At 39.0% G+C, this 57671-nt stretch carries 58 protein-coding genes, 2 tRNA genes and 1 pseudogene (1 of these 61 running past the window's edge); 29 read left to right on the forward strand and 32 right to left on the reverse strand.

Annotation, left to right across the window (positions count from 1 at the left end):
* Positions 1-459 precede the first annotated feature (459 nt).
* Entirely contained in the window at positions 460-1908 is a 1449-nt protein-coding gene (locus ACC612_RS11805; RefSeq protein WP_371854755.1) for a saccharopine dehydrogenase C-terminal domain-containing protein, read from the reverse strand.
* 293 nt (positions 1909-2201) lie between these two features.
* Here ACC612_RS11805 and ACC612_RS11810 point away from each other — a divergent pair, with 293 nt between their 5' ends.
* Complete coding sequence (locus ACC612_RS11810) at positions 2202-2606, forward strand: PAS domain-containing protein (protein ID WP_371854756.1); 405 nt, start codon at positions 2202-2204, stop codon at positions 2604-2606.
* A 152-nt stretch (positions 2607-2758) separates the two neighbouring features.
* Here ACC612_RS11810 and ACC612_RS11815 read toward each other — a convergent pair whose 3' ends face one another.
* The gene (locus ACC612_RS11815) at positions 2759-3517 is read right to left on the reverse strand and encodes an SDR family NAD(P)-dependent oxidoreductase (protein WP_371854757.1); all 759 of its coding nucleotides are present in this window, start codon (positions 3515-3517) and stop codon (positions 2759-2761) included.
* Positions 3518-3880: 363 nt separating this feature from the next.
* On the opposite strand from ACC612_RS11815, the gene ACC612_RS11820 reads away from it, so the two are divergent.
* Both ACC612_RS11820 and ACC612_RS11825 read left to right on the forward strand, forming a co-directional pair.
* Positions 3881-4084, forward strand: a complete 204-nt coding sequence (locus tag ACC612_RS11820; protein ID WP_321418256.1) for a TRAM domain-containing protein — start codon at positions 3881-3883, stop codon at positions 4082-4084.
* 106 nt (positions 4085-4190) lie between these two features.
* Positions 4191-5315 carry a DEAD/DEAH box helicase gene (locus tag ACC612_RS11825; protein ID WP_371854758.1) on the forward strand — a complete coding sequence of 375 codons (1125 nt, stop codon included), beginning with the start codon at positions 4191-4193 and terminating at the stop codon, positions 5313-5315.
* A 99-nt stretch (positions 5316-5414) separates the two neighbouring features.
* On the opposite strand, the gene ACC612_RS11830 is transcribed toward ACC612_RS11825, so the two are convergent.
* The 8 genes from ACC612_RS11830 to ACC612_RS11865 all read right to left on the reverse strand — a co-directional run bounded on the left by ACC612_RS11830 (position 5415) and on the right by ACC612_RS11865 (position 14215).
* Complete coding sequence (locus ACC612_RS11830) at positions 5415-6476, reverse strand: hypothetical protein (RefSeq protein ID WP_371854759.1); 1062 nt, start codon at positions 6474-6476, stop codon at positions 5415-5417.
* 635 nt (positions 6477-7111) lie between these two features.
* Positions 7112-7186, reverse strand: a tRNA-Ile gene (locus ACC612_RS11835).
* A gap of 25 nt (positions 7187-7211) precedes the next feature.
* Positions 7212-7284: transfer RNA gene (locus ACC612_RS11840), tRNA-Asn, on the reverse strand.
* Between the two features lie 195 nt (positions 7285-7479).
* Positions 7480-8523, reverse strand: a complete 1044-nt coding sequence (amrS, locus tag ACC612_RS11845; protein ID WP_371854760.1) for an AmmeMemoRadiSam system radical SAM enzyme — start codon at positions 8521-8523, stop codon at positions 7480-7482.
* Positions 8524-8588: 65 nt separating this feature from the next.
* A complete protein-coding gene (locus ACC612_RS11850; protein ID WP_371854761.1) occupies positions 8589-9473 on the reverse strand; it encodes a hypothetical protein in 885 nt (294 codons plus the stop codon).
* 10 nt (positions 9474-9483) lie between these two features.
* Positions 9484-10602 carry a LamG-like jellyroll fold domain-containing protein gene (locus ACC612_RS11855; RefSeq protein ID WP_371854762.1) on the reverse strand — a complete coding sequence of 373 codons (1119 nt, stop codon included), beginning with the start codon at positions 10600-10602 and terminating at the stop codon, positions 9484-9486.
* A 10-nt stretch (positions 10603-10612) separates the two neighbouring features.
* The gene (locus ACC612_RS11860) at positions 10613-12553 is read right to left on the reverse strand and encodes a type II secretion system F family protein (RefSeq protein ID WP_371854763.1); all 1941 of its coding nucleotides are present in this window, start codon (positions 12551-12553) and stop codon (positions 10613-10615) included.
* A gap of 12 nt (positions 12554-12565) precedes the next feature.
* The gene (locus ACC612_RS11865) at positions 12566-14215 is read right to left on the reverse strand and encodes a type II/IV secretion system ATPase subunit (protein ID WP_371854764.1); all 1650 of its coding nucleotides are present in this window, start codon (positions 14213-14215) and stop codon (positions 12566-12568) included.
* A 522-nt stretch (positions 14216-14737) separates the two neighbouring features.
* Here ACC612_RS11865 and ACC612_RS11870 point away from each other — a divergent pair.
* Positions 14738-15577, forward strand: coding sequence for a CPBP family intramembrane glutamic endopeptidase (locus tag ACC612_RS11870; RefSeq protein ID WP_371854765.1), 840 nt, complete (start codon positions 14738-14740; stop codon positions 15575-15577).
* A gap of 46 nt (positions 15578-15623) precedes the next feature.
* Here ACC612_RS11870 and ACC612_RS11875 read toward each other — a convergent pair whose 3' ends face one another.
* The 5 genes from ACC612_RS11875 to dph5 form a co-directional block, all read right to left on the reverse strand.
* Positions 15624-16517 carry a carbohydrate kinase family protein gene (locus tag ACC612_RS11875; protein WP_371854766.1) on the reverse strand — a complete coding sequence of 298 codons (894 nt, stop codon included), beginning with the start codon at positions 16515-16517 and terminating at the stop codon, positions 15624-15626.
* Positions 16518-16533: 16 nt separating this feature from the next.
* Positions 16534-16875, reverse strand: coding sequence for a DUF555 domain-containing protein (locus ACC612_RS11880; RefSeq protein ID WP_371854767.1), 342 nt, complete (start codon positions 16873-16875; stop codon positions 16534-16536).
* Positions 16876-16917: 42 nt separating this feature from the next.
* On the reverse strand, positions 16918-17199 hold the full coding sequence (locus ACC612_RS11885; protein ID WP_371854768.1) for a DUF357 domain-containing protein: 282 nt from the start codon (positions 17197-17199) through the stop codon (positions 16918-16920).
* A gap of 12 nt (positions 17200-17211) precedes the next feature.
* Entirely contained in the window at positions 17212-18900 is a 1689-nt protein-coding gene (locus ACC612_RS11890) for an ATP-binding protein (RefSeq protein WP_371854769.1), read from the reverse strand.
* A gap of 102 nt (positions 18901-19002) precedes the next feature.
* Positions 19003-19806 (reverse strand): diphthine synthase, encoded by an 804-nt coding sequence (dph5, locus tag ACC612_RS11895; protein ID WP_371854770.1) that lies wholly within the window; start codon positions 19804-19806, stop codon positions 19003-19005.
* A 161-nt stretch (positions 19807-19967) separates the two neighbouring features.
* On the opposite strand from dph5, the gene thsA reads away from it, so the two are divergent.
* Positions 19968-21617 carry a thermosome subunit alpha gene (thsA, locus tag ACC612_RS11900; protein WP_371854771.1) on the forward strand — a complete coding sequence of 550 codons (1650 nt, stop codon included), beginning with the start codon at positions 19968-19970 and terminating at the stop codon, positions 21615-21617.
* A 50-nt stretch (positions 21618-21667) separates the two neighbouring features.
* On the opposite strand, the gene ACC612_RS11905 is transcribed toward thsA, so the two are convergent.
* The 3 genes from ACC612_RS11905 to ACC612_RS11915 all read right to left on the reverse strand — a co-directional run bounded on the left by ACC612_RS11905 (position 21668) and on the right by ACC612_RS11915 (position 28209).
* Positions 21668-22249 carry a DUF2119 domain-containing protein gene (locus ACC612_RS11905; RefSeq protein ID WP_371854772.1) on the reverse strand — a complete coding sequence of 194 codons (582 nt, stop codon included), beginning with the start codon at positions 22247-22249 and terminating at the stop codon, positions 21668-21670.
* A 9-nt stretch (positions 22250-22258) separates the two neighbouring features.
* Positions 22259-22933, reverse strand: coding sequence for a S4 domain-containing protein (locus ACC612_RS11910; RefSeq protein ID WP_371854773.1), 675 nt, complete (start codon positions 22931-22933; stop codon positions 22259-22261).
* Between the two features lie 161 nt (positions 22934-23094).
* On the reverse strand, positions 23095-28209 hold the full coding sequence (locus ACC612_RS11915; protein ID WP_371854774.1) for a disaggregatase related repeat-containing protein: 5115 nt from the start codon (positions 28207-28209) through the stop codon (positions 23095-23097).
* Positions 28210-28811: 602 nt separating this feature from the next.
* Here ACC612_RS11915 and ACC612_RS11920 point away from each other — a divergent pair.
* Positions 28812-29726, forward strand: coding sequence for a bile acid:sodium symporter family protein (locus tag ACC612_RS11920; RefSeq protein WP_371854775.1), 915 nt, complete (start codon positions 28812-28814; stop codon positions 29724-29726).
* 38 nt (positions 29727-29764) lie between these two features.
* Positions 29765-30457, forward strand: coding sequence for an HAD family hydrolase (locus ACC612_RS11925; protein WP_371854777.1), 693 nt, complete (start codon positions 29765-29767; stop codon positions 30455-30457).
* Here ACC612_RS11925 and ACC612_RS11930 read toward each other — a convergent pair.
* From ACC612_RS11930 to ACC612_RS11945, 4 genes are all read right to left on the reverse strand, one after another.
* Positions 30439-31533 (reverse strand): NADH:flavin oxidoreductase, encoded by a 1095-nt coding sequence (locus ACC612_RS11930; RefSeq protein WP_371854778.1) that lies wholly within the window; start codon positions 31531-31533, stop codon positions 30439-30441. The two genes, ACC612_RS11925 and ACC612_RS11930, sit on opposite strands and share 19 nt — an antisense overlap.
* 76 nt (positions 31534-31609) lie before the next feature.
* Complete coding sequence (locus tag ACC612_RS11935) at positions 31610-32314, reverse strand: cytochrome c biogenesis protein (protein WP_371854779.1); 705 nt, start codon at positions 32312-32314, stop codon at positions 31610-31612.
* 82 nt (positions 32315-32396) lie between these two features.
* Positions 32397-33071, reverse strand: coding sequence for a heme exporter protein CcmB (locus ACC612_RS11940; protein ID WP_371854780.1), 675 nt, complete (start codon positions 33069-33071; stop codon positions 32397-32399).
* Positions 33068-33787: an ABC transporter ATP-binding protein gene (locus ACC612_RS11945; RefSeq protein WP_371854781.1), complete on the reverse strand. Its 720-nt coding sequence runs from the start codon at positions 33785-33787 to the stop codon at positions 33068-33070. Before ACC612_RS11945 ends, ACC612_RS11940 begins: the two co-directional genes overlap by 4 nt.
* Before the next feature lie 639 nt (positions 33788-34426).
* On the opposite strand from ACC612_RS11945, the gene ACC612_RS11950 reads away from it, so the two are divergent.
* The gene (locus tag ACC612_RS11950) at positions 34427-35119 is read left to right on the forward strand and encodes a formylglycine-generating enzyme family protein (protein ID WP_371854782.1); all 693 of its coding nucleotides are present in this window, start codon (positions 34427-34429) and stop codon (positions 35117-35119) included.
* A 45-nt stretch (positions 35120-35164) separates the two neighbouring features.
* Here the strand turns inward: ACC612_RS11950 and ACC612_RS11955 are convergent, their stop codons facing one another.
* Entirely contained in the window at positions 35165-35815 is a 651-nt protein-coding gene (locus ACC612_RS11955) for a YggS family pyridoxal phosphate-dependent enzyme (protein ID WP_371854783.1), read from the reverse strand.
* Positions 35816-35930: 115 nt separating this feature from the next.
* On the reverse strand, positions 35931-36320 hold the full coding sequence (locus tag ACC612_RS11960; RefSeq protein ID WP_371854784.1) for a winged helix-turn-helix transcriptional regulator: 390 nt from the start codon (positions 36318-36320) through the stop codon (positions 35931-35933).
* Between the two features lie 130 nt (positions 36321-36450).
* Here ACC612_RS11960 and ACC612_RS11965 point away from each other — a divergent pair, with 130 nt between their 5' ends.
* Positions 36451-37008 (forward strand): flavodoxin family protein, encoded by a 558-nt coding sequence (locus tag ACC612_RS11965; protein WP_371854785.1) that lies wholly within the window; start codon positions 36451-36453, stop codon positions 37006-37008.
* A 96-nt stretch (positions 37009-37104) separates the two neighbouring features.
* On the opposite strand, the gene ACC612_RS11970 is transcribed toward ACC612_RS11965, so the two are convergent.
* The 3 genes and pseudogenes from ACC612_RS11970 to ACC612_RS11980 all read right to left on the reverse strand — a co-directional run.
* A complete protein-coding gene (locus ACC612_RS11970; protein ID WP_371854786.1) occupies positions 37105-37530 on the reverse strand; it encodes a peptidylprolyl isomerase in 426 nt (141 codons plus the stop codon).
* 91 nt (positions 37531-37621) lie between these two features.
* Positions 37622-38263: an NAD(P)H-dependent oxidoreductase gene (locus ACC612_RS11975; protein WP_371854787.1), complete on the reverse strand. Its 642-nt coding sequence runs from the start codon at positions 38261-38263 to the stop codon at positions 37622-37624.
* A gap of 122 nt (positions 38264-38385) precedes the next feature.
* Positions 38386-39252: pseudogene (locus ACC612_RS11980) on the reverse strand (APC family permease); the annotation flags it as partial.
* 67 nt (positions 39253-39319) lie between these two features.
* Between ACC612_RS11980 and ACC612_RS11985 the strand changes: the two are divergent.
* From ACC612_RS11985 to ACC612_RS12005, 5 genes are all read left to right on the forward strand, one after another.
* Positions 39320-39664, forward strand: coding sequence for a sensor histidine kinase (locus tag ACC612_RS11985; RefSeq protein WP_371854846.1), 345 nt, complete (start codon positions 39320-39322; stop codon positions 39662-39664).
* A gap of 20 nt (positions 39665-39684) precedes the next feature.
* On the forward strand, positions 39685-40107 hold the full coding sequence (locus tag ACC612_RS11990) for a response regulator (RefSeq protein ID WP_371854788.1): 423 nt from the start codon (positions 39685-39687) through the stop codon (positions 40105-40107).
* 123 nt (positions 40108-40230) lie between these two features.
* Positions 40231-40911, forward strand: a complete 681-nt coding sequence (locus tag ACC612_RS11995) for a helix-turn-helix transcriptional regulator (RefSeq protein WP_371854789.1) — start codon at positions 40231-40233, stop codon at positions 40909-40911.
* 102 nt (positions 40912-41013) lie between these two features.
* On the forward strand, positions 41014-42039 hold the full coding sequence (gene ala, locus ACC612_RS12000; protein ID WP_371854790.1) for an alanine dehydrogenase: 1026 nt from the start codon (positions 41014-41016) through the stop codon (positions 42037-42039).
* A gap of 401 nt (positions 42040-42440) precedes the next feature.
* Positions 42441-43229: a hypothetical protein gene (locus tag ACC612_RS12005; protein ID WP_371854791.1), complete on the forward strand. Its 789-nt coding sequence runs from the start codon at positions 42441-42443 to the stop codon at positions 43227-43229.
* A 6-nt stretch (positions 43230-43235) separates the two neighbouring features.
* Here ACC612_RS12005 and ACC612_RS12010 read toward each other — a convergent pair whose 3' ends face one another.
* The gene (locus tag ACC612_RS12010; RefSeq protein ID WP_371854792.1) at positions 43236-43745 is read right to left on the reverse strand and encodes a hypothetical protein; all 510 of its coding nucleotides are present in this window, start codon (positions 43743-43745) and stop codon (positions 43236-43238) included.
* Positions 43746-43977: 232 nt separating this feature from the next.
* The gene (locus tag ACC612_RS12015) at positions 43978-44127 is read right to left on the reverse strand and encodes a hypothetical protein (RefSeq protein ID WP_371854793.1); all 150 of its coding nucleotides are present in this window, start codon (positions 44125-44127) and stop codon (positions 43978-43980) included.
* A gap of 254 nt (positions 44128-44381) precedes the next feature.
* On the opposite strand from ACC612_RS12015, the gene ACC612_RS12020 reads away from it, so the two are divergent.
* The 8 genes from ACC612_RS12020 to ACC612_RS12055 all read left to right on the forward strand — a co-directional run bounded on the left by ACC612_RS12020 (position 44382) and on the right by ACC612_RS12055 (position 49895).
* On the forward strand, positions 44382-45128 hold the full coding sequence (locus ACC612_RS12020) for an endonuclease NucS domain-containing protein (protein WP_371854794.1): 747 nt from the start codon (positions 44382-44384) through the stop codon (positions 45126-45128).
* 1211 nt (positions 45129-46339) lie between these two features.
* Positions 46340-46633 (forward strand): ferredoxin-thioredoxin reductase catalytic domain-containing protein, encoded by a 294-nt coding sequence (locus ACC612_RS12025; RefSeq protein ID WP_371854795.1) that lies wholly within the window; start codon positions 46340-46342, stop codon positions 46631-46633.
* A 24-nt stretch (positions 46634-46657) separates the two neighbouring features.
* A complete protein-coding gene (locus tag ACC612_RS12030; protein WP_371854796.1) occupies positions 46658-47116 on the forward strand; it encodes a (Fe-S)-binding protein in 459 nt (152 codons plus the stop codon).
* A 21-nt stretch (positions 47117-47137) separates the two neighbouring features.
* Entirely contained in the window at positions 47138-48382 is a 1245-nt protein-coding gene (locus tag ACC612_RS12035) for a formylmethanofuran dehydrogenase subunit B (RefSeq protein ID WP_371854797.1), read from the forward strand.
* Positions 48382-48786: a molybdopterin dinucleotide binding domain-containing protein gene (locus tag ACC612_RS12040; RefSeq protein ID WP_371854798.1), complete on the forward strand. Its 405-nt coding sequence runs from the start codon at positions 48382-48384 to the stop codon at positions 48784-48786. The genes ACC612_RS12035 and ACC612_RS12040 overlap by 1 nt, the downstream gene beginning before the upstream one ends.
* Positions 48787-48811: 25 nt before the next feature.
* The gene (locus ACC612_RS12045) at positions 48812-49240 is read left to right on the forward strand and encodes a hypothetical protein (RefSeq protein WP_371854799.1); all 429 of its coding nucleotides are present in this window, start codon (positions 48812-48814) and stop codon (positions 49238-49240) included.
* 198 nt (positions 49241-49438) lie between these two features.
* The gene (locus ACC612_RS12050; RefSeq protein ID WP_371854800.1) at positions 49439-49618 is read left to right on the forward strand and encodes a hypothetical protein; all 180 of its coding nucleotides are present in this window, start codon (positions 49439-49441) and stop codon (positions 49616-49618) included.
* Between the two features lie 121 nt (positions 49619-49739).
* On the forward strand, positions 49740-49895 hold the full coding sequence (locus ACC612_RS12055) for a PGF-pre-PGF domain-containing protein (protein ID WP_371854801.1): 156 nt from the start codon (positions 49740-49742) through the stop codon (positions 49893-49895).
* On the opposite strand, the gene ACC612_RS12060 is transcribed toward ACC612_RS12055, so the two are convergent.
* Positions 49850-50002, reverse strand: a complete 153-nt coding sequence (locus tag ACC612_RS12060; RefSeq protein WP_371854847.1) for a hypothetical protein — start codon at positions 50000-50002, stop codon at positions 49850-49852. The genes ACC612_RS12055 and ACC612_RS12060 overlap by 46 nt on opposite strands.
* Positions 50003-50534: 532 nt before the next feature.
* Complete coding sequence (locus ACC612_RS12065) at positions 50535-50981, reverse strand: transposase (RefSeq protein ID WP_371854802.1); 447 nt, start codon at positions 50979-50981, stop codon at positions 50535-50537.
* Positions 50982-51147: 166 nt separating this feature from the next.
* Between ACC612_RS12065 and ACC612_RS12070 the strand changes: the two genes are divergently transcribed.
* The 7 genes from ACC612_RS12070 (at position 51148) to ACC612_RS12100 (ending at position 57358) form a co-directional block, all read left to right on the forward strand.
* Complete coding sequence (locus tag ACC612_RS12070; RefSeq protein WP_371854803.1) at positions 51148-53061, forward strand: archaea-specific SMC-related protein; 1914 nt, start codon at positions 51148-51150, stop codon at positions 53059-53061.
* 24 nt (positions 53062-53085) lie between these two features.
* A complete protein-coding gene (locus tag ACC612_RS12075) occupies positions 53086-53709 on the forward strand; it encodes a hypothetical protein (protein ID WP_371854805.1) in 624 nt (207 codons plus the stop codon).
* A gap of 50 nt (positions 53710-53759) precedes the next feature.
* Positions 53760-54176, forward strand: a complete 417-nt coding sequence (locus ACC612_RS12080; protein WP_371854806.1) for a hypothetical protein — start codon at positions 53760-53762, stop codon at positions 54174-54176.
* Positions 54177-54610: 434 nt separating this feature from the next.
* Positions 54611-55066, forward strand: a complete 456-nt coding sequence (locus ACC612_RS12085; protein ID WP_371854807.1) for a peptidase domain-containing protein — start codon at positions 54611-54613, stop codon at positions 55064-55066.
* 12 nt (positions 55067-55078) lie between these two features.
* Complete coding sequence (locus ACC612_RS12090) at positions 55079-55786, forward strand: winged helix-turn-helix transcriptional regulator (RefSeq protein WP_371854808.1); 708 nt, start codon at positions 55079-55081, stop codon at positions 55784-55786.
* Between the two features lie 643 nt (positions 55787-56429).
* Positions 56430-56627, forward strand: coding sequence for a hypothetical protein (locus tag ACC612_RS12095; RefSeq protein ID WP_371854809.1), 198 nt, complete (start codon positions 56430-56432; stop codon positions 56625-56627).
* On the forward strand, positions 56624-57358 hold the full coding sequence (locus ACC612_RS12100; RefSeq protein ID WP_371854810.1) for a hypothetical protein: 735 nt from the start codon (positions 56624-56626) through the stop codon (positions 57356-57358). Before ACC612_RS12095 ends, ACC612_RS12100 begins: the two co-directional genes overlap by 4 nt.
* A gap of 235 nt (positions 57359-57593) precedes the next feature.
* Here ACC612_RS12100 and ACC612_RS12105 read toward each other — a convergent pair whose 3' ends face one another.
* Positions 57594-57671, reverse strand: the final stretch of a protein-coding gene (locus ACC612_RS12105; RefSeq protein ID WP_371854811.1) for a hypothetical protein. It continues 381 nt past the right edge of the window; only the last 78 of its 459 coding nucleotides appear in the window; its start codon lies beyond the right edge, outside the window; it ends in the stop codon at positions 57594-57596.

Genomic DNA, 57671 nt, shown 5'->3' on the forward strand with positions numbered 1-57671 from the left:
AATGAAGTTTGTTACGGGATCGAATCTTACTCCGTCCTGAATTTGCTTCATTCTTCAGCCTACTCGTCAATGAAGTTTGTTACGGGATCGAATCTTACTCCGTCCTGAATTTGCTTCATTCTTCAGCCTACTCGTCAATGAAGTTTGTTACGGGATCGAATCTTACTCCGTCCTGAATTTGCTTCATTCTTCAGCTTACTTCCTTATGACCAATTTACAATATCTAAGTTATTGTATAAATCATTGACGGTCATATTACCAACAGTTATAAAAAAGAGTGAATTCAAAACTCAAAATCATGCCTCAGCATTTCTAATTTCGAATATCTATCGAGTTTTATATTAGAAAAATGCTTCCAATGCTTAATAGATTCTGGATAACATTGATATTAGAGTGAATTCGTTAGCATTACCGTTATCCAGCTAGAAATGGTTTTAATCCTAAGACCGAATCTTAGGATCAACCTATAAAAAGGAAATTTTCGAATTGCCAGGGATCTGGATCGTGATTCACAGCTGGATTTTCTTTGAAAAAGATCTTCCGATTTTTAAGTGGTGTCCAGTCCGAGGGTGCGGAAATAAATTTTCCAAGATACGGTCTGGCAATATCCAGAACAAAATCATGAGGCAAGTCCTCAGGTGTTTTAATGCCTTCTCTGGGATTTTCAAGCATCCAGAGTACAGCAGCAACAATACCTGCAGCTACCTGAAGAGTAGTAGCATTTTGACCGGGAGCAAGGGATCTGGCCTCGTCAATGCCCAATGAGCTCCCAGTCCACCAGGATTTGTAAGAATGGCCCATCAGGAGTGCCCCCATTATATCCTCGCCGGATATGATTTCATTTGTCATGATCCTGAGTCTGGGCTGAAGTTCATAATTCCGGCTTCTTAATTCACAAAGAGAGGAAAGTGTATCATGACAGGGCATATACGCATAATGTACTGTAGGCCGATAGATCGCATTGCCGTCTTCCCAAACAGTTAACAGGTGTGAAAGGCCATATGTTTCTCCATGACGGATAACCATACCTACAATTTCTTCATCTGGTATCCACGATCTGACCCACGTATTAATACCCATTTGAGGCAAGAAAATCATATTTTTCGGTCCGTATGGAGGCATATGCGCTAGATATGGCAATTTGCCTTCATGCGTCCCCCACCCAATTTCAACCGGAGCTGTCCCTTCTTCTCTCAATCCTTCTATGCTCCAAGTCCCAACAAATTCATTTACTTCCTTTGGTCTGCTGGCAATTTGAGTATCTCTCTCACTACAATGGATCACTTTGACTCCCAGTTTTTGAGCTAAAAGGGCAAAATCCCTTTTTTTTGCGAGATGAACTATTTCTTGTTCGTCCTGAGGGGATACTTTCTTGTCAGCACAGGTGCGGGCGGCAATATCCAGCAAGCCCTGCTTTACAAAGTGAGTAATCAGACCAGGATTTGCGCCATGGTCAACAACAGCAGTCGGTGCATCTTTCCAATCACGGGAAAGTTCAAGTAACTTCATTTGCCGTAAATAAAGCGATTTTTCCAATAAACTTCTAGTCAAAAATCCCTCAGTAGGATCCCATACCTCAACCGAAGTGTTAACATACAATACATTGTGGTCATGACACCATTTAATGATGTCATTAGCATCGATATTCCATGCCAGATCAATGAGCAATCCCCCATTTCCCAGATATTGCGATAAAATTTGATCCAGATTTTTCGAGGTGATCTTTTCACAGATATATCTTAGTCCTTGATTGGTATATTTTTTAAGAGATCTTGATTTGTCGACAAAATCAATTAAAGTAATGTTTTCGAGCGGAATATCGAGTTTTTCCATTAAAAGGGGCAGAGTGCATTGTGAAACTGAGCCATAGCCGATAATGACGATTTTATTGGAAAAATGTTTTTTCATAACTTTCGTAAACGTAAGGCATGGATATAACTTTTCTCATATAACTTTCCGTAATAATCCAACATGAGTTTTTCAATACCGTCATTAGAATTGATGAAAAGGCAGTAATCATCCATATTCCCAAAAACGAAGTAAACTTTAAATAAGAACATATTTCGTAAAAATCTATCCTTTTACTCGTATTCAGATTGGACTTTTAAATTCATTTATAAGTGCTTCCTTCTGAATCTATGTTTTCAAAGATAATAAGTAGTATGAGGTAACATAAGAAATTTGATAGTTAGTAATACTAAATGAGTGAAAAAGTAGGGGGCTTTAATATTTCTCTCGAAGATAAGAAGGCAACAGATAATTCTTTTGATGTCGCATATAGAAGAAACCTTCAGGCAGATAAACTTGAATTCATGAACCCGATGATAGAAAAGATTGCTGGTTTCTCTGCCCAGGAGATGATCGCAATGGGTAGCATCAGTAGGTCTGGGGATCTCGTTCATCCTGATGACCTTCCTCTCGTTACTGCGGCATTTGCTCATGCAATGGATATTGGTTTCGGTACATTGGAGTACCGGTTCAAACATAAAGACGGTAAATACCGCTGGTTTGCCGATCACTTTACGATCATCAAGGATCAAAAAGGAAAGCCACTCTTCAGCGAAGGGATCATGCGCGATATTACCAAGATTAAAAAAGAAGAATAAGTTCTAAAATAGTAGCTTTTCAGACCAGAGATGGGATGATAAAGCCTGCAAAACTTGAGTTATTAGGTAATCAAGATATCTAATGTTATAAAATAATGTTATAAAAAATAGAGTCTATTGACTCTTTAAATCTACCTATTTGATTTGCAGCATTAAACAGCAGTATATCCGCCGTCAACTGTTAGGATGGCTCCGGTCACATATGAGGCTTCATCGCTTGCTAAGAAGATAGCAGCCGGATTTAATTCGCCTTCTTTTCCATATCTTCCCATTGGAACCGTAGCTTTCATATAATTTGTAAATGCCTCGGTTTTTAAAGTATCAATGGTCAATTCTGTTGCAAAATATCCCGGGCATATTGCATTGCATGTAATGTTATATTTAGCAAGTTCTGCTGCAACAGCTCTGGTAAAATTTACTACTCCACCTTTAGATGAATGGTAGGCAACAGTATCTATAGCCGTATTTCCCACAAGCCCATACATAGAAGCGATATTAATGATTCTGCCATACTTCTTTTCAACCATGTATTTTGCAAATGCTCGTGTCACTTTAAATACACTGGTCATATCTGTATCGACTGTAAAATCCCATTCTTCATCAGTCATGTTCAGCACGCCAGCATTTTTAGCTGATCCGGCACAGTTAACTAAAATATCTACCTTGCCATACTCTTTAATTGCTGCTTCTGCAGCTTTATTCACCTGGTCTGTATTTGTCACATCACACTGGACAGGCAAGCATTTTACACCCAAACTTCTAATCTCTTCAGCTACCTTTTCCAGTTTATCTAATCTCCTGGCCATTATGACCAGATCAGCTCCCTGTCCGGCAAAACCTTTTGCCATCTGCACACCCAAACCAGAAGAACCACCTGTAACTACAGCAACACGTCCTTTTAAGCTAAACACGATTATTCCTCCATAAATAAATTAGACTTTCTAACATATTTATATCTTCTTTTGGTTCGGGAGAGGAGTTTCATTTTTCAAGTGACTATATAACCAAAGTTAAATTTTATTTGAGATTATTAGAATTATTCCACAACAAAAATTATACGATAAATTCTCTTCATCTGTGAAAATTGTATCCTAATAGCAAGTAGACATCAACACTCTTATATATGATCAGCCCCACTTAAGATTGCTTTAAGATATAAACTGTGTAGATAAACGTATTGGCATTAAATAGTGTTACTTTTCTGTAGATGCTGTTTTTCCGTTATGTTTTCATTATAGTTGGGTTTCTTAAGCTAATATAAGGACGTGAATTATTTGTTCGGAAATGAACCAACTGCCCCAGTGGATGCTGGAAAAGAATATGAAGTAAAGATTGAAGACCTCGCAAGAGAGGGAGATGGCATTGCCAGAGTAAGTGGCTTTGTAATATTTGTGCCAGGTACTTCCGTTGGCGATGAAGTGACCATAAAGGTCACAAAGGTAATGCGCAAGTTCGCATTCGCTGAAGTATCCAACTAAATTAGATTTTTTGGTGGGACAGGTGGAACAGCTACCTGTCAACCTTCTTATTATTATTTTGACTCCTTTAATATGAAATTGTGTTTCAACACACAGGAACTTTACTATGGAAAAAATTACATTTAATGACTTGCATTTATCTACAGATATCAAAAAAGCAATAGAATATATGGGTTTTTCCTCCCCTACTCCTATACAGGCACAAGCCATTCCTCATATTCTTGAAGGAAAGGATGTGATCGGCCAGGCAGAAACAGGTACCGGCAAAACAGCAGCTTTCGGAATACCTGCTTTGGAAATGGTAGATCTTACACAAAAGAAGGTACAAATACTCATTCTATGTCCTACAAGGGAGCTTGCAAATCAGGTTTCTGAAGAAATGAACAAGCTTTCAAGATACAGGGATACTAAGATTCATGCTATTTTCGGAGGGCAGTCCATCGAAAGACAAATGAAAGCGCTTAAAAAAGGCGTGCACATAGTCGTTGGTACTCCTGGAAGAATAATGGATCATCTTGAGCGCAATACATTGAAGCTTGATAGCTTAAAGATGATTGTGCTGGATGAAGCTGATAAGATGTTAGATATGGGATTCAGAGAAGACATCGAACTTATACTCGAAAAAGCTAATGACAAGAGGCAAACGATTCTTTTTTCTGCAACTATGCCTAAACCCATCATTAAACTAACTACTAAATATCAGCGTGAGCCATTGTTGATAAAGACTCAGCAGAAAAGCGTAAACGTCTCCCAGATAGAACAATTTTATCTTGAAATAAAAGGCAGGCCAAAGCACGATATTTTGTGCCGTGTAATGGATGCTTATGATGTAAAATCATCTCTGGTTTTCTGCAACACTAAAAAAGGCGTTGATGAACTGGTAGTCACCCTCAGAAAAAAAGGTTACCTTGTTGATGGATTGCACGGGGACATGAGGCAAAAGCATAGGGATGAAGTAATGTCCAGCTTCAAGAATGGTGAGATTGAAACTCTTGTTGCCACAGATGTGGCTTCCCGAGGAATAGATGTGAAGAACATCGAGGCAGTTTTCAATTATGACATCCCCCAGGATACTGAATCCTATATTCATCGTATAGGCAGGACAGGAAGAGCTGGGAAAGAAGGACGTGCTTTTACTTTTGCTGCTGGCAGGGAAATGTACAGGATCAAAAATATACAAAAACATACCAAAACTGTGATCCGCTGCAAAGAACTGTCTTCTGTCGCATAAGCATTTAAGAAGATTAACAATAAAATATCCCTTGAAAATAAAGATCAGGGGATATTATAGATTATTTTTGTATTAATATTTTTGACTATATACTACTCTTTACATTAATCCTTCCACTAAAGCCATAATAATCTCAAGTGCTATAAGCACTATTACTATCCATTCCAAATAGTTTGAGTGCTGAATGCGTACCTCTTCAGAGAGCATAGAGTAATTGTCTCTAATAACTTCAATCTTATGACTAACGCTTTCACTCCATTGGCCGCTTCGCAGCATTTTTAATACTGATGCATAAACTCTAGCATAATAAATATCCTCTGTCACCTTGATAAGGTTATTTACCTTTTCAGTAATTTCAGATATCTCTGCATTGTTCTGCATCAGCTGCATCATGATTAATCGATACCGATGCCTTCTTCTAAAAGGAGGAAGTTTATCAGCTAGCACGATATCGTCATACATTTTACCCATCTGACGACTTAGTTCCCGATCGTAGTAGCGCAGTTCGAACACCTGCACATTTGCAAACTCAATGAGGTCAAAAAGATCAGTAGGACTATCCGGATTACACAGCAGGGCAGAGTCCCATGAAAGTATTGCAAGGTCTTCTTTAGTGTAACTCTGTGTACCTTTGAGGATCTCTTCTCTCATTTGAGGGGAAAAGTTCTTTTTTTCTCCCGCAAGCAAAGGTAATGGATCTATAGATTCATCTACCCAATCCGTGAGATATATTGTATAGTCTTCAAAGAAGCCCGGGCTTAATGCAAAACCTCTGATGTGGGACTTTAGCATCTCAGTAAGGGTTTTAAGGTGTGACAGGAACAGATCGGAAAGCCCTTCCTGTTCTGCAAAAAGAAGTGCAGTTTCTTCCAGGAGAGCAAAATCTGATTCAGGCCGTTCATAAACAAAACACAAACTGATGACCCCTATATCAAAGATGCGGGCAAATACTGTGAATTCAAAGGTTCTGCCTGCTTTTTCCACAGTAGAACGTCCCATTTTTATTAAAAGCGGTGGCACATCCATTATAATAGACTTGGGTTTAACACGTCGAAAACTTGTTCTGGCAATATGGAAACTTGCAGCAAGTTCTCTTTCCAGCCAATCAAGGTCAATTTCCAATCCAATATCGTAGATCCTGTAAAACCTGAGTGCTATCAAGGATTTAATCTCCTGTAAAACAATATATGTGATGCATATACTATTTATTTATTACTCTCTAAATATGTTATAATGGGTGGATCTTCATTAGCAAATCATGGAAAAAAGAGACAGTATATAGATGCTACTAAACAGGTTCAATGATTGATAATTAGTGGATTCAGTTTATATTTAATGTACAAGTTATTAAATACAAGTAGTTCCTATCTTCATTTGCAGCTCAGCATGCCAAATGCGGGTATCCTACCTCCTATGGAGCATGCATAATGATACAGAGAAAAACAAAGGATGAAATGGGGAAATCCAGTTCAGGGCAAATGGTTTAAGAATCAAATCCTGGACTGGATAAAACCAAATTGAAAATAAGAATCTCCTTTTTGATAAATACTTTTATATGACGAGGCCAGAGACTAATACCAAGGCAACTATCATGAGCAGATATGTCGCCACTATAATAGCCACTTTTTTCACATGACTTTTACTTCTCATACCTACCACATGTAAAACCACTCTACATACATATATAAACATTTCTAACTTGCTTGAAAATCCCGGGCTTCTTTAATGTGTTAAAGCTACGGATGAGAAAAGTACATATCGACAATATCGCCTTAGGACTATATGATGATCTTCAGTGGGCCTGACCGGATTTGAACCGGTGACCGCCCGGTTATGAGCCGGGCGCTCTAACCTGACTAAGCTACAGGCCCGCCACGATTAAAAAAAGATTAGAAACGCCGCCAACAGGGCTCGAACCTGTGACATTCTGGTTAACAGCCAGACACTCTACCAACTGAGTTATGGCGGCTTGCATCTGCGCCCTACGCGCGAAACGTCTTAATGCACTTATTGTTTTTAAACTTTGTGTTTGCAGTGCCATTTTCATTGCTGTAAGTACAATAAACCAAGTGCAGATTGAGATAATTGTATATATTAAAGTAGAGCCAATAGCGTTATCAATATAAGCCCAAGGCTCCCGGTCACTTTTAATGATTACTGCTCTTCAATCTGATTTAACCGTCAGTTCATCGTGCGCCGCACCAACAATTGGAATGGTTTCCCTACATTTAGGACATAACCCCTTTGGGGTGATATTATACTCAAACAAAGAGAATGCATTTCTTCTGATCAATAGAGTTCCACATTTCGGGCAATATGTGTTTTCATAATCATGTCCGGGCACATTGCCTATATATACAAACCTCATCCCTTCATCTTTAGCTATTTTATGCGCTTCTTCTAGTTTCCGGACAGGGGTGGGAATGAGTTCTGACATTTTATATTGGGGCTGAAAACGCGTGAAGTGCAAGGGAGTGTCCGAACCAAGGTTTTCATGTATCCACTTTACCATGTTCCTTATCTCTTCTAGAGAATCATTGTGAGTTGGGATTACGAGATTCACAACTTCCACATGCATTCCAAGTTCACGTGCATGTTTTGCCGATTCCAGTACCGGCCAAAGTTTCGCACTGGCAATCTCTTTGTAAAAATCATCTGTGAAAGCCTTAATGTCCACCCTGAAGGCATCCAGATATGGAGATATATTCTTCAATGCTTCGGGTGTAATATAGCCATTTGTAATATATGCAGTTGCAAGCCCTGCTTCTTTTGCAATTTTTGCACAATCATATGTGTACTCATACCAGATGGTAGGTTCATTATATGTCCATGCGATTGTTTTTGCACCAACTGCAAGTGCCCTCTGTACAGCCTCTTCGGGTGTTATCTCAACGGTATAAGCTTTATCTAATTCTATTTGTGATATTGTCCAATTCTGACAATGCTTACATCTGAAATTACAGCCAATAGTACCCAGAGAATATGCAAGTGTCCCCGGATAAAAATGAAACAACGGTTTTTTTTCAATAGGATCAACAGCTTCACTGGAAACAGTGTTATATATTAAAGTGTAAAGAATTCCATTTTTATTCTCGCGAACTCTGCAAAATCCTCTCTTGCCATTAGATATGATACACCTGTGCCCACATACATTACAGTGCACTTTGTTCCCTTCAAGCTTATCGTAAAGCATAGCTTCTTTGATCATGGAAAACCCCCTAAAACAATTCGTGTTCAAAAGACTTAAGCCTTATCAAATGAACAAAATAATATTCAAAGTACATTGAGGCTAACGTTAAATGTATGTACATTCAGCATTGGCCTTATATCAGCGCCTTCATCTCCTGAAATATGCAGAACAACTGCCGTAGAATTGGAGTTTATGCTGTATTGATCAGCATCAAGGTTTGAATCTTGCATAAGTTTATTCAGATAATCCTGCCATGCCATGGAATTTTCACTTTCCACAAGCAATGTAATTTCATCCACAAGTGTACTTCCATCATAAACGGAGACTGAATTTCTAGATGCAACATAAACCTCTTCCATACTGTTACTACTCATGGTCCTCTGCAAACCTCCAAGTTTTACAGCATCAAAAGTCACATCAATGGTATCGTTCAAAGATTTAGTTACACTTATATGAGGCACCATTTTCATAACTGAACGATTATCTTGGCCTAGTACTAATCCCCCACATTCATAAGAAAATCTTTGGTTAGGATAATGGTCATTGTTTGACAGGAAATCTACACTTCCCATATCTTTCATCATATCTCCGGTGTCCTGATTTACTCCACCCAATTCAGTAATCACATACATGTTAACTGTCCGTGTATTAAGCAACAAAGTGGAGCTTGAAGATAATGAACTGAAGAAAGGAACTTCTCCACCTCCCATGGTGATAGGAATGCCTGCAGAAAAAGAATTACTTCCTGTAGCAGAAATTGTAAGCATCAGATCAACTCCAGACTTAAGATGAGCCATATCATTGGTAACAGTTCGCATATGCAAATGCTCAGCGTCTTCTGTCCACTGTGGAACATATCTTACATTTATCGAGGTGATCAAGGCAACTACCAATGCCAGCAGAAGAATAGCGGACACAACTGTAGATACAGCTTCCTCGGATCTTCCTGTATATTTCCTTCTCGCCATATTAACCACTTCAGGGTGCAGTAGCATTGTAATAATTCATGATCTCTTCATCTGACAAAGCTTCTTTATACAAAGCAAGTTCGTCAAGTCTGCCTCTGTAATAGAAATTATATGTGCCTGAATTCTGACGTCCGATCCATAAGCTATTTGCATTGGGTCGCAATTTCACGCCATTAGTTGGTTTACTTTCAATAAACTGGCCGTTCTTATAGAACCGTATCTCGTTTTTATCAAAAGTAATTCCTATCATATACCATACATTATTAGAAAGGCTCATGCCTGAAGTTTGCACAAAGTTGGTACTACTATCATTCCACTCAAAAACAAGTTCTCTTTGAACCACGAAGACATCAAAATTATCTTTCTCATTGTTTCCCTTTCCAATGATTGTATTCGTTCCGAGCACATTTCTACCATTCATCCAGAATAGCATGCTCATTTCATCCGTAAAGTTAAGGGATGAGTCATGTGGAATAGATACATAGTTATTATTCCCGTTAAAACTAAGTGAATTGTTTTTAATCCCGGTAGCCCAGGTAGCACCATAAATAGTTCCATCGTTATCGTCTCTTATGTCATGTAATATGCTACCACTGCCCTCATCAAAATTCCAGATTGAAACCGGATAGATCTGTACTGTGGATGTGGTATTGTTACTGGTACTTTGTGTGATAACATTTCCAAGAACAGTACCGCTTTTCAAGACGGTATTAGAAGGTACATGGACAATTACTACATATATCTGGTCAGTATCTACGATGTCCTTTCCCCAAAGAGTTGAAGCATCCAGGCCTATGGTATCGCCAAGTTGCCATAAAGGCTCTGAGTGCATAGCTGAAAGTTGCTGTGGATTTATTTCAAAACGATCATTATTGATGTCTACATAAATTTTGATATTTTCTGTTTCGATTCTTTCTCCGCCTACATGTCTTATCCAGATAGTATCAATGTCACTGTCTACCCAACCATCAACATCTACCGTTGGTTTTTCTATGGATTCTTGTGGCGAAAGCAGAAAAACAGCTATGATTGAGAATGCGATTACAGCTATACCCGTTAGTAATATTTCTCCTATTATTTCGGAGACTGCATCAGTGTTTTCTAACAAGTTTCTTTCTTTTGGATACATCTGTTACTCCTTAAAAGAACGTAATAAAAACCAAGTAAGCAGTGAACATCATAAACAGAGAATACTTTAATCCAGCACTGATTTCTCCTCTTTCCATTTTACCTGCAACAAGACCAGAACATAACCCTTGGATCATAGCTGCATGAAACAGAAGCACGTTATATTCGTCCAGATCTACTAACTGAATAAGGGGCATACCTGCATTTGCACTCGCGCTTGCAACTGGCATGGAAGGGAGGAAAAATGCTGCAAGAATATAGACTATAAACAGGAAAACTCCGTAGGCGATATAAATAATGAATACATACACGAACATCTCTGATTTTCGTTCCTTTTTCAACTGCTTCTGTACTTCAGCATCAGTCGCTGCAATGGTTAGTACATTCATAATGTTACTGGTGGTTTCTGTAGCTTTGATGATAATGTAGACTATTTTTGTTGTCATCTCAGTCCTGATGCGGTATTCGAATTTTTTCAAAGCTTCGGAAAGAGTGGCGCCCCAGGACAGTTCATTGTGCATTCTCCTCACTTCGGTGTGTAGGATTCCGATCTTTAAATGCGTAGCAAAAGCAATGGCATCTGTCAAAAGCATTCCAGATTCATTCATACTTGCAAGATTTTTCAAAAAATCAGGTATTTGCTCATCGATTTTTGTTATTCTCATATGCCATAGTTCATAGAAAATAACATATGGAATTACTACAATGAGCATGGCAGTGAATAGTTGTTTATCTATTGATGCAAGAGTTGCTGTATTAAAATCCCAAATGGATGTTAAATTAATGAAATCAATATGCCTATCTAAGTTATAGTGCAGATAAATGATTCCAATGGGTATGCTAATTAACAAAGTATGTGCAGGATTTGCTTGCATCCATTTGATCGGATGAAGTAAACGAGTACTAATCTTATTGATTTTCTCGTAAAATCTGATCTTTTTTACTTTTTTCTGTTCATTTTCTGTATCTTCTCTCAGGGGGACATTATCAAATTCATTAAGATATTTGTCCAGTTTGTATATCTCTATTCTTTTTGCCCCTTGGCCTGTAAGGGAATTAAGAAGAAGCAAATAAGTAACAGTACTTATAGGAATTATCAAATAAACTATTGCGTAAAGTATCTTAGTACTGGTAGGATTTATAAGACCAAGTACTACTAATATTGTCATCAGGAAAAGAGGGCCTGCTACAAAGGTAGAGATATAGACCTCTGCCATAACGCCCAGCGTCTCAAAGAACATTCTTTGCTGCTTCATGGCATTGTCATGAAAGTATTTACTCTTTGAGCCAAGGTAAGCACCAATGTTTCCTCCACTCGATAATACAGAAGAGAGACCTTCCAGAAAATCCCTCATTTCTGCTGAAGGAGATCTGCGAATAGCATTACTTAGTGCTGTCAGTAGATCAGTTCCAAAATATTCTATATCATTTACTATTTTAGTGAATTCTTCAGCAGCAGCTCCATATATATCTCTGTGCTCACTTAATGATCTAAACATATCTAATATAGTTATAGCGCCTCCATGACTAAGCGCATATAGAAAAGCAACGGTGTGAGAAAGAGACTGATCAATGACACCAATCCTTATCCCCGCTTTGACACCTGGGATTAAAAGACATGTTGTGAATGTAATGTAAGATATTACCACAAAACTAGATGCCGTTTCTATCAGAGTCCAGTAATATGGGGGCATAATGTCGTATATGAATGGATTTGATGTCAACAATAGAGCAAAAACAAGAAGGACAGTTCCTTTAGAAACCTCATATATGAAAAAAGCTGCTAGTATGCCGCAAAGAATAGCACATATATAGGCGCGTACAATATATTCATCTGTAAGCACCTTCATGCCAGCCCGTTGCAATTGTAATCTAAGTTGAATATAGCGGTCTTTATCCCTGGATATGAACGGCCTGAAAAGATCACACGTTGCTTGCAGAATATTGAGCATCTGTATCCTCTTTCAAATGTTCTGGGAGATTATATCCTGAAGCATATCGTTCTTTATAGCATCCAATACCATTGTAGGGTTCGCCGAATAGGCTTGTACGACCAAGGACACGCTAACATAATCCCTCATCTGCTTTGTGCTCATATACTCAAGAATGAGTTCCCGATTTTTCATTTCCTGTTCCAGTTTCTCTTGATTCCAACCACGTGCCTGCATTACCATTTTCAGAGCATGGGAGTCACCAGAGCGATGGAATTCATCAGCTAGGGGGTCCCATTTGTATAGCTCGTTCACAAGTAACTCCCCTGTGATGGAATCCATGTCAGTAAGTTCTACAACGGTTTCTGTTCTTCTTACCTTTTCATTTTCCACAAAAGTTAGCAACTGGATAGTCATAATGTCTAAGGAATGTAGCATCACACGTGGCACATTAAGAGGTTCACTGTTAAGCCTGCTGACAACTGCTTGCACGTCACCTGCATGGATTGTTGAGTATGTTGCATGGCCTGTGGATATTGCCTGAAACAGAGTAAGAGCTTCTTCACCTCTTACTTCACCAACGAGTATATATTCAGGTCTTTGCCTGAGCGCAGACTTGAGGAGATCATACATAGAGATCTCACCTCTGTCAGAAAAGGATATAGCCTCCCTGGTAACTCCAGCTATCCAGTTATCGTGATGCAGCATGAGCTCCCTTGTATCTTCAATAGAAACGACTTTGGACATGGGCGGGATAAAAAGCGAAACAGCATTGAGCATGGAGGTCTTACCTGATGCTGTTCCACCTGCAAATAATGCACTGTTCCCATTTTCCATAGCCAGCCAAAAGTATGCCATCATTTCTACAGTGCAAGTGTTATAATTGATAAGATCTATGGGTGTGATCGGGTCTCCGCGGAACTTTCTAATGGTAAATGAGCTTCCTCTGGTCGTAATCTCTTTACCTAATGTTGCCTGGAGACGAGAACCATCAGGAAGTGTTGCATCGACCAGTGGTTCTCCGATAGAAATATGCTTGCCACTTTTCTGACAAAGCCTAATGACCATAGAGTTAAGTTCCTGCTCTTCATAAATAATATTAGTCATTATATTACGATATTTTGCATGATATAGAAAAACTGGTATTTTTGGCCCGTCACAGGAAATGTCCTCGATGAATGGGTCCATTAGCAGTGAGTTAATCCTACCTTCGCCCATAAAGTTGCGCTCAAGGTAATACATAATGCGATGCATGGAGGGAATATCAAGATTTGCATGATATCTTTTGAAAAGTTTCAGTACATTATCTGTAAGAACTTCTAGCTTTTTTTCTCTCTGCACCATCTTTCCGAGAGTAAGTAAATCCTTGAGATCATCGTAGAGAATCTCAAGAAGTTCTGTTTCATAAATTGTTAGTGCAGGCTCTACTACATGAAAATAGCGAACATCTTTCTTTTTCAGAATGGATATGAATGAGTAGGGCTCATCGACCCAGTAGCGTTCAATTTCCGTATATCCTTCAGGAACAGAATATTCGATGAGCGGGCCATGCATTGATGGATCATATTGCGGAAACGAGCGGCGGGATTTTTTCCAGAATCGCAGGTCTATGCCCGTAATAGCCGAATAAAGGGAATCCATTGATTTGTTGGGGTTATTTCTCTGGACGAGTTTGGCTATCATTGTTTCATCCGGTAGATCCTTATCTTAGGCATGAGGCCCATCTATCTCATCATCATCATCATAACAAGCTACTTTTCAATATAAAAACGTTTTGTTAGAGGAGTTTGATCTAGATTTAAAATTTATATAATATTAAAAAGCCAATCCTTTATTGGTCTGAAATGAAGAAAAAATAAGAAGAAAAAGATTGAAATTACTTGCAAATCTATGTTCATTAAAGCTTGAATGTGATAAAAATAGAGAGGAGAGATGCCCGCCAGGGTTTGACGGGCTGACGCATTTATTCTGTGCTTGCCTGATGGTTCATTTTGCCCCTCTAGGCACTTTATAAATTTCCAATTGACTATATAACCCCTTTGATGATAGCGATTATCCTTATTATACTCATTATCATAGAAAGATACAAGGTTGATCTGGGTCGCCAGAATTAGAATCCAACGTATCATCGTTCTTAATATAACATAAGATATTTCTTATAAGAAAATAAGTACCAAAACAATTACAATTACAGGTTCAAGTTTCATGAATGAAAAAAGTGGATCACAAGAAAACTATTCCAAGGCTTACATTCTTTCTGTATTAACAGTTACTTGGCTGGTGACTATTGCTCTTTTTATTGATCCAACAACAGGACCAAATTTATTTTCGATAATAATGTTGATTCCGGGGCTTTTGGCCATCATTTTTATAAAAGTTTTGCATAAGAATCCAAAAACGAAACTGATAGGTTTAACCAAAAGGATAAGTGGCAGATCACTTTTATTTCCTATACTTTATCCTATACTATTTGTTGCAGTTTGTGCTCTTATAGGCCTGATTACAGGAATAGGAGAGCTGAATTTTCAAAAAATACTCACAATAAAAGATACAACTAGCGTAGTTACAATTATTGCTACTTTAATTGGTGTGTTAGGGGAAGAATATGGATGGAGAGGCTATTTGCTTCCTGAATTAACAAAAATAAAAGGGATAACAAAATCAACTATCATAGTTGGTATGGTTTGGGCATTGTATCATGTTCCGGCAGTATATCTACTGGCAAAAACAACCGGCTCAGGCAATCCACTTTTATTATGCTTTATCCAAGCCTGTTTCATATTCTGTTTTAGTTTTCCATTTTCGTATTGTTTTTATTTATCTGAAAAGATACTACCAGTTGTACTATTTCACTCAATATGGAATCTGTTGAATATGACTGTACTGGGGGATCTGTATAGAAATGAGCAAGGGATCATAGAAGGTAATTTATTGTACCTGAATGGAGAGGGTATTTTAGGTCTAGTTTTAGGTACTTGTTTAATTTACTGGTTTATTAAGCAGTTAAAAAAAGATGAGTATACATCGAATAACCTTGTGGAATAGAAATAAAGCTGCTGGGACTTGATAGGTTCAGCAGCTGATTGAAATATTATTTTAACAGGGTCCCAAAATGTGTTTCAAACCTTTCCTGCATTATTTCCCAGGTAGGCAACTTCACCTGGCAACCAATGACCTCAACTGCAAAGGATGCAACCGTTGAACCTATCCTGCCACAGGTTTCCATATCATATCCTCGTGTGAAGGCCAACAGGAATCCGGCTCTATATGCGTCACCTGCACCTGTTGGATCAACTGCTTTCACAGGCACCACAGGTATGCAATATTCTGCATCTTCAATATGTATCTTGCTTCCTCGTGAATCATAGGTCACCACAATGGTTCCGATCATTGATTTGAGTTCATCGAAAGAACGTCCGGTCATCTCACACACTCTCTTTATCTCATGACGGTTCGTGAAAAGTATATCCGTGTGTTCTAATATGGCCTCCAGATCTTTACGGTTATAGGTTATAAGATCCTGTCCTGGGTCAAATGAAACAAAACCCGCTTTTTTTGCAATCCTTGCATTAAAAGAGCATTCTGAAGTTGCAAGATGTACAAAATCAACTTCTGGAGGTTCCAGTTCTTTCAGAAGCGCAGATGCCCCCCAGTGGAAATATGTGCTCTGATTATGATCTCTGTCAGTAAAAACGAATGCCTTTGTAACCTTCTGGTCTTTGCATCTATATAACAAAGAAAGGTCCACGCCCAAAGAAGTAAGGTATTCTTCATATCCGGAACTTCCAAAATCTTCGCCAACAGCAGATATCAGCTGACCCTTACCTCCAAGCTTGGAAATACCCACTGCGATATTAGCAGCTCCGCCTCCGAAATACTCATGATAGTCGATAATAGGATAAGACTCGTTATGGCAGGAAATGTTCTCAACGTCAAAAAGCAGATCTATGGCTGCATGCCCCACAACAGATATTGTCCTGTCCATACTTTTCCTCCTATCCTTACTGGAACTCTTCAACATCAACGACTTTCAGGGGTACATCCCGTAATGCTCTTCCAATAACGGATTTAGCTATACGTGATGCATGTTCCTCACTTTCGGCATCAAATACTTTCATCTCAAGGACCAGGCCAACAATAGCAGTATTAGCAGTCAGGAAAACACTACTAAATGCTTCTTCACAAGCCGGGCAATATGTGGTGCCAACATCCACTTCCACAAAATCGAGTTTAGGGTTCAGTCTTTTACCAGCCTCGGAAATTGCCACACCTATGGCATCATCCGGACTGTTCACATCTCTGACCAACCAGGCAGCTTCAAGTACAACATTATAATTTGACATTTACTCGTCTCCGGGAAATTGAGTTATGTCACCTTTTAGAATTCATATCGTGAATAATTTATCATCATACACTCTGAACACTCCAAGACGCGCCCCAGCATCCAGCCAGGCATGTCCATAACTGAAACATATCAGTGCGTTCACAGGGTCTTCCTGTTGTACAAAGTGGATACCATCTTCGTAATATGATCTTGCCATCGTATGGAAGTCATTTGCAACAGCGTACATATGCGAATCCTTGATAGGTGCAAACTCTGCTTTTTCCAGCGCTTGCCTTAGTAGGTTCTCATATCTTTTAACCTTTTCATTCAGATCAGCTGGCAAGCTATTTCCTCCTCATTTACTCGCACCAAATATTTTTTTGAATAGACCGCCTCCCTCTTCTGTTTTTACTTCCCGCGAGGGTTTTCTCTTGGGAGGGGGAGCTGTAGTGGTCTGAGCAGGCACATGCTCTTCTATGGAATGATGCTCTAATACAGGCGATGGGTGAGGTACATGTGATTCATGCACATGTTCTACGGGTGGCTTCCTGGGTGGTGCTGCCGGAGCAGTATTTATGTTAACACTTCGCATTACATTAACAGATTCTCCACCGTGTTTACTTTTACGCACTCTAATGTCTACCAGAATAGGCCTTTCAATATCTGTGCTCACCAGCATTGCCACTCCTGGAGGCAGGCGCATGAGCTCGTCCTCCACATAGGAACTTACTCCCTCAAGACCTTTGCTGATAGCTTTCAGGTCATTAGGGTTCGTGACCTTCATGATGATCTGGGTGCCGCACTGAGAAAGAATATTTTTGTCCACGCGTGCAGGTCTCTGGGAAATCACCATCAATCCAAGACCGAATTTACGTCCTTCTGAGGCAATTGTTCTCAGTACATCTGAACTTAAAGTCTTGCTGAAACCCTTTTCCGGTGCGTAGTTATGAGCTTCTTCTACCACCAGCATACCAGGTGGAATGGTATTCATCTTTCGGGCCTCGAATAACGTACTGCATAAACGCGCAACGATCATCGACTGAATATCCGGATTCACACCTTTGAAATCTATGATGGCAGCTCTTCCCGGCTGAACAAGGTCCTCAATTGATGTGGGATTTGTTGAAAGTATGCCGTTTTCCCTTATTTCTTCAAGAAAGCTGATCACATTCCACTTTGACTTACTATCATTGTTCTTGACCTCAAAAATTATCTCATCAAGAGTATATGTATCCATCTCGGCTTTGATCTTATCAATAGCCTCGTAAAGGATACCTATGTGAGTGCTGGTGAAATTGTTGGGAAAAGCCTCACTCAATTCTTTTGCTGTAAGGTTCATGCCGTTAAGCCGAAACACTTCATCGGCTTTGGGATTCAGGCTCTTGTCAGCAGGAGTGTATACAGTAACATACTGTGAATATGATTTTGGTGAAACCTTAAACCTGCCTGCGACTTCTGTACTAATAGTTCCTTCTTCTTTCAATGAAGCATATTCACTGTGCGGATCAATAATAAGCAAAGGTACTTTGCGGTCCAGCATCTCTTCAAGGAGAACGCCTGCAGTATATGACTTACCGCTTCCAGTCTTTGCAAGGATGCTGCAATGTTTCTGTACAAGGCTATTCACATTGAGATGTACGGGTATATCAGTACCTTCCAGCATGCCAATGAACATTTCTTTTCCAGAGAGCCCAAGGGAACTGCATATAAGTTCGTTGTTCGCTTTGTAGATAGGGTCTCCCGGACTAAAAGGAGTTGTAGGTGACCGTAACAAACCTGAATCATCACGTTTGCCTATGACCGTCACATCAGCGATTATCCTGTCCCCGCTTTTGTCCTTACGGGTACCGTTCTTTGCCTCCTCTATAGAGTAACTATCTCCTGAACGGGTGATGGAGAGCACCTGTGCAAGAACCCAGCCATCGATCTCATGCCAGGCTTTTACATATCCTCCCTGATGCACACTGGTGCTATCTGATAATAGTATCCTGAAGTTGGATGTCCCTGCCTCGCCGAATATCACGCCAACTGCATCTCGAACCATTTTTCCCTCGTATATTAATTTCAATAGTGATATATTTTATATGTAACCAATATGTCCTATGTCGTTTTGATATATAGACTTGTACCCTATAATTATATTCCACTACTGCTGCTGAGTTTCAAGTAATGCTTTTGGTGCATGTGCCAGCTGTACTAACGCCTCTGCTTCAACAAAATGCGTATCCGCCGGGACGATCAGTATATGGAGAGGTCCACCGAAATCAAAGTTTTTCAGGCTTTTAATGTAATCTGCTGCAACAGATGGGGAATCAGATCCAGCTCTGGCTATACCAACTGCTATCCTGTCCTGCAGAATTTTTGTGTCTTTGTTTTCTTCTACCCTAAGAAGAAGGTCCAACGCCTGATTCACTGTCATGTAACCTTTTTCTTTATCAATATCAAGGAAAACAAGAGTATGAAGTCCATGATCCAGATTTTGAAGAATTGTATCATAAGGGGTTTCCGATATGACAGTTTTCCCTCTGCTACTTGTATATGGATGAGGTACAGTAACGGCTTTTCCAAACCTATAGTTCTGCAGACCGGTAAGTCCACATACTGCTGAAGATATTGACGAGCCATGCACAAGTTTTGTACTGATGCCCATTTCCATCGCACGTAGGCGTAGGTCAACATGAGTGGTGGAAACCATTGTATCTCCACCTGTAAGGAAAACTACATTTTCATCCATGGCATAACCTAGCCAGTCCGGATACTGTTCCACTTCTTCCCGTGTGAGTACTGTTATCTTTTTATTGTATAATTCTTCCATCTTCTCCACGGTAGTTCCCATAAGTCTGGATGTATAGAACTCTACATATACCCTGTTTGCCTGGGCAATAGCTTCAAGTCCTTTCAGGGAAATGTCTTTTTCATCAAAGAGTCCCAATCCTATGAAGGTCAACATAACCGAGAAATGGAATTAATGATTTAAATGCTTTGACCATGCAAAAGCACATATTTGCATATCGAAACGTTTTTATAGAACTATATACAGTTAGTTCAATTCATACGTAAAAAAGATACATTAAAACAAGTTCATCATCTGGATTCAGGAGGTTCAAAATAATGGCACAACAAGGCATGTCAATACAAATGGCAGGACAATATGGAGGTCAGCCGGTTTATATTATTGACCCAAGAACAGAGCACGCACAGGGTAAAGATGCCCTTTCCATGAATATCAACGCAGCTAAAGCAGTTGCAAAGCTGGTACGTTCTACCTTAGGACCCAAGGGTATGGATAAAATGCTGGTCAATGTTCTTGGAGATATTGTTCTTACCAACGACGGTGCCACTATACTCAAGGAAATGGAGATAGAGCATCCCACTGCAAAAATGATCGTTGAGGTCGCCAAGACGCAAGAAGATATTGCAGGGGACGGCACCACCAGTGCTGTTGTGATAGCAGGCAGCCTCATGGACAAAGCCGGAGAACTTATTGAAAAAGGTCTCCACCCCATAGTTATTTTCAAGGGGTACAATCTTGCTGCACAGAAAGCTATTGAGATTCTGGAAAACTTTGCAACGAAAGTTGACAAAAATGACAGGAAAACACTGGAAAATATAGCAGAAACCTCAATTACAGGCAAAGCTCCGGAAGCTTCCTCTGACCATCTGGCAAAAGTATGTGTCGATGCAGTGCTGGCAATAGAGGAAAATGGCAAGTATGATATAGATAATAAGATTGTTATCAGGAAAGAGGTTGGCGGCAAGATAACAGATACCGAAGTAATAAAGGGAATTTACATCAATAAGTATCGTCTTCATCCTGATACTCCTGCTAAAGTTGAAAACGCTAAGATTGCACTTCTGGATATGCCAGTAGAGTTTTCCAAGACCAACACCAAATCAAAGATCCAGCTTGGTAGTGTTGAAGAAATGTTCGCGTTCAAGGACCAGGAAATGATCAATTTCCGTAAAATGCTGGATAAGGTCATAGATACAGGTGCCAATGTTGTTTTCTCTTCCAAGAACATAGATGATAGCGCTGTACACTACTTCATGAAGCACAATATCTACACTTGCAGAAGACTGAAAGATGAAGATATGACTGTGCTTTCCCTATCCACAGGTGCCAAGCTTGTAAGGAACATGAACGAGATCAGTGCTGATGATCTGGGCTTTGCCGAAATGGTTGAGCAGGAATCCGAATATGAAGAGAAAACTCTCATCACTGGTTTCAAGAAATCCAACACTGTGACAATCCTCATAAAGGCAGGCAGTGAACATGTTACTGATAACATTGAGCGTGTATTTGACGATGCTCTCAATGTCGTGAAATCTGTCCTCGAAGACAAAGCAATAGTTCCAGGCGGAGGGGCTTCTGAGATGGCAGTAGCACAGGGATTACGCTCTTATGCCTCTTCCATAGAAGGACGCGAACAGCTTGCAGTTATCGCCTTTGCAGATGCTATGGAAGAAATACCAAAGGCAATTGCAGAGAATGCAGGTCTGGACAAGATCAATATGCTGCTGCAGCTGCGTGCTGAATCTGGGAAGAATAAGAACAGTGGAATCAATGTCTATTCTGGCAAGGTAGAAGACATGATGAAGGACAATGTGATTGATCCGCTCCGTGTCAAGACACAGGCCATCAAGTCCGCATCAGAGGTATCTGCCATGATATTGCGCGTTGACGACATGCTCAAGGCACAGGAAAGGGATATGCAGGATGTTAACCCTGCACACAACATCCACAATTACAATATGGGCTGAGCTGAAAACTAGGCCAAAAGAAGGTAAATCACATGGTTTGTAAGCCTTACTTACAAACCATAAAATTTTCTGTAATCCTCTATTACTTTTGTGGTCTGAGCAGGATATCTATTTTTCAATTGCTCGATAAAATGATCTTTTGATAAGCATTCTTTCATTTTTCTCGCAAGTTTGGTTCCATAATCCTTTGATAAGGGATTATCTTTCTGGATCTCAAAAGACAGGCATAGTGCTTCCATAGGAAAGTATTCTCTTCTTATGACAGGAGATACCGAACCCAGAAGCACATCATTATCAAGCTGGCTATATGCAGGAACTCCAGTCTTATGAACACGTTCTGCATCTGTCAGATGTTTCTGGTTCTTTTTGGAATATGAATGAAACTCAATATAAATGCTGGGTCTTAGTTCATTTACAGCTTCTATTATTGGTCTGCCAAGTGTTTTGTAGTAATGCTCTTCCAGAGTAGACACATATTTTTCTTTGCACACAACGGGTATAATAGCCAAAGAGCCTACTTCCGGCTGTTCAAGTTCCTCCAGTATATCGGATGTATCCATCCATTCGTTTCCATGCAGACCACCGACAAAAAGTCTTACTGGATCACCCTCCCCAACCAATCTATAAGCCATCATTATCCATCATAAATAGGTTTGATTTAAAGGCTTGCGTCCAATCACGTAGATCTCCTGTTTCTCTGGCTCTATAACCTGGAGAATTTCAATACCCATTGCCTCTATTTTAGAAAGAAAAGGTTCCCTGCTCTCACGTTTTTTTATCTTTATGACTTGTAGCAATTTTCCGCCTTCTTTAAGCAGAGGAAGCACTCTTTTAAGTGCCACAAGAGAGTCAGCAGGCTCCAGAGTCATATCGCTTAGTATAACATCCACTTTCTCAGATGACATTTCATACAAAGGAAGTGTGAAAACATCCCCAAACTTTACACTTACATTCTCATGCTCATCAGTGATCTTGCTAAGCTCTGCATGAAAGTCTTTACTGTACTCAATACCCTGTATTTTTTCGGCTATCTGTGAAGCATATAGCAAAAATCCTCCAGCGCTTGACCCCAGGTCAAGGACAGTATCCCCTTCACAAATGATATCAGAAGCTTCCTGAATAAGTTTTAGCTTGAAATACCCTTTTGGCATATCAAGCCCTTCAACGACTTCAATAAGTAGATCGGTACTTACATCTTTAGATGGCTTGGTAGCAACATTTCCCCCAACTCTTACATTCCCGCGGATAATAGCATCCTTTGCACGTGCTCTGGAGCTGAAATAACCCATATCCACAAGATAAGTATCAAGTCTCATGAAACACTTATAAACAGACCAAGGAATATAAAATCATGCAATAGTGAATAATGATTCTTGGCTATAAACCTTATTTCATTTCTCAGATTTCAAGGTTAACGTGAATAAAAATAAGTAGAGCGAAAAACATTTTCGCTCACAACATGTGTTTCTGTTTTAAGTTAACATGTTACAGTTAGCTTTGGTCTCATTGCAGCATTTGGATAATCTGAACTGTAGAATGCAATGTAATTTCCACTTTCAGTGCGTGCCTTGATGAAGAAACCAGTATTTGTGTACTTACCACTTACATACTCCTGTACAAGCTGTGTAACATCAAATTCATAGTATTTGTTATCAGGCACTGTTTTGGCTGGGAAAGTAATAGATGTGTATGGTGTACTTCCCTGAGAAGTACCATTCTTATCATACCAGCTTCCTCCTTCTGTTGTCCAGGAATTCCAGGTAACAGAACTTGGGTTCCATGCAACTGGCCTGTAGATATCAACAATAGTATCAGTAGTACGTGTTGCACCTGCTGGATAGTACCAGTACAGAGAAAGTGTTGCCTTACTTATCGTATCTGTTGTTTTGTAGCTACTGAGATCGAACAGCATTACATCCCTGCATACGCTATCTGTACTCCTTCCAACGTCAATATATGTACTTGTGGAAAGAACAGTAGTCGGCAATGACTCACGCAACCTATTGTCATAAGTTGGAGTATAAGAAATTGTACCGGTTGTTTTACTTACAGCTACCTGTAACGTATCTGTTGACTTTTGTCCAGCAGTATCGGTTACTGTGAGAGTTACAGTATAGGTTCCTGCTGTGGTATATGCATGAGTAGTTGCGACTCCCGTCGTTTCAGAGGTTATACCATTTGAAGCATCGAAGTCCCATGAATACGTTGCTATGCCTTTATCATCTGTGCAAGCACTACCACTGAAACTGACAGCTGTACCTGTTGTTGCAGTTTTATCAGCACCGGCATTTGCAACCGGTGCATTGTCTACTGAAGCAGTGGTAATTGTTAACTTTGGTCTCATTGCAGCATTTGAATAATCTGAACTGTAGAATGCAATGTAATTTCCACTTTCAGTGCGTGCCTTGATGAAGAAACCAGTATTTGTGTACTTACCACATACATACTCCCGTACAAGTTGTGTTACATCAAATTCATAGTATTTGTTATCAGGCACTGTATTTGCCGAGAAAGTAAGATTAGCATATGGTGTACTTCCCTGAGCAACACCATTCTTATCATACCAGCTTCCTCCTGCTGTTGTCCAGGAATTCCAGGTAACAGAACTTGGATTCCATGCAACTGGCCTGTAGATCTCGACAATAGTGTCAGAAGTACGAGTTTCACCTGCAGGATGATACCAGTACAGAGAAAGCGTTGCCTTACTTATCGTATCTGTTGTTTTGTAGCTACTGAGATCAAACAACATTACATCTCTATACCTTGTGGAAAGTCCTCCCACATCAATAAATTCACTAGAGGAATACACACTACTTGGAGATGATTCACGTAGTCTATTGTCATAAGTAGGCGTGTAAGTACCGGAACCTGTACTGGGTGAAGTGCTACTACTTACAGCTACCTGTAACGTATCTGTTGACTTTTGTCCAGCAGTATCGGTTACTGTGAGAGTTACAGTATAGGTTCCTGCTGTGGTATATGCATGAGTAGTTGCGACTCCCGTCGCTTCAGAGGTTATACCATTTGAAGCATCGAAGTCCCATGAATACGTTGCTATGCCTTTATCATCTGTGCAAGCACTACCACTGAAACTGACAGCTGTACCTGTTGTTGCAGTTTTATCAGCACCGGCATTTGCAACCGGTGCATTGTCTACTGAAGCAGTGGTAATTGTTAACTTTGGTCTCATTGCAGCATTTGAATAATCTGAACTGTAGAATGCAATGTAATTTCCACTTTCAGTGCGTGCCTTGATGAAGAAACCAGTATTTGTGTACTTACCACATACATACTCCCGTACAAGTTGTGTTACATCAAATTCATAGTATTTGTTATCAGGCACTGTATTTGCCGAGAAAGTAAGATTAGCATATGGTGTACTTCCCTGAGCAACACCATTCTTATCATACCAGCTTCCTCCTGCTGTTGTCCAGGAATTCCAGGTAACAGAACTTGGATTCCATGCAACTGGCCTGTAGATCTCGACAATAGTGTCAGAAGTACGAGTTTCACCTGCAGGATGATACCAGTACAGAGAAAGCGTTGCCTTACTTATCGTATCTGTTGTTTTGTAGCTACTGAGATCAAACAACATTACATCTCTATACCTTGTGGAAAGTCCTCCCACATCAATAAATTCACTAGAGGAATACACACTACTTGGAGATGATTCACGTAGTCTATTGTCATAAGTAGGCGTGTAAGTACCGGAACCTGTACTGGGTGAAGTGCTACTACTTATTACCACCTGCAACGTATCTGTTGACTTTTGCCCTGCAGTATCGGTTACTGTAAGAGTTACAGTGTAGGTTCCTGCTGTTGTATATGTATGAGTAGTTTCAACTCCCGTCGCTTCAGAGGTTATACCATTTGAAGCATCGAAGTCCCATGAATACGTTGCTATGTCTTTATCATCTGTGCAAGCACTACCACTGAAACTGACAGCTGTACCTGTTGTTGCAGTTTTATCAGCACCGGCATTAGCAACCGGTGCATTATCTGTTGAGGTTGAACCTGAACCAGTGGTAACTGTTAATAGTGGTTTATGTGCGTCGTCCCCACAATCCGAACTATAGAATGCAATGTAGTTTCCACTTTCAGTACGTGCCTTGATGAAGAAACCAGTATTGGCATATTTACCACTTACATATTCCTGCACAAGTTGTGTGACATCAAACTCATAGTATTGGTTGTCAGGTAGTTTGCTGGCTGAGAAAGTAAGATTAGCATATGGTATACTTCCCTGAGCAACACCACTCCTATCATACCAGCTTCCTCCTGCTACTGTCCAGGAATTCCAGGTAACAGAATTTGGATTCCATGCAATTGGCCTATAGATCTCCACAGTGGTAGCAGAAGTACGTGTTTTACCTGCAGGATAATACCAGTAAAGCGACAATGTTGCCTTAGATATCGTGTCGGTGGTCTTATATCCACTCAGATCGAACAGCATAACGTCTCTGCATACGCTATCTGTACTCCTTCCAACGTCAATGTATGCACTTGTGGAAAGAACAGTAGTTGGCAGTGACTCACGCAACCTATTGTCATAGCAAGGTGTATATGAGATTGAGCCTGGACCCGATGGATTGCTACTGCTTACAACCACCTTTAATGTGTCTGTATCTTTCTGACCACTTGAATCAGTGACTGTCAGAGTCACAGTATAGGTTCCTGCAGTTGTATATGTATGGGTAGCTGTTTTACCTGAGGCCTCGGAAGTTATACCATTTGAGACATCAAAGTCCCATGAATACGTTGCTATGCCGTTGTCATCAGTAGATGAACTACCATCAAAGCTAACAGCTGATCCCGTAGTTGCTGTCTTATCCGCACCCGCATTTGCCACTGGCGGATCATCCGGATCAGCAACCACTACTATTAATGTATCTGTAGATTTCAGTCCATATATATCTGTGACAGTCAGTGTCACAGTGTAAGTTCCTGCAGTTGAATATTTGTACGTGGATGTTATTCCGGTGGTTTCAGATATGCCATTTGAAGAATCAAAGTCCCATGAATAATATGCTATACCCTTGTCATCGGAAGAAGAACTGCCATCGAAACTAACAGTTGAACCTGTGGAAACGGTCTTATCAGAGCCAGCCTTTGCAACTGGTGCTTTGTTAGATACAGTAGACGATGTGGAAGAACTTTTTGATGCCTGAGCAGTGTTACCATATCTTCCGATATTGATTCTTCCACCATTTGGAGAAGGTTCACTGCTGTAGCTAGACTTTGAATATCCTGCATCTATCAAGGGGCTGGTTACGCTATCCGTTACCCATTTCCCACTTGAATATCTACCTGCTTTGCTCTTTAGATGGTAATCACGGCTTGTAGAAGATGCAAATAACGGATCAAGGTATATATCGTCGCTATGACCAATATTTGCGCCAGTGTATGCGCCATTTGCATTATTATATAAACAATTATTGTACACAATAAATTCATGATGATCTGAATTATAGTTCCAAATACCAGTTTTCATGTTTTTAGCGCAGTTCAAGATAACATTGTTTCTCACAATAGTTGTGAAGTCTGCGCTCATCTTGTATGAATTTGGATATTGATAATACTTTACAGCAGCATGACCACCATTATCTATAACATTGTTTTCTATTATTGTATTATCGAATTGTCCTACTATGATTGCTGCATTGCTGTATCCTGTATTAGTACTATATTGTCCAACATTATACATTATATTATGATGTACATGGACATTCTTTCCACGTTTTACGTTATCTTTGTCTTCGCCATCTATCCAGATAGCAGCCCCATTAAGGGTATGGAATATATTGTTATATATTTCGATATTTTCAGATTTGTATCCACTGTTTTTATCGATTTCTATACCTGGACCTGTGGAGGAGCCACTAATTTCTGAATGTATAACATTATTATAGATCTTTGCTTCACCAGAACTTGATAACCTGAATGCACTGTTTGTTCTTGTATGAACATCATTGTTGGTTGCTACAACCCCATTCATTCCCAGAACGTACAGGGCATCATGTCCAAGCTTGTATACCGAATTATCTGAAAATACAATATTTGCTGAAGAAGTGTAAGAATAAGGGCTATTTCTTGCTTTCAGTCCGTCGCCTGTACTCCATTCCAGACGCATGTCTGTTACTGTTATTCCTTTACAGTCATCAAAATACATCAGATTATAGTATCCATCACCGCGGTCTACAGATTGCTGTTCACTGTTTCCATCGATCTCAAATCCAGTGATTGTAAAATTTTTATAGTCCCCACTTTTATTTCTTATTAATGGTACATCAACAGCCCATCCGGCATTTGCTACCAGCTTAATACAAGCACTCGAATCTCCGGTGAGAATTGTATTTGATCCCATCAGAATAGTGCCATCTATCCAGTATGTGTTTGGTCCTTTTAGATAGACGGTACCGCCACCAAGACCATCGATATACGTCAGTGCTTTATTGATCTCAATCTCGTCATTTGTTCCATCACAAATGTAAATACCATCAGTTGAGACGTTAGATGTGTATTTCCCAGTTGAATTTGTATCTACATATACGGTTGCTGCCGAGCAAATACTCGATGCAGCAATTGAAAACAAAAGAAAACAGATTGAAAAACATATAAGCATAGTTGGTATTTTTTTTGTAGACGTGTTATTTTTAGTATTAATTGTCGATAAACCATGTTTCTCTTTTGCAGATTGCCCAGTTAATAAAAAAAAGCAACATATGATATGCAACACGAGCAATATTATCTGATACGATTTAACTGCTCTAAAAAAGCTAAGCATCTGACATATTCCTTCCCCTGACTCACCAAACATTCTAAGACTCTCCCATTATTTAGTTCACTCAAATGTATAAAAATATACATATAGTTTATAATTGTATTAAATCTGAAATTAGTCTAGAAAGTTGGTAGCATTTAATACTTAATAAGTGTTTGGGAAAAGTATATCTCATAAAGCATAATTTATCTATAATTATATAGCATATATTTTACGGTTAATATATAATAACTGATTTTGAGTGCTACAATACTTCTATATTTTCATGAAGAGGAATGTTTTTTAAAACACAATGCATCTCTAGAATACTATTTAATTAGTGTTTTAAATAGAAAGAAACGGTTTATAGAATATAGTTAGACGGAGTCTATCACAAGTTAATTAAATATTTCATTAACATCTGAAGGTGTTTTATGTTACAAAAGTTCACTTCTTTATTTCCTTTATGGGCTATCATTCTTTCAGCTATTGCTCTTTTATCCCCTGATATCTTTCTGCCCTATAAAGATGCAATTCCTTTTCTGCTGGGGCTTGTGATGTTCGGAATGGGTATGACACTTGCCCTTGAAGATTTCTTGCTTGTTTTCAAAAGACCTAAAGCAGTTTTTATCGGAACTATACTACAGTATGCTTTGATGCCTTTCATAGGATATGCCATTTCAAGAATGTTTTCACTTTCACCTGAACTAACAGCAGGTGTAGTACTTTTAGGTTGTTGCCCGGGTGGTACTGCATCAAATGTTATATCTTATCTTGCGAAGGCAGATGTAGCACTTTCCATTGTGTTGACATCGTTTTCCACATTGATATCCTTTGTAATGACACCGTTACTTACATGGGCCTATATAGGCCAGACAATAGATGTAGACATGTACGGTATGCTGATCAGCATTCTACAGATAGTCATAGTTCCTGTTGCATTGGGAATTGCCATTAATACGGTTTTAAGTTCCCGTATAGAAAATATACGCCATCTGTTTCCAGTGATATCAGTACTTACTATTGTTTTCATAATATCGATCATCATGGCCTTAAACAGGGAAACGGTTATTTCTGCAGGATTTTTAGTAGTGATCGTAGTTGTATTGCACAATTTGCTTGGGCTTGCAAGTGGTTATGGATTTGCCAAACTTCTGGGCCTTAGTGAGATCGAGGCAAGGACTATTGGTATAGAAGTTGGGATGCAGAACTCAGGCCTTAGCGTTGCTCTTTCCATCAAATACTTCACAGCAACCGCTGCACTTCCAGGTGCTTTGTTCAGTATCTGGCACAACATTTCAGGCTCTTTTGCAGCATCCTTTTGGGCAAAAAAGAATATACCAAAGTGATGCCTTCATGTGTGCACATTTCAAAGTAGAGGGAGAATTTGTTAAAAACATTAATATTCGATATGGATGGCGTACTTGTAGATTCTATGCCATACCACGTTCAAGCCATGAAACGCATCTTTGACCAGTTGGGTGTACATATGGATCATAAGCTGATCTACGAGAGGGAAGGCGAAAAGACCGTTGATATTGTACGCCTCCTGCTGGAGAAAGAAAGTGCAAATGATGGAAGGTTCGATCTTGAAGAAATAGTCAAGAGATATATTGAAGAGTTCCAACTTTTAGTTGAATTACGCATATTTGATGGTATGTTTGAATGCCTGAACATTCTCAGGCATAGATATAAGCTTGCAGTTGTATCAGGTGCTGACAGGCCAATTGTACATAATATTCTAGAGAACTTATATCCGGGAATCTTCAGTGTGGTTGTCACAGGAGACGATATTGTTCACGGTAAACCGGCTCCTGACCCTTACCTGAAGGCAGTGGAGATGCTAGGTATGCAAAAAGATGAATGTATTGTAATAGAGAATGCTCCTGTGGGTGTACAGGCTGCAAAGGCTGCAGGTTTATGCTGTATAGCAGTCCCTACATACCTGAACCCTCAAGAGCTTCAACAGGCAGATCTTGTTGTTATGGATCATAACCTTTTAATTGACCTTCTTCTAAATCTGCATGAGGATAAGCCGGAAACTTGTATTAGAGAATGTACTCATCTTGAAAAGTTATAATTGCACTTGATACCACTTTCATCAGAGCAAAGATTACAAGATACGCATTTTGCAACTTCTGTTTCCATGTTTTTGAGTTTAATCACCAGGTCAGGTTCACATATTAGTGGCCTGCATAGGGAGATCATGTCAGTATAACTTTCCTTAAGCAGCGTTTCCATTACATGCTTCGACCTGATACCACCTACAAGGATCACAGGTACAGTGACTTTCTCTTTTATCTTTTTAGCATAGTCACGGTAATAGGCTTCTTTTTCTGGTAAATCAATATTCGTTCTGAATAACTCATCACCAGCCTCTGCGATCCCTCCGCTGACCTCTATGGCGCATACACCATTATCTGAGAGGATCTTTGCTATCTCTATACTTTCAGGCGCATCAAGAGTGCGCTTGTGAGATCTAGGTTTAAAACCGTCAGTAACATTCAGTTTGACAAGAATTGGATATTCGTGGCCTACCAGTTCCCGCGTGCGTGAGATTATGTCAAGGACCACCTGTGTCCTTTTTTCAGTGGAACCGCCCCATCTATCCTTTCGCCTGTTAGTATACGGAGATATAAAATTGCTGAGCAAAAAACCGTGTGCACAATGCAACTGTACACCATCAAATCCAGCTTCTTTTGCCCTTCTTGCAGCCTGCGCAAAGTTCTCTATAGTTTCAAGCACTTCCTTTTCCGTCATTTCTTCTGGCGTGATACCCTTTGTTGTATCAACAATCGCAGAAGGAGCCAGCATATATGGGTTTTGGGCAGTGATCATGGTCTGCCGTCCTCCGTGGGCTATTTGTATGACTATCTTGCTGCCATGTTGATGTACCCTTGCAACGATTTTCTTATAAGGTTCTATGAACCTGTCATCATAGATACCTTGTTGCAGATGATCACTTTTTCCCTTTGGGTTAACATAAGCATAGCCAGTTATGATAAGCCCCACTTCATTGCGGGCAAGTTCCTCGTATAAGTCCCCTATGCGTGAAGTAGGTGTTCCATCGGGTTCTGCCATCCATTCGTGTGTGGCAGATCTGACAAAACGATTAGGGATCTCAATTCCGGCTATATTGATGGGCTCGAAAAACATGGATTGTTGTTCCTCCCCTCAGCTTATAATCCTTTCTTTTTTAAGCCAGTTTTTATTTATCAAAAAAAATATGGGCTCAGTGACGTGATACCCTTAGAACATGGATATCTTCTTTAAGTGTCTCGATATTGGATTTGTAAAAGAACAATGTTAAGAACAGAGCAAGGAATGCCACGAAATTTACTAGCAGCGTTAGTTGCAATGAAGAACCCTCCAGTCCTCCTCCTGTACTGCCGTAAACTGCTTCCCCAAACATTAATGGATGCGCAGAACGCCACAGGCGGATAGAAAGAAAACTCAGGGGCACGGAGATGAAACCTACTATTCCAAATACTGCTGCAAGTCTCGCCTTTGATTCCGGCTCCTCTATAGCCTGACGTAGTAGCAGATACGTGGCATAAACAAGGAACAGTGCAAGAGATGTAGTAAGCCGGGGTTCCCATACCCAGTACCAACCCCAGGTAGCCCTAGCCCAGATAGAACCTGTGATTAGTACCAGCATAGCAAAAATTACCCCTATCTCTGCTGCGGACCTGGCATAAATATCCCATTTCACATCATGAGATCTAAGCTGCATGATACTTGCAGCAAAAACAATGAAGAAGGAAAAGTATGCAGTAATTGCTATGGGCATATGGAAATAAAATATTTTGAAACTGCTATCCAGTATCTCACCTGAACTTGATTTCATTGTAGGCAAGTAGAAAAAAACCATATACATTGATAGAAGCACAAGTGCAGTGGTTACAACGGCCAATATCCTTATTTTTTTATTTTCCATACTTTAGTCCCATTTTTGATCTTGTTTTCTATGATGGTCTATTATCAATATATTTTATTTAATTTCCCGTTATCTTTTTGCATCATCCTTCCAGCGTGTGGTCAAACAGCAGACGTGCCAGCGTAAAGAAAACAATATCATATACAGCCATCAGGCGCAGTTCGGTAATTATCTCAAATATTCCATCTCCTGCCAGTATCTTGCCAGTGGCCAGTACAGCAGGAATGAGGACTGGCACAAGCAGAGGAAGTAAAAGTACAGGGAGCAATATTTCCCGGGTACGGGTGTTAACAGTTAGAGCAGAAAGCAAGGTTCCAACTGCCGAAAAACCTGCTGTGCCGAGCAGTATTACTATTGCCATTACCGGGATGTCAGGGATAGTATAATTAAACAGCACCATGAAAACAGGTACTGTTGCTATTTCCACAATGAACATCAGGCACATGCTTGATATGGCCTTGCCGGTGTATATGGCTGCACTGTCTACAGGGCATAGCCGTAATCCTTCCAGGCAACCATTCTCAGTCTCTGAGGCAAATGTCCTGGTGATGCCTAGCATTCCGGCAAATATGAAGGCTATCCAAAGTAAGCCTGGAGCCAGGCGATCAATGACTGAAGAATCGCTAAGCATATCACTGAGGGATAAGCTGAAGATTACCATAACTACAATAGAAAATACGAGCATGGAGTTAAGCACCTGTTTTGTGCGCAGTTCAGTACGCAGGTCCTTTGCTGAAATATAGAGACTGCGTATCATGCTCCTCCATCAAATATCGTGGTATAGATATTCTTGAGTTCTTCTGCAGAACTTATGTCCTTTTGCCTTATATCTGAAGATATCTTTCCATCACAAAGTATGATTATCCTGTCACATATACAAAAAGCCCTGTCTATATCATGTGTAACCATCAGCACTGTGGCTTTTTTGCTATTTTCGAGAAGCAGTCTCTCTAGATCACAGGCTGATTGCAGATCCAGGCCAGTATATGGCTCATCCATTAAAATTATTTCAGGATCATGAATGAGAGAACGTGCGATAGACAGACGTTGCTTCATACCTCTGGAAAGTGTGCTTACACGGTCCATACATCTGTGTTCAAGATGCATCTGCTCAAGAAGTAGTTGAATCCTTTGAGTTAGTTCGTCATCAGACAATCCATACATTTTTCCAAAAAAACGCAGGTTTTCTTCGACTGTCAGATCGTTATACAGATAACTCTCGTGTGAAATGGCGCCGATCTTTTTTCGTATCTGTAATGCTGACCTGTTAAGCTCCATTCCACTTATTTCTACTGAGCCTGATGAGGGTCTTACAAGAGTTTCAAGTATCTTGAGTAGCGTCGTTTTACCTGCACCGTTAGGGCCCAGAATTATTACAAATTCTCCTTGTTCTATATTCAGGTTAATATCCTGTAGTGCAACATGTCCTGCGAACTTTTTGTTAAGCTCCTTTATGGAAATGATGCTACCCATGAAATACTAAATGACATGAGGCTTAGATTAACATTTTGCCATGAAATGTATATCCTGTGGAGAAGGTATTACAGTAATGCAATGTGCTCTTAGCTTCTTATTGATTTGTAGATAGTTGAAAACTACTTCATCATAATGAGCATCTTCATGTTTTACATCAGGACTATATTTAAATAGTTGAATGAATTAGTTTAAGCCGGTACAAGCAGTACCCTTGGTGATATGAATGAAAAATATTCTGAAAAATGAAGATGCTAATGTCGATTTAGTCGATATTTTACTTCCATTTATTCTAATGTCTATAATTGGTATGATCGTGTTTTTGCTGCAAGCATAATCATCCACACTCTTATTTTTTACACAAGCTCTGCAGTAGGTTTTCTTATAGGATTGCTTTTTGCGGATGTGGGGGATGTACTGAGACCTATCTAATTTTTAAAAATGAGGCATAGTCACATACAAGAGACCGCTTCTTGTAGAGTACTTTCATAAATGCAAAGACTAAATACAATCCAGTTCGTCACTAATATAGGAAATGCTTCTTAAACCAACGAGGGGTGATAAAATATTAGATAATGTTGGTATAAAACGTAAAAAAATGAGCATATTGGAAATGAGCAAGAAGAAGCTGATAATAAAATGCATGCTGCATCTATAAAGAATTCCATAGGTATGGAGTTCGTGCTTATCCCTGCCGGGGAGCTTAGGATGGATTCTAATAAGTATAGCTATGCAACACCCGTTGACATAGTGATCATCCAAAAACCATTCTATCTTGGAAAATATTTAGTGACCCAGAAAGAATGGAAATCGGTGATGGGCAACGATCCCTCATGTTTTGAAGGAGATGACAGACCTGTTGAATGCGTTTCCTGGAATGATGTACAGGAGTTTATCACAAAGCTAAATACGAAGGAAGGCACTGATAAGTACCGTCTGCCCACCGAAGCAGAGTGGGAATATGCTTGCAGAGCGGGCACGACCACGAGATATTCTTTTGGAGACGCCGATTCAAAATTGGGGAAATATGCATGGTATTATGGTAACTCCGAGCATGAGACTCATCCGGTAGGTCAGAAGAAACCGAATCTATGGGGATTGTATGATATGCATGGTAATGTGTGGGAATGGTGTCAGAACAGATCTTATGGAAATTCTGAGGATGATCTGGCTTATGCTAATACCTGGGAAGATGTTGCTGTTTCCAGCCCGGCTCTACGTGGTGGTGGCTGGGTTAACTATCCAAAGAAATGTCGATCAGCCTATCGTATAACCTTTCACCCGAACTATGGCCACTACTCGCTTGGCTTCCGCCTCTGCAGGTCATTGTAAGTATTATTAGTATCATTATTGAGGCAATAATAATATGAGATCATTTCAATACTTTCTATCCCCGAATATCGAAGAACCAATACGCACCATAGTGGCTCCTTCTTCTATAGCAACTTTATAGTCACCTGACATGCCCATTGACAGCTCCCTTATAGCAATATTTTCCTGGTTTTTCTGCTGCAACTCATCAAAAAGGGCTTTCATCCTTCTGAAATATGATCTTGTTTCTTCTGGAGATTCAAAGGGAGGTATACACATCAGACCCCTAACATGGACATTTTTCAGTGCAGGAACCTCAGTAAGTACCTGTGCTATCGAGTTCTCTGCAAAGCCGAATTTCTGAGACTCATTGCCTATGTTCACCTGAAGAAAGACCTTCTGTATCTTATTTACGGCTCTGGCTTTCTTATCAATATCCTGTATCAGCTTCAGGGAATCGACTGACTGTATCACATCAAAGAGCTGAATAGCTTTTTTAACCTTATTTGACTGCAAATGTCCTATAAGGTGCTTTTCACAAGGCAACAGATCATCACGTTTTTCTTCATATTCCTGAACCTTGTTCTCCCCAATGATGGTGGCTCCTGCCTTTATGGCCTCATTTATCTTCTGAACATCTACTGTCTTAGTGACACAAACCAATTTTGTGTTACCCAGTTCCTTGAGTATTGCCTTTACATTCTCTTCGACTGTCATCATATTCCCGGAATCTTTTCATTTAATCAGTGTAACCGTGGCAATATAAACTAAATACAAGGGTTTGATATAAAAAATTCGTTCGGTTCATTTCTTATAGAAGCAGAAACTGTCACTAATCACAGTTTGTGCAGCTTATTTCTTCCACTTGCATGGTTACAATGCATTTCTTTCCGAGATATCCGGTTCCCCAATCTAGTAAAGTTTTCAATACTGGAAGAACAGTTCTTCCAAAATCTGTAATTGTGTATTCGACTTTTGGAGGAATCTCAGGATACACTTTTCTTGATATCAGTCCATCGTCTTCAAGCTCACGCAATTGTTTTGTAAGCATCTTTGGGGACACATCAGGAATAAGCTGCTGAATTTTGTTATAACGTAAAGTGTTATTTGCCAGTAGGCAAAGTATCATTGGTTTCCACTTGCCGCCTATTACATCCAAAGTTGCCTCAATGGGACAACAACAGTGATTATTATTGTTTTTTCCACATTCTGTGATTTGCATTGTACCATACCAGTAAGTTACTATCCTAAATGATTGTATGGTATATAAATATAGTAAGCATAATAGAACTAAAGAATACCCGATGGGTCATTCTTCTGAATCCAAGGAAATGATTATGGAGGACTAGCAAATGAAAACTATAGGTATTATTGGAAGCCCCAGAATTAACGGGAACACTGCCACACTTGTAAAACAGACCCTTGAGTCTGCAGCAGAAGCCGGAGCTGAAACAGAATTATTCTACCTCAATGAACTGGAGTTCAAAGGCTGCCAGGGATGCGGGTACTGTAAGATCCACGATAAATGCAAACTGCAAGATGACCTTACCAAAGTATTGAATGAAATGGTAAAAGCTGATTCAATCGTCATGGGTTCCCCGATATATTTCAGCCAGTTTACAGGGCAGATGCGCTTATTCCTTGACAGGTGCTATTCTCTTATCAATCCGGATTTCTCTCCCCGTGTAGCTCCTGGAAAAAAAGCCGTGCTTGTAGGCTCTCACGGAGCACCTGTAGCTGCTATGTATGCCCCTGTATTTGAGGAATTTGCCGGAAACCTCAAGAATTTCATGGGTGTCGAGACCATTGATACGATCATAGCCGCAGGATACAGCGAACCCGGTTCTGTAAAAAGCAATGCTGAACTAATGAGTAGAGCAAAAGCGGCGGGTTTGAAGCTGGCAGAGTGAATAAATATTCAAAAAAGGAGCTATAAAAAGCTCCTCTTCACCAGCTTTTTGTTTTTGTATTTTGAAATCTCTTGGCTTGACAAGTTAAAATAAACTTTATGCTTCAATGACCTTAATGCTGAATGTCAGAGCCTGACCGGCAAGCGGGTGGTTGATATCAAGTGTTATTGTCTCGTCCGTTACTTCAGTAACCATTGCAGGCATTTGTTGACCATCCTCCGTACCTAGTGTCAGGATCATTCCAATCTCAACCTCCACATCAGACTGAAGGATTGATCTTGGGAATGATTGTGTAAGGTCCGGATTTATTTCGCCGTAGGCTTCGCAAGCTTCTATTCTGAAGGTTTTCTCTTCCCCTATTTCCATGCCCCTTACTGCATCTTCAAAACCTGGTATGACCTGACCTGCTCCAACAGTGAATTCAAGTAGTTGATCATGATCTGCAGAACTATCAAAAACAGTGCCGTCATCCAGTGTGCCGGTATAATCTATCTTAATTGTATCTCCATCTTTTATTGGCAAAAATATCAACTCGGTTTATCAAAATAAGTAAAAACTCATTTTTGTGCAAAGAGGAATTGACATTACTTAGGCTTTTTGGTGAAGATAAATGTTATAGTCCTTTCAATAATTCTGCGTATTTCTCCAAACGCTGCTTACCTGTTTCCTTTGACTGGCTGTTTGCAGCAAACATAATGTACGAAGGCAGGACCTCAAGTCCCGTATACTCAAATATGCAATGAGTGATGTACTTTAAGAGATCATTGATATCTCCGTGTGCCCCACCTTTGGAATACAGGCTTTCATCTGCACCTGTGGTAATGGTCATCATGACCTTTTTACCCTTTAACAAGCCCTTATCGTAGACACCCTGAGTAATGGGGTCAAATGCAAAACCTGCTGCAAAAATCCTGTCTAGCCACCCCTTCATAATGGCAGGCATGCCGGTGAAGTAGATTGGGAACTGGAATATCAGCAGGTCCGCCCACTTCACTTTTTCCATTTCTTCCATTATATCCGGTACAAATGTACCCGTCTTGCTTGCATTGATTTGTTCCGGAAACAGGTGTAAAATGTCTTTATTTTTCCTTTGCAAGAAATCACTGGCATCAAGCACAGGCTTGAACTTCATGGAATACAGATCACTAACCTTTATTTCATGACCTGCATTTTCCAGAGTCTCAAGAGCGGTTGTCTTCAGTGCTGCATTAAAAGATGCTGGTTCCTGGTGCGCATATATGTAGAGTATATTCATAAATCTCCCCAATTCTTTTATAGGGCTGTACTATTTGAAAATATCCTTTGCTTAAAGAAAGGGCAAATATCTAAAAAAGAAAAGATATTCCCTCAGCTGTGAGAGGGAACTTTCTGTGCAATTCAATGTGCAACTGATTGCATTTTTCTAGCTTCTAACTGGACTTCATGTTGTGAGTAGAACCACAACGGTATGTACAGGCTCAGCACAATAAAACCTACAATTGTTGAAGTCCAGCCTATCTCAAGGCTATTGAGATAGATTATCCCAATAAGGCACAGAGGCAGGTTGAAAAGTCCAAAGAGCAATGCAACGTTCTTCCAGCCAGATGGTGCCTTGAAAGGTCTGTCCAGACCAGCAAGCCTTGGGTTAGTCTTGGCCTTAACATATGCGAACAGGCTAATACCGTTAGCACAGACATATCCTATGGCAGATGCTGCAAGAATGGCAGTAGGTGTTCCAAAAGATATGAGTGCCAGGTTGAAGAGAGCAATAACTATCATAGCAAAGACAGGAGTTCCATTTGCATTGATCTTACTAAATACGTGTGGAAGATTACCCTCGATTGCCATGGAGTGCATAGCTCTTGCAGATCCAAGAAAAGCTGTCTGGATGATCAAAATCATTGCTGCCACAAGCATGATAATGGATATGTATGCTCCTATTGGCCCCATTGCAGCTTGTGCCAGTGGCAACATGGGTGAAATAGGCTGCGCGAGAATTCCTTCAATGCCCAATGTTCCGGTAACTGCTGCCTGGACAAGAATGAAAGTGAACAGGCAGACGAAACCACAGCTAAACAGAGCCTTTGGAACATCAGAGTGTGGTTTCTTGTATTCAGGGCCATAGATAGCTGCTGTTTCCCAGGCGCATGCGCTCCACTGTGCCATGGCAAAAATACCCAGCAGGATCAATATGTGTGAGAGATCCCAGGCCCAGTCCGTGGGGAGCCATGAACCAGTGATGTTGGATAGTACAAAGTCAGAAGATATGGAGAGCATTGATTTTTCAGACTACATCATAAAACTTGTCAACGACTTATCCAACTCTTACATGATGGATACCGGAGACATCAATATTCGCACACACATTGATGCTATTTTTCTGGATATGGATGTAGCCATACCTCTTGGTATGATCGTCAACGAGCTGGTTTCCAATTCTTTTAAACATGCTTTCCGATCAGGAGATAAAGGAGATATTCTCATAGACCTGAGCTATGATGGCGAAATGTTCACACTTGTAGTATGTGATAACGGTGCAGGGTTCCCTGAAGAAGTGAATTTCAGGGAAACGGAATCTTTGGGACTGCAGCTTGTGACTACATTAGTTGACCAGATAGATGGGACCATAGAACTCCAAAGAACTGAAGGTACCAGATTTATAATCACGTTCAAATGAATGAAAAAAGGTGAAAAATCGTGGATGAAATAAAGATATTGATCGTTGAGGACGAGAATATAATTGCTCTTAATATAAAGAAAAAACTAAAAAGTTTTGGTTATGCTGTGCCTGCCATTGTCTCTACAGGTGAAGAGGCCGTTAAAATGGCTGAGATCATTTCACCTGATCTTATCCTTATGGATATCATGCTCAAAGGAGATATGGATGGAGTGAAAGCTGCAGAAGAAATCAAAAAAAGGTTTTCTATCCCCGTTATCTATCTTACGGCTTACTCTGACGACAAGGTACTGGATAGGGCAAAGGTAACGGAACCTTATAGATACATCGTGAAGCCTTTTAAGGCTATAGATCTGCGTTCCAATATCGAGATGGCACTGTACAGGCATAGCATGCAGAAAAGTACGGATAATGAAAGAGCTTCATGCGAGGGGAGCACATAGTTTAATATCAGTTCTTATACCATGACTCCTTATAACCAGAACAGTATAATATATTATAGAGAGGGGTAATGCAGGCTTCCTTGATAGACACCATGCTGAACTCTGAGAAGAGAAAAAAATCTCTTGCTTCTGCTTCTGGAAGGGGAGAAAGACCGTGACCAGATCAAGACAGCCCTTAATGTTACTTCTACTGCTATTATCCCCCAGATCAAGAAACTTAAAGAGGCAGGTCTTGTCCTTCAGGAAGAAGACAATTATCGACTTTCATACATGGGTCAGGTGCTGGTTGAGAATATGCTTCCTTACCTCAATATTGTAGAGGTTTTTGAGGAAAACGAAGAATACTGGTTAACCCGTAATCTTAAGGGTATACCCTGGCCTCTCTTAAAAAGACTTGGGGAACTTGGAAATTACCTTCTCATAGAGCCGGATCTCAATTACCTATTTGAGTTTCCCCGGGAGTTCAGGGAAAATATCTTCAAATCAAATTTTGTTATGGCTTTTACTGCGTACTTCCATCCCGAATATCCTGTCATCTACTCAAAGCTTGCCGAGCAGGGAGTGAATGTTTCCCTTATACTTACACCTTCTGTACTTGAAAGACTTCAAAAGGACTATGCTGAAGAGATGAATAAAATATCTGCCTTCGAGAACACGAAGATTTTTGTAACGGATGAGGTATCAGGGCTAGCCACTATCGTGACAACTGATCGATTTTTATTTTTATGTTTCTTCAACAAAAGTGGCCACTATGATCACCGTGTGATCATGAGCTTTGATCCACGTGCTCTGCAGTGGAGCTAGGAGCTATTTCGAAATTATCAGGAAAATGCCAGAAAGTTGATCATGGAATGAGATTGACAGGATGCAATTCTTGGTCCCCTTGAATACCAAACCTTTTTACACATGTATATCAGAAATATAACAAGGATTTCTGAAAGTGATGTTTCTATGGATGTGCTATGGTTTGATCAGTCCGATGTTCAAAGCTTGCTGGATATGCATTCCACAATAGAAGCTGTGGAGAATGGGTTCAGACAGCATGGTCTTAAAAAGGTGCAAATGCCTCCTAAATCTTATCTCTATTTCCAAAAATACAATGGAGATCTGCGCACCATGCCGGTGTATATAGAGGAAGAGGATATTGCAGGTGTAAAAATAGTAAATGTGCATCCCGATAATCATCAGAAGGGTCTGCCTACTGTGATGGCAGTTATTGTGCTTAATTCTACGCAAACTGGTGCACCTCTTGCTATTATGGATGGGACATTCATTACAGATATGCGTACAGGTGCTGCCGGAGGTGTGGCCGCAAAATATCTTGCCAGAAAAGACTCACATATTGTGGGCATGGTAGGCGTAGGAGACCAGGCTCGTACCCAGTTACTTGCTCTATCCCAGGTCATGGACATCCAAAAAGTGAAGCTGTTTTGCAGGAATATGAGTCACTGTGATCATTTTGAGAAAGATATGAGCCATCTCATGAGCTGTGAGTTTCTGAAAAAGGACAAGATAAAGGATGTATGTGATTGCGACATCCTGGTGACCACCACTCCTGTACGTGAACCAATAGTCATGTCTGAATGGATTAAGGAAGGCACGCATATCAATGCAATAGGAGCAGATGCAAAAGGTAAAGAAGAACTGGACCCTCAGCTACTGCTACGTGCTAAAGTGATAGTAGATGATATGGTACAGGCATCACATTCTGGTGAGGTAAATGTACCTCTGTTAAATGGTATAATTACGCAAAAGCAAATCTACTGCGAACTTGGAGAAGTAGTCTGTGGTATTCATCCTGGAAGGCAGTCTGATGATGAGATAACCATTTTTGACTCCACAGGACTTGCAGTGCAGGATATAGTCACTGCCAATATGATATACAAGAAAGCTCTTGAGCATGGCATGGGTCAAAGCATAAGGATGTTCTGAGAAGAACTTAAATTCGGATTCTGATATAAAAATCTATTCCTTTTTTTAGTTGATACTAAAAGATATTTAAAAGCATCTTAGGCATGCTTTTATATTAACAAAATGATCCTCTTGGAGAGGATAGAGGTATTAACAAAAAAGGCTTGAACTAACTATGAATAGTATTGCAGATTTTATACTATTAGAATTAATCAAAATTTAATTCCTTAGAGCCTATTGATATTAGAGACTCAACTGAGTATAAAAAATATTATATATATATCATCTATTTTTTAATCAAATATTTATGCTTCTTCTGCTGTGCATTTTTTGCTATTGAATCTAAAAGTGAAATCATGTACACCTTTTATATATTTGTTCCATTAAAATCTAGACTCATTACTTTAATGGTGGTGGATGCAATGCCCGTTGAAGAGAACACTACAATAAAAACGATAGTAGATAAAATCGCTTTTAATGTCAAAAACTACAATTTGGATAACAAGCGATACAATGTTGACTACCATCGTTTTATCAGTTCCAGATCTAATGGAATAAAAAAAGAAAATGGTTTAAGCAACTGGCTTAAAAAATCAGAAGCCAGCAATTCGATTTTCATATTTCTTAGGAATTTCAATATGAATGCCCGCGCAAGTAAACTCGTCGAGATAACAACATTTCATATGAACATACAAAAGATACTTAAAAATATAGATGTTGATTGCTTAAATTGTTTTGATATGTCAATGAGCCCACTATCGTTTCAATGTGGAACTTCAACAGTCGCTGATGAACTAAAAAAGCTCTTTAATTACTGTGCCTCTCCTGGCATATTCTCAAATTCCGGTGGTTTTGTAATTGGAAGTAAAGTTATCCACTGTATTTTCCCTCACATCTGCCCTATGATAGATGCACATCACATCGGCATTTCTTTAAATCGAATTCATGCAGATGATTATTTCCCTCCTGGAAATAGCTGGAAAGATTATTTAGGTTATTCTCCAATCGGAAAGTTAAATCCTTCCACCCAAGGGGCAGGAAGAAATTCTTGGAAGGATGATCAATTTCTATGTTCTATTGGTTTTTATTCCCGTATCTATCAACAGTGGCAGAAAGACAATGGAGAGCCAGGAATAGATGCTTTTTTAAAACTTGATATGCGTAACCATTGCTCCGGTATTCCCAGAATTATAGAAAAAGCTCTTTGGTAAATCAAATTATCTCTTTTTAGACCGTAGGGCAGTAATCAATTCATCAGGTTTTCTCGAGTCAAGAAGGAGACTTTTCCCATTAGTGAGTTTGATTAGTACCTTATCATAGCTTCCGCATTGATATGAGGTTTTATTGGGATAGCGTCGTATCCTCCAGCTGAGAATTCCATCCAGAAGTCCACCCTTTGATTTTTCATAGGACTCAATACTGTTAAGCGGATAGTGTTTGAAAGTCAATTGTGTTGGGAAATACCTTATACGCAATCCGTCATCACGAATTTCTGTTGTCATCTGTATTTTTGAGAAGACAAAACCTAGTATAGCAAAAAGAAATACTGGAATTCCTGCTATAATCAGAAGAATGGAAGGAACTTCAGGAACAACAGTAAAGATAAACAGAAGAATCGCGATTATCGCCAGAGTCATTATCCCTGCAAAAGCAAAGAACCACTGCCATTTATCAAAATACTGGTTTTCCTGAAAAATAATGCCAGTTTCTGAGTGTGCTGTGGTCATGGATTTATTTCACCTGATTGTCTTGATGCTGTACCAATTTGAGGCTATTTCAGTACTTATCTATCAAGCTTTCGATTTTATTCTGAAATACTGAACTAAACAAAAATGACATCAGCAGTTATTAATCAATAGATCGGTAGGAAGGCCGATATGTCCATTTGAAAGAAAAGAAATGATAACATTGGATGCTATCAAAATACGTTTTACAGAAGTCTTTTGTTGTTTTCAAAGGTCAATGCATGAAATATTCCATACATGCCCTTTGAACAAAAAAGATCATGTTGTCCTTCAGTTGTACTTCTTGTTCTGAAAGCTCTTCCGAATTCAGGTATCTAAAATAGATTTCCTGGAACTGAATAAATGTCGTTTTGTCGTGTTCCATAGAATTCCCCTCATATGGTAAATTAGTTATATGTACAATATTAGTATATAAATATTTACGCAATTGCTGCTATTGATTTCTTGTAAATTGAGAAAGGTGAGCATTTTCTATCTTTTTGTACTGAATTAGTTACCGTTTTTGTGCAGAAATTGCGCAGCACTGAACTTACATTTAGAAGATACAGGCTGTTTCTCCATTATACGCAAAATTTTTATAATGGGTATCAAATGTACATTTACAAATGGAAGTTAAAAATGATCACCTATAGGCTCTATACAACCAATGAGACCAAAGATAAGGATTCTGAACTATATCCTACTTTACTTTCTGCTGTTAAGAAAAAGCACGGAATCAACTATGAACTCGTAGATCTTGATACTTTGAACGAAGCACAGAAAGAAAAACTTGTTGAAGACATAAGAATTATAAGCAGGAAAAATGGGATTGGTGTAGTTAGTAAAGGCACTGGTGCACTTCCGATTTCCCGTAAGAAGAAACTGGGGAAGATCTGTATCCTGTTGCAGATGGATGAGGGACAAATAAAGAACATCTATCCGCAAGAGAAAAACAAGAAAAGAACAGATATTAGTTTTCACTTGAAACAGGTATCTAAAGCGAGCAATATTGATGAGATCGTCGATCATAGTTCGATTTCAGAACAAGATCTGTCCCGAATGATCTCTACTTTTCCCGAACTTATAGAAGATGGATTGGAATTCATTGACACTGAAGTGGAGATCGAAGGTGGAAGGATAGATGCCGTTTTCAAAAGTAAGAAAGATGAATTTCTTTTGATTGAGATCGAGATCGAAGCCAGGGATAATGCTATAGGCCAGGTACAGAGGTTTATCACATATTCAAACAAATACTCTATTCCTCGCGAAAAGATAAGGCTGGGAATCGTTTGTGCTAAGATCGGTGAGAGTCGATTGAATGCCTGCATCGGTGCTGGCATCGAGGTTTATGCACTTAGCCTCGAAAAGAAAAGCTCCGCAATCTGACTAAATATTTATTTATTTATGATTTTATAACATAAAAAAGAAATGAAAGGAGGTGTTTCCTCCCATAAATAAAAATTAATAATATTTTTTAACTCAATTTACTTTCTCTTCTGGGATCCACCAGATGGGTATGTGTGGTAAGATGCTTCTTCCTGTGCTGGCTTCTTGGATCCTGATTTCTTTTGTTCCTTTGCTACCATTTAGTTCACCTCCGAGTGACGAATGATATTTTCTGTCCATTCCTGTTAACAGTGGCATTCAGGAAGCAATATTGTATTGTCCTCAGTCTCAGACTGCAGTCAGCATACAAAGCTTCTAAATTGCCTAGTTATTGAGAAATGTGGGGGTTTAACCCCCCGAAAACAAATATTTAGTAATTACTTCTTTTTCTGCTCTTTTGCAGGTGCTGGGGATTTTACTCCCTTCTTCTGTGCATCCTTTCTCTGTTCCATTATTTTCACCTCATCAATAATACTATTATGACAATCGTTTACAGTAATTTTGAGTAATTACTTCTTTTTCTGCTCTTTTGCAGGTGCTGGGGATTTTACTCCCTTCTTCTGTGCATCCTTTCTCTGTTCCATTATTTTCACCTCATCAAGAAAACACTGATTGATCAATAGCATTCGGCAATTTTGAGTAATTACTTTCTTTTCTGTTCCTTAGCAGGTGTTGGGGCTTTTACTGCCTTCTTCTGTGCGTCCTTTCTCTGTTCCATTGTTTTTCACCTCCGTCGGGATAAATACCGATTTGCCAATAATAGACGGTGAACCATCAACAGACATAGGTCCCTTTGGATAGTCACTCGATCTATCTTATTATCTGTATTCTTAATATATAAATTTAATTATATATTACAGTTATTGATTGTTGGTTTATTCGCTATCAATCGCCAGCTAGGCTGGAATGAAAATTGGAATATAGTATTTAAGTTAGCAGGAAATTTAATCTTAAAAATCCTAGGAGTGATCATAAATTAAAAGAAAAAGCAACATCATCTTGATGAAATATCTTTAATGCAAAGCGTTACAGATTTAATCCATCTTCTCCATAATATCCTGCATTGGACCCTTTGGATCGTACCTTTATTCCCAAACCATGCCTGGAAATTCGGGATTCCCACATTGATCACATATTCAATGGACCTGCGGGTATGAAAAAGGGAAATGGGCCCAGAAGTGCATTATCTAAAATAAACTCTGGTGATATGGATGACCAAACACGAACACATCGTTGAAAAGACCAAGGCGTGGCTCTCAAGGTATGCTGATAAAAAAGGGTATATTCTGAATCCTAATGAAGAAATGTTGCATTTAGTCATTGAAGGTCTTACAAAGAATAGAAATGAACTCGGGCGCCAGTATTGTCCCTGCAGGATAGTAACTGGAGATAAGGAACAGGACAGGAACATTATTTGTCCATGTGTGTACCATGAAGAAGAGATCAAGACCAGTGGAAGTTGTCATTGTGGTCTTTTCTTTAAGAATAATGAGAATGAATCTTGATGTGTCTTACAGGAGATAAACACCATGGCCAATGTGATGGAGATTTACCAGCTGTTACCAAAGACAAACTGCAAGAAATGCGGTAAGACTACTTGCATGGCCTTTGCAGTGGATCTGCTGGCACGCAAAATGAATGTGGACGACTGTCCACCGCTCAAAGAGGAAAAATATCGGGCAGGATATGAAAAATTAAGCGAAATGATAACTCCAGTGGGTAATGTAACCGAAACTGGTTTTCTTGTACATGAGGACAAATGCATTGGCTGTGGCAACTGTGTGGTTGCATGTCCGGTAAATGTAGCAGCTGATCCAACCGGAACTGGCAGTGGCAGAGCGCCGACTAATGACAAGGTGATTATCGTTATAAAAGATGGTATAGTCAAGCCAGCAAATATCCAGGAATGCCGCCGTTTCGGTCCTAACAAGACCTTGTGCTATGCGTGTATCGACACATGTCCAACAAAGGCAATAGAATTTGTGTAATCTCTTGCAGGAGTGATGATTTTGGAGAACGGACCGTTTGTATGTACTGGCTGTGCCTTGCTGTGTGATGATATATCGGTAGAGCTGCAGGATAACAGTATTGTCAGAGTGGATACTGCATGCAGAAAAGGTGTTTCACGCATAAAGGGCTGCATTTCACCCATGCCCTGCACAGTAGATGGAAAAGCAGCAGATATCAACACTGCAATAAAGGAAGCTGCCGGTGTGCTTAAGGCTGCAAAGCATCCTTTAATCTTCGGGCATGGAAATTCAACTCTGGAAGCACAGAGAAAGGCCATAGAGCTCGCAAAAAAACTCAAAGCACATATTGATGACACTTCTTCTTTCTGCCAGGGTCCTCTTGTTGAAGCTATCCTCAATGAAAAGTTACCTACCTGCACTCTGGATGAAGTGCGTCACAAGGCTGATGTGATCATTTTCTGGGGTGCTGACCCATCACATTCACATCCAAGACATCTCTCAATGTATTCTTATTTTCCCCGGGGAAAACAGCGTCAAAGAGGCTGGGAAGAAGACAGAAACGCTATAGTTATCGATGTTAGAAAATCCGACACAGCTGTGGTCTGTGGAAAAATGTTCTATGAAATACCCATAGGAACTGATTCTGAATTTATGGATTCCCTTATTAGTGCTCTGTCAAATAAAGTACCGAAGACATCGTTTAATATGGATCCCAAAAGGATATTGGAACTAGCTAATGTCCTGAAGAAAGCAGAGTTCGGAGTGGTGTTTGCTGGCCTTGGCATGACATATTCCCTTGATTCACTGGAGCCTTTGTTCAGACTGATGAACAAACTCAATGAAACTTCTAAATTCCACCTGATACCCATGGTGGGGCAATACAATATGCGTGGCTTCGATCATACTCTTTTCCAAGAAACCGGTTATATTAACCGTGTGTATTTTAACGGAGAGAGCATTGAGCATGGACCTCAACAATCTGTTGTGGAACTAATAAGCAATAACGTTGTAGATGCTGCCTTGATCATCGGCTCAGATCCACTGGCAAGCCTACCGGGGCAAATTGCAAAGAAACTCAGCAAAATACCACTTATTACCATTGATCCCTGCGAGAACCTGACATCCAGAAGGTCCAAAGTGACAATTCCATCTGCTCTTAGTGGTGTGGAGTGTGGAGGTACTGCTGTGCGCATGGATGGTGTGGAAGTTGCACTTAAACAGATTCTAGATAGCAACAGGCTTACAGATGAGCAGATCATTGCACGTATCATGGAGGAGATATGATGGGATTTGGACAATTTCTTACAGAACCTGAGTTCAAGTTCATGATTGTTACTCACAGGGATATATTCCAGAACACCGCCCAGGAAAATTCGAGGTTTAGTGCTCAATATGCAGAGCTTTCTTCTGTCATCAGGCTGGATAAAGAAGACATGAAAAAAATGGGATTGAAAGCGGGAGATCTGGTTGTTGTAAAAAACGCTTCTGCCAGAGTCGTATTAAAAGTGGAAACTTCCGCAATCCAGGAACCTCATCCGGGAACCGCATTCATGATCAACGGTCCCTGGGCTAATGCACTTGTAGCTGCTGAAACAGGAGGTACTGGTGTGCCGGCATTTAAAAAGATCGAAGTGATGCTTTCAAGATCAAAAGGGGAAAAGGTTACATCACTTGCTGAATTAATCTAGTATGGATGTCTGAAGGAGTATTGGTATGACTTCTGGTACAGAAAGCTTTTGGGAAGGGAAAAATTATCTGGTAGTGACCGATCGATCAAAGCCAGCTATTAAATTAACCATTGACGAGCTTAAAAAAAGAGGTCTGTCCGTGCAGGTCATGGATGTCAAAGGGATGGACGCGGATAAGATCAACGCTAACCTTGAAGCACTGTCCTTGCCAGTGGAAAAAGTTGTGATAGGGATCACAGCAGTAGAGCCTGCTGATATCATTAGATACCTTATGAATAAAGGTTGTAAAGATATATGGGTTCACTGGAGAACTGACACTGAACAAGTACGTGCACTAGTTTCTGATGCAAGAGGCAATATTATGATCGGCAGGTGTCCTATGCTGTACCTGGGCAGCGGACTGAGCATTCATGGAATGCACAGACTAATTGCACGTTCCCTCGGTAAATATTGATTTTTTTGATTTTAGATATATCAGGGATATGGAAAAGCTGAAAGTATTGTCTTTTTCATCTTTACTTCCCACCTGCTGAATTGTCTTGAAGGATGCTTATTTTATTCAAGGCAAAGTATTATTTTCACATACGGCCTCGCCAGAACAAAAGTGAAATCCTTATATCCTCATAAACCTTTTCGCGGTTTGAGGATCATCATGAATATAGTCGTAACCTGCTACAACTGCCGAAAAGAGTTCTTTGCAGCCATTTCGAACAATCAATTCGTCCGAAGATGCGCCAACTGCTTCAAACCAAACCGAATAAGGACAATTATTGATGGCAAAGCCCATGGAGAAGATGATCTGGCTGTAAAGCTTGGGATGGAGTCTTATTAACTCTTACTTGCCTATTTTTGCTTTATTTACTTCTCATCCTAAAGCACATCCCATGAATTTCCAACTTTTAAAAATGCTTTTATAACACTTCATTCATATTCTATAGGGGAAGCTAATCCAGATGGGACTAAGCCCGGCAGATGTAAGACTACAGAGGTATAATGGAGCTGCGTGGGAAGTGTTGCCTACTAATGTGGAAAGCAATACCACGGACTATGTAGTATTCGAATCTCAAACGTCTGGCTTCTCTCGGTTTGCGATCACTACTGAAAGGTAGGTTGTAGCTTCTGTACCTGCTGAAACGGCTACAACTCCAATCCAGAAGGAAGAGGCAGTTGTAGAAGAAGCACAACCAGAAAAGACTCCGGGATTTGGATTTAGCATGGCTATTCTCGTAATAGGAATACTTGCAGCAGGATATGCCTATGTGAAAAGAAGTCAAAAATGATCTATGTTACCCTGTACAAAGGTACAGGGGAATTTACAGTAAAAGTGAGTATTGATCATGTATAAATTAAATCATGTAGGATGTTGTAGGTACAAAAAACATTACAATATTACTGAGATCTAGATGTTATTAAAGTTTGGTTATATTTTATCTATTTGCACTCTATGCAATTGTGGAGATAATTTATTTTTCCCTATTTTATTCAATAAATACAATTTAAGGACATATATAACTGAAATAGCCTATTTGAAATATTCTTTTTCTGAAATTGCTTATTGTTGAGGATTTTTGTGTGCCAACTTGTTTCATATATTCTATTGTTCGTATTATCGTTCGAGTTTATTTGGCATTTTCATCAATTACCCTTATATTTTGAACTGATCTTTTATTACATATCTACGTTATGTAACTCTAGCATTTCCAAAATTTATAAGTTAACATTGATTGGTTACCTTTTCTAGATAAATATCAATCCACTTGATGCATCTGGGATTTTATACGATCAGATGTATACTTTTTTCGAATTACTAATACTTGTTTATGAGTATACTGGACTGCGAATTCTTTTAAAATGAGCTCTTTGATCTCTTTTGTTGACCACTTTTCCCTTTCATTTAATAATATCTTTAGTTTCTCTTTTTGTTCATTGGATAGTTTAGAAGGAGAACCACCTGCAAATCTTGGTTTCAGACCATTCTGACCATCAATATTCCATCTTTCCTGCCACTGATATGCAACAGGTTTTGAAATCCCAACAAGTTTAGCAGCTTCTTCTACTGAAACGCCTTCGTAACGGTGTCTGATGAAATATAAACGTTTCAAGAGTCGTGTGGTCTTTTCTAATTCTTTGATCTTTTTATTTAATTCATTTATAGATAGATGATGTTGTATTGGAATTTGTTCTGTTTTACTCATAATAGATGGTTTATAATCATATGTTATAAATATTTGGTTCAATTATGGATGTATTAACAAATGAACCAATAGCTACAAGAATATTTATTTATAGGTAGATTACATGTTTTTAACATATGGTTTTTGTTGAAAAATGGATTTTTTCCATACTTAAGGAATGACCAAAATGGATTTTGCATATAGAAAGGTTGTTGTAAAAAATATTGGCGGATTACACTATATTGAAACCGAGATCTTGCCAGGTCTAAATGTAATGGAACAACCAAACGCATCTGGTAAAACATCCTTTTTGAGGGCTTTTTCGCTTCTGGTGACACCTTCTGGAATTCACAACGATTTGGGTTACATTCTCAGGTCTATGTCTTCAGAAGGGTTTGTATCTATCATCGATAAAGATAAAAATGAGATCAGAAAAACGATCGTAAGGAATCAGAATAATATTGTGGTTTCTGGACAGGACATGTTCACTCCTGAAGTTTCAGAGCTGGTAAAAAGATTTGCCATAGGAGGCAGCGATAATGAGATCCTTTCAGCCATTCGCTCTGGAAAAAACCTCCGGAGTCTTATTGCTGTTGACACTAATATTATAGAGAAACTGAAGTACGAAATCAGAGTTAAGGAAAGTGAACTAGTAAAGTTTTCAGATGAGTTGAAGATAGCTCTGAACGCTCCGCATGAAAAATTATCAGCAGAAAAGAAAAAACGCATACTAATGGAAGAGATCAAAGAACTTGAACAAAAACATACGATTCTCAAAAAACAACATGATAGTATAGCTCTTTCTAATGTTGAAAACAGCGGAATAAGCAATGAAAAACTTAAGGCCAAATCATCTGAACTACAACAAATAGACTCGAAGATCAATGATAGCAATAGAAATGTCGAATCCAAGAAAGAAAAAATAGAGAAACTTTCCCGTGAAATCCACTCAATACGTAGAAATCTGGATCGCCTTGGAAATGTTGATTCTCACGAAATCGACAGGATTGATAAAGATGTGGAAAACATTGAATATCAAATACAAAAATTTGCTTCGGAGATATCTTCCCTGGATATGACGGCCCAGGCTGCCAGAAATCTTGTAAAACACTTAGAGGATAATCCTCCAACCGATAAACTACTGGATGCTTTATCAGATGATTTTCATGTATCTTGTCCACTCTGTGGGCATGATTCCGGAATTGAAACGATTAAGAAGCAAATTGAATCTATCACAGAAAAAAGAGCAAAGATCCAGTCAGCTATCAAAAAACTAGAACAAGACAAACATGGTTTAATAAAAGAAAGGAATTTTCTGATCCAGAAAAAATCAGAAATTTCTGAAGCAATTTCTCTACTTCGGTCTAAGGAAATGGCCATCAATCAGGAAGGCCACAGTATCAATACAATAGAACAAACAATTGATGAACTTAAGCTTAAAAAAGAAAAGCTATATCTTGAAATCATGGAACTGTCAAAAACAATTAATGACCTCTTTGTTAGCATTACTATGGATCTTGCCAAAACCAACGAATCCATCGGAAATAAAAAAAGCATACTTGATCAGCTCAAAGAGGAGATTTTGCGGTATGATGGGACTATTCGTGAGATCGATAAGAAAAAACATCTCATTGCCGACCTAAAAAAGGAAGTGAATGATACTAAATCCCAGCTTCATAAAATTGAACTTCGCATTCAGGAGCAATTCAATAAAGCAATTCAGGAAATCTATCTTATACTGGAATTCGATAGCAACGTGGGTAGAATAATTCTGGATCAAAATTATGATCTTGTGGTTTCAAGAAAAACTGATAAAGACAGTGTATACCGGGATATGGATTCCATTAAAACTTTGAGTAAATCGGAGCTTGAAGTAATAGGATTAACCATAATGATCAGCGGATATATAGTTAATAACCTGAGAGAATATTTCCCCTGCATTTTATTTGATGAGCTTACATTTTTGGATCCCAATCGGCTGAAAAGCCTTATGGATTACATGGGGAAAATTACGGGCTCAGTCATACTTACAAAGCTTCCGCCAGAAACAGATACAATGAAAAAGAGGCAAGTAGGGATATCTTCCAAATCAATTACCTGAGCAATTCAAGGCTGTGGTCATATAATGGAAAAGAAGTCAGTATCTGTTGTAACGAATTGCCATATATGTAATATCCTGAATAACGAGATCCTCGACAAAAGTATTAATGAGTGGCTGATCGATCACTATTCTGGAGAACACATCGAACCATTAAGCATTGCTGCCTTAACAAACAGGTTCAATGAGCAACTTCTTCAATACTATTTTTTGAAACAGCATCCAAATATTGACCCGACATTTGACTTTGAAGTATTGAGGGAATACTTGCAGGAAGTGTATCTTGACAATGATGATCATATTGATAGCAAGCTGTTTTCTATTGGAAATTCTATCATAAAACATTTTGAACTGGACCCAATTTTTCTTTCAACACGACTGGTAGCTCCACACACCATGCAACATCATCTTCAAAATTGTCTGGCGATCAGACCCGACAAACTAAGCTCTGAAGAAAGTCTCCACGTTAAATTTCTGCAGGCTACCGAGTTTGCTCACAAGATATTGCAAAGTCCGCTTGATATTGCAATAAACAACGGCCTTGCATCTGCAGATACACAAATTGATATTTATATCAAAGATATAACAACTGGAGAAATGCGTCCTATTAAGGAATGGATTACAAAAATCTCTAAAGGGAGAGTAATTTAGCCATGTTAGCACATCTGCGCATCATGTCGGTCATTAACCTATTTACTAGCATGAATACGACACGTATTGCCGAGTTTGCAAACTTACCTCGAACAACAAACAATGCGGAAATACTTGAATTATCTCAGGTTGGACTTATCAGGGAATCTGAAAGATCAACTCCACACATGACATACTGGGAATTGACTCCTATGGGTATCGAATTACTTGATACTTACCGCAGACTTCTTCCGGCAGATTGTCTAGTTAGTATTGACACACTTAAAGAAAGCAATAGGGAAAATTGTTTGAAAATAATTAATTCATTAAAGGAATCTGAAAAAACAAAAAAAACACTTTTGGAACAGCTTGGCATTGCAAATAAAGAGCTGGAACTATGTTTAACTTTTCTTTTAAGAACAGGTTATCTTCAACTTGACGAATCAAATAATACTCTATATTACAAATTAAATATCAGTGTAATGTGATAATACAGATAAGTTCTTCATGTAACTTTTTGAATTAATTGCTATACTAATCTCATCCATCTGAATCCATTCTTTGCTGTCTTTTTAAATAGTAGTGATTGAATTTTCAGCAAAAAATAGAAATTATCAGTTCATTTAGTGGCCATAATTTATTTATATTGTGTGTTCTTTGATATTAATGTCAAAAACGAATCTTAGAACAAGAAACAGCAACTATGGGATAGAGGATGAGTAAAAACCCTCGATTAGGGGGTTGAATCCATAAAAATGGGTGATCAGCGCATCACCCATTTCCTAATATATTGATTTTCTTCTAATAATATATTCAATTCTTGTTTATTTTCTTTCTCAATTCGGTCAATGGCTAAAATTCTTATATACTTTGTTTGACTTCAATACTTATTGCAAAAATCAAGAAATAAGGAGAATAAAGATTGAATAGGATAATAATGGGATTTGTAGTATTTTTGCTGTGTATTACAGTCGCTGGAGCAAGTGCTTCTAATAGCGAAGATGAAGTATCATTGATTTCTGCATCGGACCTCGGGTACAAGATAATCCCTGCAGAAATAACAGATAGTGATATTGGAATAAAATCAGTATATGATACTATAACCCAAGGAGAGACAAACTGGCATAGTAAGACAGTTAGCACGAATATTCAAAGCATGACTGTTAACTTGGACTGGGGAGATACAAGTGATTCCCTAAGACTTAGTATATATAATCCAAATAATTATTGTATAGGAACTTATTATGATTCTGCCGATGGAACAATTAATGGAAGGATTAGAATATACATTACTAATAGTAATGGTATAGAAAAAGGAACTTGGAAATACAAGGTATACGGTTACTCAGTTAGTGGAACTGAAGACTATTCGATTTAAAGGTTGTAGAATATGAAAAGAATACTTCTGGCAAGTATAATTATTTTCTTTTTTTTCACATCGCCTTGCTATTGTAAAGATTATGTAATTCTAACCCAACCTGATCCAAACTTGATCAATGATGACAGTGGTGCAGATGCCAATATGACTTTTTGGGATTTGCCACTTTCTTTACAACTGGTCACAATTAGTTCACTTGTCTTAGCACTCGGTTGGAAGATGGCTGCGGTATTAATCGCAAGGATAAAAGACGAGAATAATGATAATCGCCTGAAGATTCTTCAATTCATTGAAAGAAATCCTGGAATTAGTGTTAATTCCGTTAAAAGGGATTTAAGCCTTAAAAGAGGAACTATCCGATACCATATAAGCGTTCTTAAAGAAGCTGGAAAAATCGTATTATTAAAAAACGGCAATTATGTCAGCTTATTCAAGAAAGATCAAGATGTATTAAACAATTTATATTCCAGAAACATCGAGCCTTATTTGCAAGGTATTACCTGTAAAAAGATATGCTGGTTAATATATGAAAATCCGGGTATTACAAATAAAGAGATATCTGAAGAATTAGGACTTACAAAAAGTGCTATTACTTCCCATATTCACAAGCTGGCAGAAAATGGATACTTGGTTGTAGAACCAAATGGCAAATCAAAGAATTATTATTTCAAAGAGAATTGCCATCCGGATATGATTCAGTACTTTGAAAGAATTGATTAAACTGCTTATTCCCTTTAAATTAAGAAAGGTGACGGTATGCAAGAAAATAGAATAAAAAATGTGCAAGCAATTGGCTTGTTTTTAGTAGGACTTGGGAGTATTATAACTACATTGACATATATTTATAGTTTATTAGAATATTTCTCTATTGTGGGGATGATCGTTTTCTTAATCGGGACATTTTACTTTTGGAAATCTGAAAAAATGAGAAGACAAAACAAACATATAATTAAACAATAGTCAATTGGAAAAAATCAGGAAAAGGTAACATGGATGAATCCCTTATAAAAAGCCGACTCTTGTATTTCATCATACCTCTTATCGTATGCATGTTATTAGGATATTTGTCTCATGATTTAATTAGTGGAATTCGTTCCGGGATTGCTATTGGAATCGGGTTCTTAATAGGAAGAGGGCTAGTAGGAGAGCATTGAAAGAGGAGTAGATTAGAAAATGCAAATGGAAATAGTATTAGTATTAGTATTACCGGCCCTTTTTGCAGGAGCAATGCTGTTTCGTCAAAAATACCATCGGCATCATTTTTCATTCCAAAGATCAATACTTTTCGCTGCTGTGGCTACATTTGTGCTATATGCAGGAATGATAATTGAATTGCAGTTACTATATTGAATATGAGGTATAAATGGGGAAAGAAAAATACGGTCTGTTATCCAGACTATTTTCGACACTTGCTATTATAGTTGCATTATACAATGCTTATAACACATGGTTTTACGATTTTTATAGCTCTTCTCTTAATCTTCTTGTTCTTGTTTTCATAGTACTTTCCATTTCTTTTAACAAAAAGAACGATCAAACAAAATCAGGTGATGCAAAATGAATAAGATACTAAAATATGGATTAGTCGTTGTAGGAATCCTGCTACTATTTGTAGTGGGTATACTAAGCTTCTATACAATAGCTCCTATGCCAAACACAGGCCCTGCACAAGGTACAATCTCTGAAAAAGATATTCAGAAAGATGAAATCATTCCCAATGAAGCAACAAGTTCTCATGATGAAGAAGAGGCTTTGACTAACAAAACTACTATTGCTATCAGTGCATCGCTGGTATATCTGAATTTCACGCAGCTTAATCAGCAATCTGAACTCATTATAACTGGTACTGTTAAAGAGATCCTTCCTTCAAAATGGAACACACCTGATGGAAAAAGACGAGTCAATGCAATTGAAGATATTCCGGAAAATGATACAATGTACACTGATATTATTATCAGGGTCGATCAGTGTCTCAAAGGTTCACTCGAAGATCAGGAGATCAGGGTACGTAATATGGGAGGAGAGGATGATATTGTTAGAATTGATTGGGAAGATGAACCATCTTTCAAGGAGAATGAGAAAGTGTTATTGTATCTTTGTGAGGACACATATCCAGTAACAAAGGATATTGGCCCGAAACACTATGTTGTAACAGGCTTTTCTTTGGGAAAATTCACACTAACAGATGATGGACTGGCAATAAGAGAATACGAATATGTTAACCAGACAGAATTGCTGGATTCAATCAAGAAGGAGTACGAGCCGACTATTAAGGGCATCGAGGAAATGTGAGAAGATTGCCCTTTTTATTTTTCTGGGATATTGAACATATAGCTGCCTTTCCGCAGATGTCAAGAAAAAAACAGGTATTTTCTCTTTTCAGGAATTCGTGTAGATAATATCCAATATTTGTAATACTATATGTTATTAATATATTAAATAGTAATACACATATTTGAAAAATAACTGCAATTCAGATAATTGGCAAAATTCCAAGACATCTGCGGAAAGTGGGATATAGGCATTTTCATTTTGGGAATATATAAGGCATCAACAAATCAGCAACATGATTGAAAATCATGATCAGTAAGATAAAGAAATTGAA

Origin of the sequence: Methanomethylovorans sp. (assembly GCF_041447285.1) — an archaeon.
Taxonomy (GTDB): domain Archaea; phylum Halobacteriota; class Methanosarcinia; order Methanosarcinales; family Methanosarcinaceae; genus Methanomethylovorans.

Excerpts from the sequence above, each read along its gene's own strand:
- ACC612_RS11975 (WP_371854787.1), bottom strand. The coding sequence starts at position 38,263 with ATGAATATACTCTACATATATGCGCACCAGGAACCAGCATCTTTTAAT.
- ACC612_RS12020 (WP_371854794.1), top strand. The coding sequence starts at position 44,382 with ATGATCACCTATAGGCTCTATACAACCAATGAGACCAAAGATAAGGAT.
- ACC612_RS12040 (WP_371854798.1), top strand. The coding sequence starts at position 48,382 with ATGGGATTTGGACAATTTCTTACAGAACCTGAGTTCAAGTTCATGATT.
- ACC612_RS11870 (WP_371854765.1), top strand. The coding sequence starts at position 14,738 with ATGAATGAAAAAAGTGGATCACAAGAAAACTATTCCAAGGCTTACATT.
- ACC612_RS12080 (WP_371854806.1), top strand. The coding sequence starts at position 53,760 with ATGAATACGACACGTATTGCCGAGTTTGCAAACTTACCTCGAACAACA.
- ACC612_RS11955 (WP_371854783.1), bottom strand. The coding sequence starts at position 35,815 with ATGACAGTCGAAGAGAATGTAAAGGCAATACTCAAGGAACTGGGTAAC.
- ACC612_RS11875 (WP_371854766.1), bottom strand. The coding sequence starts at position 16,517 with ATGGACAGGACAATATCTGTTGTGGGGCATGCAGCCATAGATCTGCTT.
- ACC612_RS12010 (WP_371854792.1), bottom strand. The coding sequence starts at position 43,745 with ATGACCACAGCACACTCAGAAACTGGCATTATTTTTCAGGAAAACCAG.
- ACC612_RS11890 (WP_371854769.1), bottom strand. The coding sequence starts at position 18,900 with ATGGTTCGAGATGCAGTTGGCGTGATATTCGGCGAGGCAGGGACATCC.
- ACC612_RS11950 (WP_371854782.1), top strand. The coding sequence starts at position 34,427 with ATGCATGCTGCATCTATAAAGAATTCCATAGGTATGGAGTTCGTGCTT.
- ACC612_RS11905 (WP_371854772.1), bottom strand. The coding sequence starts at position 22,249 with ATGGCTTATAGATTGGTTGGGGAGGGTGATCCAGTAAGACTTTTTGTC.
- thsA (WP_371854771.1), top strand. The coding sequence starts at position 19,968 with ATGGCACAACAAGGCATGTCAATACAAATGGCAGGACAATATGGAGGT.
- ACC612_RS12015 (WP_371854793.1), bottom strand. The coding sequence starts at position 44,127 with ATGGAACACGACAAAACGACATTTATTCAGTTCCAGGAAATCTATTTT.
- ACC612_RS11985 (WP_371854846.1), top strand. The coding sequence starts at position 39,320 with ATGGATACCGGAGACATCAATATTCGCACACACATTGATGCTATTTTT.
- ACC612_RS11920 (WP_371854775.1), top strand. The coding sequence starts at position 28,812 with ATGTTACAAAAGTTCACTTCTTTATTTCCTTTATGGGCTATCATTCTT.
- ACC612_RS12055 (WP_371854801.1), top strand. The coding sequence starts at position 49,740 with ATGGGACTAAGCCCGGCAGATGTAAGACTACAGAGGTATAATGGAGCT.
- ACC612_RS12050 (WP_371854800.1), top strand. The coding sequence starts at position 49,439 with ATGAATATAGTCGTAACCTGCTACAACTGCCGAAAAGAGTTCTTTGCA.
- ACC612_RS12045 (WP_371854799.1), top strand. The coding sequence starts at position 48,812 with ATGACTTCTGGTACAGAAAGCTTTTGGGAAGGGAAAAATTATCTGGTA.
- ACC612_RS12030 (WP_371854796.1), top strand. The coding sequence starts at position 46,658 with ATGGCCAATGTGATGGAGATTTACCAGCTGTTACCAAAGACAAACTGC.
- ACC612_RS11935 (WP_371854779.1), bottom strand. The coding sequence starts at position 32,314 with ATGGAAAATAAAAAAATAAGGATATTGGCCGTTGTAACCACTGCACTT.
- ACC612_RS11855 (WP_371854762.1), bottom strand. The coding sequence starts at position 10,602 with ATGTATCCAAAAGAAAGAAACTTGTTAGAAAACACTGATGCAGTCTCC.
- ACC612_RS12025 (WP_371854795.1), top strand. The coding sequence starts at position 46,340 with ATGACCAAACACGAACACATCGTTGAAAAGACCAAGGCGTGGCTCTCA.
- ACC612_RS11965 (WP_371854785.1), top strand. The coding sequence starts at position 36,451 with ATGAAAACTATAGGTATTATTGGAAGCCCCAGAATTAACGGGAACACT.
- ACC612_RS12005 (WP_371854791.1), top strand. The coding sequence starts at position 42,441 with ATGCCCGTTGAAGAGAACACTACAATAAAAACGATAGTAGATAAAATC.
- ACC612_RS11810 (WP_371854756.1), top strand. The coding sequence starts at position 2,202 with ATGAGTGAAAAAGTAGGGGGCTTTAATATTTCTCTCGAAGATAAGAAG.
- ACC612_RS11910 (WP_371854773.1), bottom strand. The coding sequence starts at position 22,933 with ATGAGACTTGATACTTATCTTGTGGATATGGGTTATTTCAGCTCCAGA.
- ACC612_RS11850 (WP_371854761.1), bottom strand. The coding sequence starts at position 9,473 with ATGGCGAGAAGGAAATATACAGGAAGATCCGAGGAAGCTGTATCTACA.
- dph5 (WP_371854770.1), bottom strand. The coding sequence starts at position 19,806 with ATGTTGACCTTCATAGGATTGGGACTCTTTGATGAAAAAGACATTTCC.
- ACC612_RS11940 (WP_371854780.1), bottom strand. The coding sequence starts at position 33,071 with ATGATACGCAGTCTCTATATTTCAGCAAAGGACCTGCGTACTGAACTG.
- ACC612_RS12060 (WP_371854847.1), bottom strand. The coding sequence starts at position 50,002 with ATGCTAAATCCAAATCCCGGAGTCTTTTCTGGTTGTGCTTCTTCTACA.
- ACC612_RS11825 (WP_371854758.1), top strand. The coding sequence starts at position 4,191 with ATGGAAAAAATTACATTTAATGACTTGCATTTATCTACAGATATCAAA.
- ACC612_RS12095 (WP_371854809.1), top strand. The coding sequence starts at position 56,430 with ATGGGGAAAGAAAAATACGGTCTGTTATCCAGACTATTTTCGACACTT.
- ACC612_RS12075 (WP_371854805.1), top strand. The coding sequence starts at position 53,086 with ATGGAAAAGAAGTCAGTATCTGTTGTAACGAATTGCCATATATGTAAT.
- ACC612_RS11865 (WP_371854764.1), bottom strand. The coding sequence starts at position 14,215 with ATGATAGCCAAACTCGTCCAGAGAAATAACCCCAACAAATCAATGGAT.
- ACC612_RS11805 (WP_371854755.1), bottom strand. The coding sequence starts at position 1,908 with ATGAAAAAACATTTTTCCAATAAAATCGTCATTATCGGCTATGGCTCA.
- ACC612_RS11860 (WP_371854763.1), bottom strand. The coding sequence starts at position 12,553 with ATGCTCAATATTCTGCAAGCAACGTGTGATCTTTTCAGGCCGTTCATA.
- ala (WP_371854790.1), top strand. The coding sequence starts at position 41,014 with ATGTATATCAGAAATATAACAAGGATTTCTGAAAGTGATGTTTCTATG.
- ACC612_RS12090 (WP_371854808.1), top strand. The coding sequence starts at position 55,079 with ATGAAAAGAATACTTCTGGCAAGTATAATTATTTTCTTTTTTTTCACA.
- ACC612_RS11930 (WP_371854778.1), bottom strand. The coding sequence starts at position 31,533 with ATGTTTTTCGAGCCCATCAATATAGCCGGAATTGAGATCCCTAATCGT.
- ACC612_RS12065 (WP_371854802.1), bottom strand. The coding sequence starts at position 50,981 with ATGAGTAAAACAGAACAAATTCCAATACAACATCATCTATCTATAAAT.
- ACC612_RS11945 (WP_371854781.1), bottom strand. The coding sequence starts at position 33,787 with ATGGGTAGCATCATTTCCATAAAGGAGCTTAACAAAAAGTTCGCAGGA.
- ACC612_RS12100 (WP_371854810.1), top strand. The coding sequence starts at position 56,624 with ATGAATAAGATACTAAAATATGGATTAGTCGTTGTAGGAATCCTGCTA.
- ACC612_RS11880 (WP_371854767.1), bottom strand. The coding sequence starts at position 16,875 with ATGTCAAATTATAATGTTGTACTTGAAGCTGCCTGGTTGGTCAGAGAT.
- ACC612_RS11960 (WP_371854784.1), bottom strand. The coding sequence starts at position 36,320 with ATGCAAATCACAGAATGTGGAAAAAACAATAATAATCACTGTTGTTGT.
- ACC612_RS12070 (WP_371854803.1), top strand. The coding sequence starts at position 51,148 with ATGGATTTTGCATATAGAAAGGTTGTTGTAAAAAATATTGGCGGATTA.
- amrS (WP_371854760.1), bottom strand. The coding sequence starts at position 8,523 with ATGATCAAAGAAGCTATGCTTTACGATAAGCTTGAAGGGAACAAAGTG.